This is a genomic window from Ruegeria sp. HKCCD9138, from assembly GCF_057220975.1.
This window is the reverse complement of sequence record NZ_JBWVAZ010000017.1, coordinates 1-57,671: the sequence shown is the minus strand read 5'-3', so window position 1 is coordinate 57,671 and position 57,671 is coordinate 1. Positions and strand designations below refer to the sequence as shown.

43 protein-coding genes and 1 pseudogene (1 of these 44 running past the window's edge) are annotated in these 57,671 nt (G+C 55.2%); 22 read left to right on the top strand and 22 right to left on the bottom strand.

Features of this window, described 5'->3' with window-relative positions:
* The 3 genes in view from AC2TEL_RS20710 to AC2TEL_RS20700 are tightly spaced (at most 35 nt apart) and all read left to right on the top strand, a layout consistent with a single transcriptional unit that may run on beyond the window.
* Positions 1–601 carry the 3' end of a hypothetical protein gene (locus tag AC2TEL_RS20710; RefSeq protein WP_480906696.1) on the top strand. The gene continues 950 nt to the left of window position 1, outside the view, so the window shows 601 of its 1,551 coding nt (coding positions 951–1,551); the start codon falls outside the window, past its left edge; the stop codon is at positions 599–601.
* Positions 598–1,332, top strand: a complete 735-nt coding sequence (locus tag AC2TEL_RS20705) for an HAD-IIB family hydrolase (RefSeq protein WP_480906694.1) — start codon at positions 598–600, stop codon at positions 1,330–1,332. The genes AC2TEL_RS20710 and AC2TEL_RS20705 overlap by 4 nt, the downstream gene beginning before the upstream one ends.
* 35 nt (positions 1,333–1,367) lie before the next feature.
* Positions 1,368–2,642, top strand: coding sequence for a glycosyltransferase (locus AC2TEL_RS20700; protein ID WP_480906691.1), 1,275 nt, complete (start codon positions 1,368–1,370; stop codon positions 2,640–2,642).
* 426 nt (positions 2,643–3,068) lie between these two features.
* Here AC2TEL_RS20700 and AC2TEL_RS20695 read toward each other — a convergent pair whose 3' ends face one another.
* The 3 genes from AC2TEL_RS20695 to AC2TEL_RS20685 form a co-directional block, all read right to left on the bottom strand.
* On the bottom strand, positions 3,069–4,667 hold the full coding sequence (locus AC2TEL_RS20695) for an FAD-dependent monooxygenase (RefSeq protein WP_480906721.1): 1,599 nt from the start codon (positions 4,665–4,667) through the stop codon (positions 3,069–3,071).
* 582 nt (positions 4,668–5,249) lie between these two features.
* Positions 5,250–5,891 (bottom strand): VPLPA-CTERM sorting domain-containing protein, encoded by a 642-nt coding sequence (locus AC2TEL_RS20690; RefSeq protein WP_480906688.1) that lies wholly within the window; start codon positions 5,889–5,891, stop codon positions 5,250–5,252.
* 263 nt (positions 5,892–6,154) lie between these two features.
* Positions 6,155–6,838: an IS6 family transposase gene (locus AC2TEL_RS20685; protein WP_480843039.1), complete on the bottom strand. Its 684-nt coding sequence runs from the start codon at positions 6,836–6,838 to the stop codon at positions 6,155–6,157.
* A gap of 48 nt (positions 6,839–6,886) precedes the next feature.
* Here AC2TEL_RS20685 and AC2TEL_RS20680 point away from each other — a divergent pair, with 48 nt between their 5' ends.
* On the top strand, positions 6,887–7,036 hold the full coding sequence (locus AC2TEL_RS20680) for a helix-turn-helix domain-containing protein (RefSeq protein WP_480906718.1): 150 nt from the start codon (positions 6,887–6,889) through the stop codon (positions 7,034–7,036).
* A gap of 248 nt (positions 7,037–7,284) precedes the next feature.
* On the opposite strand, the gene AC2TEL_RS20675 is transcribed toward AC2TEL_RS20680, so the two are convergent.
* The 4 genes from AC2TEL_RS20675 to AC2TEL_RS20660 form a co-directional block, all read right to left on the bottom strand.
* Positions 7,285–7,425: a hypothetical protein gene (locus AC2TEL_RS20675; protein WP_480906686.1), complete on the bottom strand. Its 141-nt coding sequence runs from the start codon at positions 7,423–7,425 to the stop codon at positions 7,285–7,287.
* Between the two features lie 266 nt (positions 7,426–7,691).
* The gene (locus tag AC2TEL_RS20670) at positions 7,692–8,495 is read right to left on the bottom strand and encodes an SDR family NAD(P)-dependent oxidoreductase (protein ID WP_480906683.1); all 804 of its coding nucleotides are present in this window, start codon (positions 8,493–8,495) and stop codon (positions 7,692–7,694) included.
* On the bottom strand, positions 8,488–9,990 hold the full coding sequence (locus AC2TEL_RS20665) for an AMP-binding protein (protein ID WP_480906680.1): 1,503 nt from the start codon (positions 9,988–9,990) through the stop codon (positions 8,488–8,490). Before AC2TEL_RS20665 ends, AC2TEL_RS20670 begins: the two co-directional genes overlap by 8 nt.
* Positions 9,987–11,141: an acetyl-CoA acetyltransferase gene (locus tag AC2TEL_RS20660; protein ID WP_480906677.1), complete on the bottom strand. Its 1,155-nt coding sequence runs from the start codon at positions 11,139–11,141 to the stop codon at positions 9,987–9,989. The genes AC2TEL_RS20665 and AC2TEL_RS20660 overlap by 4 nt, the downstream gene beginning before the upstream one ends.
* Positions 11,142–11,217: 76 nt before the next feature.
* Here AC2TEL_RS20660 and AC2TEL_RS20655 point away from each other — a divergent pair, with 76 nt between their 5' ends.
* The 3 genes and pseudogenes from AC2TEL_RS20655 to AC2TEL_RS20645 all read left to right on the top strand — a co-directional run bounded on the left by AC2TEL_RS20655 (position 11,218) and on the right by AC2TEL_RS20645 (position 13,321).
* Positions 11,218–11,766: a LuxR C-terminal-related transcriptional regulator gene (locus AC2TEL_RS20655; protein WP_480906676.1), complete on the top strand. Its 549-nt coding sequence runs from the start codon at positions 11,218–11,220 to the stop codon at positions 11,764–11,766.
* A 148-nt stretch (positions 11,767–11,914) separates the two neighbouring features.
* Positions 11,915–12,211: pseudogene (locus AC2TEL_RS20650) on the top strand (tyrosine-type recombinase/integrase); the annotation flags it as partial.
* Positions 12,212–12,409: 198 nt separating this feature from the next.
* Positions 12,410–13,321, top strand: coding sequence for an ornithine cyclodeaminase family protein (locus AC2TEL_RS20645; RefSeq protein ID WP_480906673.1), 912 nt, complete (start codon positions 12,410–12,412; stop codon positions 13,319–13,321).
* 575 nt (positions 13,322–13,896) lie between these two features.
* On the opposite strand, the gene AC2TEL_RS20640 is transcribed toward AC2TEL_RS20645, so the two are convergent.
* The 5 genes from AC2TEL_RS20640 to AC2TEL_RS20620 form a co-directional block, all read right to left on the bottom strand.
* Entirely contained in the window at positions 13,897–16,458 is a 2,562-nt protein-coding gene (locus tag AC2TEL_RS20640; protein WP_480906671.1) for a hypothetical protein, read from the bottom strand.
* Between the two features lie 398 nt (positions 16,459–16,856).
* On the bottom strand, positions 16,857–19,745 hold the full coding sequence (locus AC2TEL_RS20635) for a calcium-binding protein (protein WP_480906668.1): 2,889 nt from the start codon (positions 19,743–19,745) through the stop codon (positions 16,857–16,859).
* 311 nt (positions 19,746–20,056) lie between these two features.
* Entirely contained in the window at positions 20,057–20,680 is a 624-nt protein-coding gene (locus AC2TEL_RS20630; protein WP_480906665.1) for a hypothetical protein, read from the bottom strand.
* Between the two features lie 347 nt (positions 20,681–21,027).
* On the bottom strand, positions 21,028–22,359 hold the full coding sequence (locus tag AC2TEL_RS20625) for an HlyD family type I secretion periplasmic adaptor subunit (RefSeq protein ID WP_480906662.1): 1,332 nt from the start codon (positions 22,357–22,359) through the stop codon (positions 21,028–21,030).
* Between the two features lie 38 nt (positions 22,360–22,397).
* Positions 22,398–24,200, bottom strand: a complete 1,803-nt coding sequence (locus AC2TEL_RS20620; RefSeq protein WP_480906659.1) for a type I secretion system permease/ATPase — start codon at positions 24,198–24,200, stop codon at positions 22,398–22,400.
* A gap of 299 nt (positions 24,201–24,499) precedes the next feature.
* Between AC2TEL_RS20620 and AC2TEL_RS20615 the strand changes: the two genes are divergently transcribed.
* Positions 24,500–25,858, top strand: a complete 1,359-nt coding sequence (locus AC2TEL_RS20615) for a sensor histidine kinase (protein ID WP_480906656.1) — start codon at positions 24,500–24,502, stop codon at positions 25,856–25,858.
* Here the strand turns inward: AC2TEL_RS20615 and AC2TEL_RS20610 are convergent.
* Complete coding sequence (locus AC2TEL_RS20610) at positions 25,855–26,577, bottom strand: response regulator (protein ID WP_480906653.1); 723 nt, start codon at positions 26,575–26,577, stop codon at positions 25,855–25,857. The genes AC2TEL_RS20615 and AC2TEL_RS20610 overlap by 4 nt on opposite strands.
* 199 nt (positions 26,578–26,776) lie before the next feature.
* Between AC2TEL_RS20610 and AC2TEL_RS20605 the strand changes: the two genes are divergently transcribed.
* Complete coding sequence (locus AC2TEL_RS20605) at positions 26,777–27,877, top strand: class I SAM-dependent methyltransferase (RefSeq protein WP_480906650.1); 1,101 nt, start codon at positions 26,777–26,779, stop codon at positions 27,875–27,877.
* A gap of 471 nt (positions 27,878–28,348) precedes the next feature.
* Here AC2TEL_RS20605 and AC2TEL_RS20600 read toward each other — a convergent pair whose 3' ends face one another.
* Together AC2TEL_RS20600 and AC2TEL_RS20595 are read right to left on the bottom strand one after the other, a co-directional pair.
* Positions 28,349–30,052 (bottom strand): mechanosensitive ion channel family protein, encoded by a 1,704-nt coding sequence (locus tag AC2TEL_RS20600; RefSeq protein WP_480906647.1) that lies wholly within the window; start codon positions 30,050–30,052, stop codon positions 28,349–28,351.
* A 130-nt stretch (positions 30,053–30,182) separates the two neighbouring features.
* Positions 30,183–30,581 (bottom strand): hypothetical protein, encoded by a 399-nt coding sequence (locus AC2TEL_RS20595; RefSeq protein WP_480906645.1) that lies wholly within the window; start codon positions 30,579–30,581, stop codon positions 30,183–30,185.
* A 472-nt stretch (positions 30,582–31,053) separates the two neighbouring features.
* Here AC2TEL_RS20595 and AC2TEL_RS20590 point away from each other — a divergent pair, with 472 nt between their 5' ends.
* The 5 genes from AC2TEL_RS20590 to AC2TEL_RS20570 all read left to right on the top strand — a co-directional run bounded on the left by AC2TEL_RS20590 (position 31,054) and on the right by AC2TEL_RS20570 (position 40,156).
* Complete coding sequence (locus tag AC2TEL_RS20590) at positions 31,054–32,751, top strand: amidohydrolase (RefSeq protein WP_480906642.1); 1,698 nt, start codon at positions 31,054–31,056, stop codon at positions 32,749–32,751.
* On the top strand, positions 32,741–33,328 hold the full coding sequence (locus AC2TEL_RS20585; RefSeq protein WP_480906639.1) for a hypothetical protein: 588 nt from the start codon (positions 32,741–32,743) through the stop codon (positions 33,326–33,328). Before AC2TEL_RS20590 ends, AC2TEL_RS20585 begins: the two co-directional genes overlap by 11 nt.
* Before the next feature lie 1,013 nt (positions 33,329–34,341).
* Positions 34,342–34,974: a tyrosine-type recombinase/integrase gene (locus AC2TEL_RS20580; protein ID WP_480906636.1), complete on the top strand. Its 633-nt coding sequence runs from the start codon at positions 34,342–34,344 to the stop codon at positions 34,972–34,974.
* A gap of 198 nt (positions 34,975–35,172) precedes the next feature.
* Complete coding sequence (locus AC2TEL_RS20575) at positions 35,173–37,698, top strand: cation:proton antiporter (RefSeq protein ID WP_480842996.1); 2,526 nt, start codon at positions 35,173–35,175, stop codon at positions 37,696–37,698.
* Positions 37,699–38,257: 559 nt separating this feature from the next.
* On the top strand, positions 38,258–40,156 hold the full coding sequence (locus AC2TEL_RS20570; RefSeq protein WP_480906633.1) for an adenylate/guanylate cyclase domain-containing protein: 1,899 nt from the start codon (positions 38,258–38,260) through the stop codon (positions 40,154–40,156).
* 329 nt (positions 40,157–40,485) lie between these two features.
* On the opposite strand, the gene AC2TEL_RS20565 is transcribed toward AC2TEL_RS20570, so the two are convergent.
* Complete coding sequence (locus AC2TEL_RS20565; protein ID WP_480842998.1) at positions 40,486–41,040, bottom strand: cupin domain-containing protein; 555 nt, start codon at positions 41,038–41,040, stop codon at positions 40,486–40,488.
* Positions 41,041–41,195: 155 nt separating this feature from the next.
* Between AC2TEL_RS20565 and aptA the strand changes: the two genes are divergently transcribed.
* From aptA to AC2TEL_RS20530, 7 genes are all read left to right on the top strand, one after another.
* Positions 41,196–42,518 carry an omega-aminotransferase AptA gene (aptA, locus tag AC2TEL_RS20560; protein WP_480842999.1) on the top strand — a complete coding sequence of 441 codons (1,323 nt, stop codon included), beginning with the start codon at positions 41,196–41,198 and terminating at the stop codon, positions 42,516–42,518.
* Positions 42,519–42,552: 34 nt separating this feature from the next.
* Entirely contained in the window at positions 42,553–44,064 is a 1,512-nt protein-coding gene (locus AC2TEL_RS20555) for a CoA-acylating methylmalonate-semialdehyde dehydrogenase (protein WP_480843000.1), read from the top strand.
* Between the two features lie 25 nt (positions 44,065–44,089).
* Positions 44,090–45,199, top strand: coding sequence for an alanine dehydrogenase (gene ald / locus AC2TEL_RS20550; RefSeq protein WP_480843001.1), 1,110 nt, complete (start codon positions 44,090–44,092; stop codon positions 45,197–45,199).
* Between the two features lie 71 nt (positions 45,200–45,270).
* Complete coding sequence (dctP, locus tag AC2TEL_RS20545; RefSeq protein ID WP_480843002.1) at positions 45,271–46,281, top strand: TRAP transporter substrate-binding protein DctP; 1,011 nt, start codon at positions 45,271–45,273, stop codon at positions 46,279–46,281.
* A 72-nt stretch (positions 46,282–46,353) separates the two neighbouring features.
* On the top strand, positions 46,354–46,968 hold the full coding sequence (locus AC2TEL_RS20540; protein ID WP_480843003.1) for a TRAP transporter small permease: 615 nt from the start codon (positions 46,354–46,356) through the stop codon (positions 46,966–46,968).
* Positions 46,965–48,257, top strand: coding sequence for a TRAP transporter large permease (locus AC2TEL_RS20535; protein ID WP_480843004.1), 1,293 nt, complete (start codon positions 46,965–46,967; stop codon positions 48,255–48,257). Before AC2TEL_RS20540 ends, AC2TEL_RS20535 begins: the two co-directional genes overlap by 4 nt.
* Before the next feature lie 136 nt (positions 48,258–48,393).
* A complete protein-coding gene (locus tag AC2TEL_RS20530; RefSeq protein WP_480843005.1) occupies positions 48,394–48,804 on the top strand; it encodes a universal stress protein in 411 nt (136 codons plus the stop codon).
* Positions 48,805–49,150: 346 nt separating this feature from the next.
* Here AC2TEL_RS20530 and AC2TEL_RS20525 read toward each other — a convergent pair whose 3' ends face one another.
* From AC2TEL_RS20525 to AC2TEL_RS20500, 6 genes are all read right to left on the bottom strand, one after another.
* On the bottom strand, positions 49,151–50,434 hold the full coding sequence (locus tag AC2TEL_RS20525) for a HupE/UreJ family protein (protein ID WP_480843006.1): 1,284 nt from the start codon (positions 50,432–50,434) through the stop codon (positions 49,151–49,153).
* Complete coding sequence (locus AC2TEL_RS20520; RefSeq protein WP_480906630.1) at positions 50,427–52,178, bottom strand: hypothetical protein; 1,752 nt, start codon at positions 52,176–52,178, stop codon at positions 50,427–50,429. Before AC2TEL_RS20520 ends, AC2TEL_RS20525 begins: the two co-directional genes overlap by 8 nt.
* A gap of 67 nt (positions 52,179–52,245) precedes the next feature.
* Positions 52,246–53,061: a transporter family protein gene (locus AC2TEL_RS20515; protein WP_480906627.1), complete on the bottom strand. Its 816-nt coding sequence runs from the start codon at positions 53,059–53,061 to the stop codon at positions 52,246–52,248.
* A gap of 170 nt (positions 53,062–53,231) precedes the next feature.
* Positions 53,232–54,380, bottom strand: a complete 1,149-nt coding sequence (gntH, locus tag AC2TEL_RS20510; protein WP_480843008.1) for a guanitoxin biosynthesis MBL fold metallo-hydrolase GntH — start codon at positions 54,378–54,380, stop codon at positions 53,232–53,234.
* 85 nt (positions 54,381–54,465) lie between these two features.
* On the bottom strand, positions 54,466–55,059 hold the full coding sequence (locus AC2TEL_RS20505; RefSeq protein WP_480906623.1) for a hypothetical protein: 594 nt from the start codon (positions 55,057–55,059) through the stop codon (positions 54,466–54,468).
* Between the two features lie 75 nt (positions 55,060–55,134).
* Positions 55,135–55,413, bottom strand: coding sequence for a hypothetical protein (locus AC2TEL_RS20500; protein WP_480843010.1), 279 nt, complete (start codon positions 55,411–55,413; stop codon positions 55,135–55,137).
* Between the two features lie 218 nt (positions 55,414–55,631).
* Between AC2TEL_RS20500 and AC2TEL_RS20495 the strand changes: the two genes are divergently transcribed.
* On the top strand, positions 55,632–57,428 hold the full coding sequence (locus AC2TEL_RS20495; RefSeq protein WP_480843011.1) for a tetratricopeptide repeat protein: 1,797 nt from the start codon (positions 55,632–55,634) through the stop codon (positions 57,426–57,428).
* Positions 57,429–57,671: the final 243 nt, after the last annotated feature.

The following is a 57,671-nucleotide window of genomic DNA, read 5'->3' as shown; positions in this document are numbered from 1 at the left end:
TCATCCCGCAGAATTCGACGCGATGTTCGGTAATCCGCATGCATCGATCCATGGCGATAGTGGAAGTGTTCACGTGTCTTGTCCAAGCGGGTTCGAGGCATTTCTATTGCCGGGTGAACACGAGGATTTTCGATTGCGCGCACGCATTCAGCTTGAAGGTCTCGGCAAGTGCGGGCTGGTTCTGCGCTGTTCCGAGGAAGGTGATGGGTACTACCTGTCGCTCGACCTGGTGAAGGGGTACGCCCAGATCAGGCGTTGGGGGGCCAATCCGCGTCCCGAGTTCGAGAACGCCTTCGACTATGAAACTCTGCAAAGCGGTAATTTCGTCACCGATAATGCAAAGCAAGAATGGGAGATCGAAGTGGTCTCGCACGGTACGTACATCGAATTTTCGATTGGGGGCCAGGTTACCTTATGCGTCGTCGACGACGCGTTCCTAAAGGGACGGGTTGGATTTTATTCGGAATCTGCGCAGCTCAAGCTCGACGGGATTAAGATGGAACGGCTGTTGCGATCAGTCAGCGAGGAGGAGACGGTCTATACCTCGACCCGCCATTCGGAATTGAGAATGCCGGCAGCCGACGCGCCTGCAGCCTCATGAATGCGATGCCGAACGAAGGGTTTCGTCGATGGCTGCTGGTAAGTGATATTGATGATACCTTGATCGGGGATGCGGACGCGTTAGCGGAACTCGCCCTAGCGCTGCAAGATGCGGGAAAGCACGTGACGTTTGCCGTCAACTCCAGTCGGCCTGCGGCCAGTGTTGCGACCACTCTGGCAAATGACTTTCCTGATACACTGCGCCCCGATGCGGTCATTACTGCCCTGGGAACAGAAATTTCGGTTGAAGGGGCCGGACTGTCAGCGTGGCAGTCCCGGTTTTCCGGTTGGCCACATGACACTGTTTTCTCAGTTCTCGCGGACCTCGGCCATCATCCACACGACCAAATTTATCAAACAGAGCGCAAGGTCAGCTTTGCCGTCCCTGAACAGGCACAAGCTGAGGCGCGCAAGACTTTGTCCGAGGCGGGGATCGATTGCGAAATTATCGTGTCTGGTCGTGACGACTTTGACGTTTTGCCCAAAGGGACTGGCAAGGCGGCGGCAAGCCTGTTCGTTGCCAGCTATTTCGGGATTCAACCCGCCTATATGGTTGCTGCTGGCGACAGTGGTAATGATCTGGATATGCTTCTTGCGGTGCCTAACCGCATTGTCGTCGGAAACGCACGACAAGAATTGATCGATGCGTTGGAGCCCGCATCATTTTATCACGCGACGAAGCAGTACGCAGCAGGTGTGCACGAAGGACTTCGGCATTTTGGCGTGTTATAAACTACAGCACAACCTGCAAAAGGGATGCGGCTAATATGAGCAACGGCAATTCAGGTTCGCTATTGATGATTTCACTGCACGGCTACGTGGCGGGTTCACCCGAACTTGGGAAGCCGGACACTGGTGGACAAGTCGTCTTTGTGATGGAGCTTGCCAAACGGTTTGCGCGCCTTGGCTACACAGTGGATGTCGTAACACGGCGGTTTGAAGATCAGGCTGCAGAAGACCGGATAAATGAGAACCTGAGAGTATGGCGCATCCCTTTTGGTGGGACCGATTTCATTCGCAAGGAGGATATGCACGACTGGTACGGCGATTTTGTTTCGAACCTGTTGGCCGCAATTCGAAAACACGGTCTATCCTACGATGTGGTGAACAGTCACTACTGGGACGCTGGTGTTGCAGGCCAAAAAATCGCCGAAGAACTGCAGATACCTCATATTCACACGCCTCATTCTCTCGGCTGGTGGAAAGCCAAGGATATGAAAAGCCTCGGAGAGGGCAAAGCTGCAAACTACCGTTTTGAAGAACGCATTCAAAAAGAATTCGTACTATATCGTAGCTGCGATCACGTTATTGCAACAAGTGAACAGCAAGTTCAGTTGATCGAAGATCACTACGACCTTCCGAGCGAACATATATCCATGATTCCTCCGGGCATTGATGAACAGCGGTTTACTGCGGTGACTCCGACACAGGTTGCCGAAATTCGCCAAAGGCTGAATATGTCCCATAATGATATCTATGTTGTCGGCCGCGCTGCAACAAACAAGGGATACGACTTGATCATACAGGCGCTGCCGCATCTGCGGGCCTTGCAACCGAACGCCCGTCTGGTTCTCGCAGCTGGGGCAAATTCAAACGATGATAAAAAGTTGATCGATAGCTGGAAGAAACAGGCAGCGGATTTGGGGGTCGCGGATTTTGTCGATTGGCGTGGGTATGTGGCGGATGACGATCTTGCTGACTACTACCGCGCGCCAGGTGTTTTTGCGCTACCCTCGCGCTATGAACCTTTCGGAATGACCGCTGTGGAGGCTATGTCGAGTGGGACGCCAACAGTTCTGACCACGCGTGGCGGTCTTTTTGAACAAGTCGAGTTTGGTCGTCACGCGCTGATAGCCGACCCAACGCGCCCACAGGAATTTGCTGCAATGGTAAACTTGCCCATGCAACACCCCTGGTTGCGAGAGAAACTCATGGTAGAAGGCGCAAGGTTTGCCCGCCGAACATTTGGCTGGACAGGTATTGCACGCCGAACGATCGGGATTTTCGAAACTTTCCGGGGCAAGTATCAATCAGTGCTTTGAATTGGGCTCTGTCGCATTCTTTTCTGCAGTACGACTGATTCTTGGAATTTCTGTCATTTGCCAAATCCGCGGACAGGATTACGCTTGCAGACGTTTATTTGGCGTCGAACGAAAGGCTGATAGCTGGACGTGGCGTCGACGTCGATCTTCACACTGCAGCGTAGAGACGGACCTGCAAATATACGTTGCAGAAGTCCTCGATGATATTGAACAAAGCCTTGTGGACCGCCTTCGCGAAACAACGATCACAGATGTTCACCCTAGCAGCTGCGGCTGTTGAGAGAACTGAGCTCCTGGCGGCCCGAACCGGACCTTCACTCGATAGTCTCCATGCTGCGGCGCGGCCCGTCGAATCTGCCGTTCGTTGTGAGCGCAAAATAAAAGGTTGCCTGAACTCGCGATATGCGGGACAAAATTGTCATTAGTTCAATGAGCCACGCCGATGTTTTGGAGATATGACAGGACTTTCTGCAAATCAGGGGATGCTGACCGATAACCCAGATGCCCGTCGGGGCGTATCACACAGAGCATCTTTCCCTTGCCCCCAAGCCTTGCGTGCAACTGACCACCGCTGTCCAACAACGTTGATTTATCAAGGGTCTTGGCTGGCGCGCGCAAGGAAACTAAATGAGTCGTAGTCTGATCCGGATCTGCGCCTGCATGAACGGCAAGCAGCAACTCTGATCCCCACACAAAGTCGTTTTCAGTGGCCTTACCCAATGTGAGGAAGACATGTGCGCTGGTTCCAGCGATCAGGGCATGGAGGTTAAAGTGTTCGCCGCCGTATTTCAGGCCCATGGCATCGCCGACCCGCGCGCCTATAGCCGTACGCAGGGGCGAGTCAGAAATTGCCGCATTCTCCTCAACTACAACGTGGCTCTTGCCATAAGCGAAGGTGATTTCTGATTCCAACAGAGCTGCATGTTTCTGGCCCTCTTTCGTAGAAAGGAATTCAATCAGGCCTCTGCGTGCCTCATCAGCGTCGGGGGCCATGCGCTCATAGGCTTCCTCTCCTGATTGGACAATGTTCTGATCGACAACCCGGCGCTCTGACTCATAGGATTCAATCAGTTCATCGCCTGCCGTGCCAGCGGTAATCGCCGCCAACTTCCAGCCCAGATTATACGCATCCTGGATACCTGCGTTCATTCCGTGGCCTTCAATCGGATTTGACGCGTGGGCAGCGTCTCCAGCAAGAAATACACGGCCCATTCGGAAGTGGCGAGCCAAGCGCGAATGAGATCGAAAAAACTGCGGATCTTCCGTGTTAGCCAACTTTACGCCAGGTGAAATGACGGCCAAACGCTCCTCGGCTTCCAACAACGCGCGGCCATCTGTCTTCTCAGGGCGAAAGTAGACTCGCCATCGCTGCTTCCCGAGCGGAAACGGGATCACATTGGGTGGTTCGAGCTGGGCAGATACCAAGCGTCGGGAGTGTTTCCAACCTTCCAGTTCCGTGTCTACGACTCCCCAGAGCTGAGGGTAGTCATGGCCGTCAAATCGGTCGCCAATAGCTCCCCGGACTGCACTGTGGTAGCCGTCCGTACCCACCACCCAGGAAACTTCCAGTTTGTTTTTGCTTTGATCCTGCCTGCGCAGAGTCACTAGACAGTGAGTACCGAGGTCTTCCAGGCCAGTGAATTCCACGCCACGTTCTATAGACCCGCCGAGGGCAATCAGTTGTTCTGTGAGCAGTTCCACCGTGATGTTCTCGGGGATGGAAAGAATGTTGGGGAAAGGGCTGTCGAGCTCGGCGAAACGGTAGTTGGCCACCTGTTCCGAGCCGAGAAAGAGGTTGACGCCCTCCACCAATTCGCCACGCGACAGGAAGCGCTCCGCAATTCCTAAGTCTGACAGGATCTCCAGACTACGGGACTTGATGAAAATCGCCGCACTCCGGGCATTCGTTTCCTGTAAGTGGTCAATGATGCGGAAGGGCACGTTACGCCGCGCAAGTTCGATGGCCAAGACTAACCCCGTCGGCCCGGCCCCGACGATGAGTATAGGTCGGTTCGAAGCAGTCACGTTTTCATACCAATCCAATGCCTCAACATTTCAAACTCCATACTTCGTTCTAGAGCCACGCGATTTGGTTGGCATAAGTAGTTGTCGTTTGACATTGATGCTACCTAGATCCCTTGAACCGAGAACGGCATTCATTCAGGTGGAAGGGTGACTCGATGACTGGCTTAAATCAACACTACTTCCCACCGCTCCGCTGCCGTTCTCCGGGATAAGCATGTATAGTCGCTCGCAGCCCGAATCAGACATAGGCAACCTAGCCGTTCAAATGCCGACATGGAGGACAATTCGGACTCTTGCAGGAGCGGCAATTGCTGGTACAAAAACCATCGCAGTTACGACGAACCAGTCCCTGCACTATTGCTATATCGCCGAGCTCGTCTTTCAGTGGAGCTCGTTGGTTAGCGATTACCGCCGTTGATACGGATTCCGATGAGATGCGGCAACGAGGAGCGTTATGCCAGTTCGCTCCTTTGTGTGTTGATTGCCTTGACGGTAATCTGCACCAATCCCGTGCTCCGGGACATACGCCCACCACTCCGACTTAACGCCAGCCGCATCGGTATCTAAACGGCTGGTATTTTATCATTGAGCCTTCTTCAAGTTTCGTGTGAATACAGAAAATGCTCCGATCCCAACTAGCAATAACCACCCTGTGGCCGGTAGCGGTACGGGTGCTACAGTCGCCGGTGGTATCGTCGACATGCTTAGTGAAATCAGATCGCGATGTGGAAAAAGTGCACCTCCGGTTCTGTTTATGCCTTCGCATGAACCACCGGATATAAAGCAATAACCTTGACTTGATTGTCCGTTGAGAACACCGTCCAACTTGTTCGACGTGGCGGGATTGCCGTTGAACACTAGCGCCAATGTAGAGGTCGCGGGTGTAGGGTTATTTGCGTCGAATTGGTTAATAAAGAAGCTCGTGTAGAACCTACCGTCATTCGGCGAATAGACAGCTTCCCCAGACCAACCGAAGACAACTTTGTCCCAACTGATAAGGCAGCAATTGGTCTTAGTTTCCCCGGTGTTTGCCGTTAACGATACATTTGAAGCGGTAAATTGAGATGGGTCGTAATCGAAGCTTCCTACCAGTGCAGGCTTATTGCTATTGCTGCTTTCAAATTCGCCGGTAACGAACCAAGTCTGAGTAATCGCAAAGGCTGGTGTTATTATCCCGCTCAGAAACAAAAGCGCAGCCAGAACTCGGCAGACAAACGGTCGCATGATGGTCCCCTAATCTTGTTAAATAAAATTGAATTTTAACACATTGTGGCTTCAAATGCAGCAATACTCGTAATAGCTGCCGTTTGTGGGTGCTCAAGTCTCGATACTTTGGGCTCAGTGTTGCCATTCTTTTCAGCAACCATGATTGGCGGATCCAGCCCAGAGCGGAGAAACGACGGCTCTTCGTAATCCGACGTGATCAGCACCGTGGGGTTCTGTCGCAATTTTCATTGAAGGCTGGGGAGATGGCGCAGGTGGGTTGATTATCCTGCCAGTTGAACAAATTGTTGAAACGGACGGACTCCGGGCGTGAATTGACCTTTGCGGATCATGTTAACCAGTTCGATACCGGCTAGGGCAGATGCAGCTGAATCGAAAGACTTGAAACCCAGCATTGGCCTGATCCGACGCTTGATGAAGCGATGGTCTTGTTCAATGATGTTGTTGAGGTATTTCCGTCTGACCATCTCAATCGGTACCGGACAACCTAAGCCTTTCAGCATCTTGTTTATTGCTTTGATGCCAGCTGTGTTCGCACCGCTTTTGTCGATGACAATTTTCCGTGGCAAACCGTTCGCCTCAAGCGCACGAGCGAAGAACTTAGTCGCAGTCGCTTTGTTCCGGCGCTTGGATAGCATGAAATCAAGGGTCTTTCCGTGTTTGTCGATGGCGCGATAGAGATAAACCCACTCACCCTTCACCTTCACATAGGTCTCATCCATGCGCCATGAACGGTCGGCAGGGCGCTTTTTGTACCGTGAAGCATCAGCTACAAGACCGGCATATCGACTCACCCAACGGTTCAGCGTCGCGTGATCCAGTTCAACGCCACGTTCAGCCATGATTTCTTCCAGATCCCGGTAAGACACGCCGTATCGGAGATAGAAGAAAACAGCATACAAGATCACTTCTTTCGGAAAGTGTGCACCCTTGAATGAGATTGTCACGGTCTGCTCCTGTAATTTGGAGCATGCGCTACCAAAACTAAGCTTGACCTGACAGGTGGGAACAAAGTTTGCGACAGAACCACCGATATTGCCCACAGTTTAGGATACTCAGATCAGGCGAATTTCACGAGGGCATTTACGCGTTGGGCCGGCAGGCCACCAAGCTCCCTACGGTGCGGAGGGGCTACCGTCAGATAGACGATGCCGTTCCATGTTCTGCAGCACAATGGGCACTTCACAGGCACCGTCTTGGCTATTGCGCTGAAGCTTCGGACCAGCTCAACTGAGTTTTTCACAACTCGTCAGCTTCCGGTATCTGGCCGATTTCGGTCACACGGTTCATAGGGATTAAGTTTGTGACCAATGAACTCTAGGTAGACATGCAGCGGAGTTGAGTAGTCGTCGCGCATTCGGAGATAGAGGCGATACGATCCGGCCCATTGCGGTCACTCGATCATCGGCCCGAATGCTGCGGTCGCAGCCCGCATTGCGGACCTTCGCTGCAAGCGCAAAACCTTGGGCGAGGTCAATTCACTAATTGCGGACAAACCGGACTTTTGGTCTTGCAGCCAAAGCAGGCGCAGCACTCGTTCGCTCCTGCGGCAAAACGCATACCGCGATGCGACTCGTTTTCCGTAGCAGTCATTGAACGCGCCAATTTGGCGCCGAATCCAAACCGGCCCTTCGCTTCATACCGTGGCAACTGGAAAGGTGCGGGCGAAGCCTCCTATTGCAGTCGCGGCTGATGCTCATGCAGAAAGTGTGAAAACGCTCGCTCGCACAGCGTCGGGACTATTGCTGCGCCGCCGCAGGAGGGGGTTGAACCCAAGGCGGCGAGTTTTGCGCCTTGCGCTCACTGCGCGGTCCAGCCGCCATCAACTGGGATCGATGTACCGGTAACATTATGCGCCTCGCGCGCGCAGAGCCAAAGCGCAAGCGCGCCAATTTCGGAGGGGTCGGAAGTGCGGCGCGAGGGTTGTTTTTCAGCCAGCAGATCGGCAATTCCTGCGGCTCTGTCGCCGCCATGCGCGGCAGCGCGGGCCTGCACCTGCGGTTCGATGATTGCGGTCTCGGTCCAGCCCGGGCAGATGCAGTTTACCGTTACGCCGCCCGTTTCGCGGCTGCCCCGGCTGGCGTATTCCAGCGCTGCGACCCGCGAGAGCCCGACCAGCCCGAACTTCGATGCCACATAGGGCGCCTTGTTCACGGAAGCCACCAGCCCATGAACCGAAGCGATATTGACCACACGGCCGTACCCGCGCCTGGCCATTTCCGGCATTGCCAGCCGCATGGTGTGAAAAGCCCCCGTGAGATTGACACCAAGCACCGCATCCCATGTGGCGGCGTCCGCCTCGGCCAGGGAAACGGTTTTTTGAATACCCGCGTTATTGGCCAGAATATCGGTGCCGCCCCAGTCTTCCATCTCGGCCATCATGGCCTCAATCGCCGCAGTGTCGCGCATATCGGCGTCGAAGAAACGCGTTTCAGGTGCGCCCGCGACAGTGACCCCGGCCATTGCTTCCTGGGCCTGTTCCGGGCCAGCCAGCCCATGCACCGCCACGCGGGCGCCCGCCCCGGCAAAAGCTTTGGCCATAGCCAGCCCGATACCCTGGATCGAGCCCGTGACCAGAGCGGTTTTTCCTGTCAGATCAGTCATGCTTCGTCTCCTGTTGCAAGCGGGCGCGCAAATCGGTTTTCAGCACCTTGCCGTAATTGTTCTTGGGAAGTTCCGGCACGAAAACGTAGTCTTTCGGCCGCTTGAACCGCGCGATCTGAGACAGGCAAAGGGCGTCAAGCGCCTCCCGACCGGCGTTCCCCACAACAAAGGCCACCACCTCTTCCCCCCATTCCAGGTGGGGCCTCCCGATCACTGCCACTTCGGACACATCCGGGTGTGACAGCAGAACGTCTTCGACTTCACGGGGATAAATATTTGACCCGCCCGAGATGATCATGTCCTTCGAGCGGTCCAGCATCGTGACATAGCCGTCTTCGCTCATACAGCCCATGTCCCCGGTCCAGAGCCAGCCATTGCGGATCGACTTGCCGGTGGCCTCGGGGTTGCGCCAGTACCCCTTCATCACCGTCGCTCCGCGAACGGCGATCTCGCCGGTCTCTCCCGCGGAAACCTCGGCGCCGGTGTCATCGACGATACGGACCAGAACGGCGCTTTGGGCTGTCCCAACCGAATTCAGCCGTGTGCGCCATTGCGGGTGGCTGCGATCTGCCACTTCGCGGCGGGAAAGGGCCGTAATGCCCATCGGGCATTCGCCCTGGCCGTAGACCTGCACAAAGCGCGCGCCCATTGTTTCAACGGCGTCCAGGATATCGGCCTCATACATCGGCCCGCCGGCATAGACGATCGTGCGCAGGCCCTGGCCGTCCTGGCCGGTTTTCCTGGCGTAATCCACCAGGCGGCGCACCATTGTGGGGGCCGCGAACATGGAAATGCTGCCGGCCGATTGCCCCAGTGAGAGGATTTCACCCGGATCGAACCCCCCGCTTTCCGGCACCACGTGACGGGCACCGCGGAGCACGTGCATGAAATTGTAGATGCCTGCCCCGTGCGACATCGGCGCGGCATAAAGGATGGCGTCTTCCGGCAGCACATCGTCGACATCGGTGAAATAGGAATAGGTCATGGCCGCAATATTGCCGCAGGTGATCATGACGCCTTTGGGCTTGCCGGTCGTGCCCGACGTGTAAAACAGCCAGGCCATGTCATCAATGTCCAGTACTTCCGGCCGCGCCATAGGGTCATACTGCAGAAGCGCTTGCCACTCCGCTCCGTCCGCCGAAACCGCCGGTCCCGCCAAGCCAGGCCCCAGCTTATCGTCGCTCAGCGTGACAGCGGCACCGGCGTTTTCGATGATCCAGCCGGCCTCTTTCGGGTGGAGCTTGGCATTGACCGGCACCGCCGCCGCGCCGGTGAACCAGATGCCGTAAAGGGCAATCAGGTATTCGACCCGGTTGCCCATGAAGATGGCAACCCTGTCGCCCTTGGAAACGCCGCGTGCAGCCAGGCCCGCGCCGAGCCGTGCCGCAGCATCGCGGAAACCCGCATAGTCCATCACGGTCTGGTCCCCGGCTATCAGGGCAGGCCGCGTTCCGCCGCGCTGCGCAGTTCGGTGCAGCCACTCCGCGGGGTTCATGACCAGGCCTCCAGAATGGAGCAATAATTGGCAACGCCGGAACCGCCCATGTTAAAAACGCCGGCCAGCCCGGCACCGGGTTTCTGCAGCGGCCCGGCCTGCCCGGTGACCTGCTGCGCGGCAAGCACATGCATGGACACGCCCGTGGCACCGACCGGGTGGCCCTTTGCCTTCAGCCCGCCGGACAGGTTCACCGGCAAGGCGCCGCCGGCCATGACGGTGCCATCTGCCACTGCTCTGGCACCCTGGCCTTCCGGCGCCAGGCCCATTGCCTCGTAGATCATCAGTTCGGCGATGGTGAAGCAATCATGCACCTCGGCCAGATCAAGGTCGCCGCCATTGATGCCGGCCTCCTGATAGGCCAGTTCAAAAGCGCGCGCAGCCCCGGCAAAGCGGGTCATGTTGCGGCGGGACATGGGCAGAAAATCATTGACCTGGCACGCGGCACGAAAGCCCGCAGCGCATTCGAATCCGCCGCGGTCTTCGGCTACCATCACAAGTGCGGCAGCACCGTCGGAAATCAGCGAGCAGTCGGTCAGCCTGAGCGGCGGCGCGATCATGGGGTTCTTGTCACCAGGTGTGTTGCAGAATTCAAAGGTCACGTCCCGGCGCATCTGCGCCAGCGGGTTGGCATGCGCGTTGGCATGGTTCTTGACGGCAATCCGAGCCAGCGTTTCGGACTGGTCGCCATAGGCCTGGAAATAACCGCTGGCGATCCGGCCGAAAATCTGCGGGAAGCTGACCCCTGCCTCTTCGGTCTGATACGAGGCCCCCGCCAGCGCCTCGGTCACTCCCTTTGTGTCAAGCGAGGTCATCTTTTCGGCTCCGATCACCAGAACGGTCCGGGCTGATCCCGCCCGGATGGCATCGCGCGCCGCATAGACGGCCGCCGATCCGGACGCACAGGCGTTTTCCACCCGGGTGGCAGGAGTGAACCGCAGGCGCTCATCCAGCCCCAGCACAAGCGACGACGCAAAAGCGTCAGGAACCATGCCGCTGTTGAAATGCCCCAGCCAGATTCCGTCAATCTCCGCAGGGTCCACGCAGGCCATCTCGATCGCTTCTGCGGCAGCGGCCTTGATCAGGTCTTCGAAACTCTGGTCCAGCGCGCCGAACTGCGTGTGCCCCCAGCCTACAATCTTTGCGTCCATATCCGCCTCCCTTGACTTGATGACAGGCTAATTGTGTAACTTCGGCAGCGCGATCCGTGTAATTACGTAGTTTCCCATGAATGCCGACCTTGAGTCCCTTGCTTTCGAAAATGCCCCGATAGGGCTGATATATGCCGAGAACCGCCTGATCCGCCGCTGCAACCGGCGGTTTGCGCAGATGTTCGGATACCGGGCCGGCGATCTCGATGGGCGTTCTCTTTCAGTGCTTTACCCGTCCATGGAGGAGTACCGGCGCATCGGAGACCTTGGGTTGCGCAAGATGCAAGGCACCGGAGAATACGAAGACGAGCGCATCATGTGCCGAAGGGACGGTGCTAATTTCTGGTGCCGGGTGCGGGGGCAGTCTCTTGATGTGGACAAGCCTTTCGCCCGGTCGGTCTGGAGTTTTGCCGATATCTCCGAGCAGCGTCCAATCACCGAGATGACTGCACGCGAGCGGCAGGTGGCCAAGATGATGGCCGAAGGGCTGACCAGCAAGGAGATCGCCCGCGGGCTTGGCATTTCGCCAAGAACGGTTGAGGTGCACCGCGCACGGCTGCTGGAAAAATTCGGCGCGCGGAACTCGCTGGAACTGATAGCGCGGCTGACAGGCGTGCCGATTTAGAGAGTGTATTGACTTGCACGCATGCGGAGTTGCGGTCTTCGTTGCTGATATATCTGGCCGCCAACTTGATGGCGTCTGAAAACCGGCTGACAAAGCCACCATTGGTTCGTCATCCCGCCGCGTCAGTTTTTCCCGAGCCTCCCGCATCGACCGGCCTCATGTATCGGCACGGCAATATGCACGGCTTGTTCGTGGATGGGTGTTCTCAATCGGCCTCGATCCGGGCGGATACGGCACACATTCCTTGAGGCGCACCAAGGCCGCGCAGTTCTATCGCAAGACAGGCAACTTGCGCGCGGTCCAGCTGGTGCTGGGCCACACCAAGGTGGACAGCACGGTGCGATACTTGGGCGCTGAACTTGAAGATGCTTTGAGCATCGCCGAGAAGATCGGCATCTATGGGGTGGGCGAACGGTTTCGGCCGTTCGCTTTCCTAGACCGGTGATGCCTTGATAACATACCTATGACGGTATCGAGCCCACTTCGACTGATGCTGCAATGGAGACAGATGACCGCAAAGTTGCAGTCGATGTCTGATGGTCTAAGATACGGGCCAGTACTTCGTTGAGCCGCCTGATACGATTCAAAGGGTGACACGGTCGGAGATTTCTAGGCTGAAATATACCAAGAGCAGGACATTGAGATGACCGTGTTTATTTCGTTCGAAGAGGGCGAAAAAAACCTCAATTGGATTGCGCTTACAGACGCTTTTATTAAAGGGCACTTCCTACCAAAAGCTGAAGTCGCCGATGTGCTTCTATACCGTGGTGGCAACACGCTCTTGAATCGGTCAGCATGGATCGAAGGCATGGGACTTGCGGTGAAATGTGCCACAGTCTTTCCAAATAACGCGATTTCGGGCAAACCCACGATTGGGGGCGCAGTCAATCTCTTCTCAGATCAGGACGGAGCGCTGGTGGCGTTTGTCGATTTTCACCTTGTTACGAAATGGAAAACCGCAGGGGACAGCCTTTTGGGCGCACGACGCCTCGCGCGCCCTGATAGCAACCAAATTCTCATTGTTGGCGCAGGCACCGTCAGTCACTCCCTTCACGCAGCTTACAGCGCGCTCTTCCCGAATGCTAAATTCACCGTCTGGAATCGGTCACCCAAGGGAGCCGAAGAATTTGCCAAGGTTTATCCCGGGACCAACGTAGCCACCAGCCTTGCTGACGCCGTTGAGCAGGCGGACATCATCACATCTGCCACCATGTCGACCGATCCTTTGCTGAGGGGGGAATGGCTGCGGCCAGGCCAACATGTAGACCTTATCGGGGCCTACCGGCCAGATATGCGTGAGGCCGATGATGAGGTGCTGCGCCGAGGACGCGTCTTCGTCGACAGCCGGGACACCACAGTTGATCACGTCGGCGAGTTGATGATCCCAATCTCGAAGGGCGTTATAACTCAAGATGATGTGATTGCGGACTTCTATCAGATGGATCGCTTGCAGCGAGAAAGTGACGACGAGATCACCGTGTTCAAAAACGGAGGTGGTGCGCATCTCGATCTAATGGCGAGCTGCTTCATACTGTCATCCTGGCAAGCCGCTTGAACAGGCCACGGCATGCGCGTTGAAAGTGGAACAACGCTTTCGATTTCAATTTTCCTTCTAATTGGATTTCTCAGTTTTACAGCAGACGGTCCCGTATCGGACATTGCCCAAGATAATGTTTATGGCCGCTCTGTCCGCAACCTGTAGATTGCCGCATACAATCTCGTTGCATCCCGAATGAATGGCGGCTCTTCACGTCGCACAGCGGCGTTGAAAAAAAGATGCGGTCGCGGCGTTTTTCGTGCTGCGAGCGCACGCAACGAAAAAACTGAACTCACAGGATGGGCTCCTTCCAGACCTCGGTGCTGTCGCAGCAGAGACCACTGCCCCGCTATCAGGTGATCACGCAGGCGGCCCTTTGCGGACCTTAGCAACCAAGTCTGGATGCTGCGGTCGCATCCCCATTGCTGACATTCGCGACCCCTACTCGAATACGGTACAGGTGGGCGTTCAAGGAGCGGACTAAGCTGTCGATCGGGTCCTACAGTATTCACGAACGTAAGCCGACAAGCGGAGTTACGTACGAAAACAACACTCGGCCGCGTCGGCGGCCGAATGAACAATGGGATTTCCAATCAAGCAATCGACATGCCAAGACCTTCGAGTTGGTTCACCAGCGCGCTGTTAGCATCTGCGATAGAGTTCCAGTCGTCCGCAGTGAGGTTACCAAGACTGAGGTCTTCTGCCTGAATATCGTAGAGCGTCACCGTATGACCGCCATTTCCGATAACTTCAAATACCAGATCGTCACCGACCTCGCTGACTGCAACGTCTCTTTCGCTGAGTGAATTGAAATCCAACACATCTTCACCTGCATCGAAGCCGGTGATCTCAGTCTTTACACCCCAGTTCCAGGTCAACTCGGCGATATCGGCACCTGCGCCGAATGTAACGGCGGATGCTATTTGGCCGTCGCCAGTGCCCGTGGTTCCACCGTCTGTACCACCGCCATTGCCTGTGCCAGAGGAGTTTCCGGTGAGAACGCCGGTTCTGGTCTGATAACCGTCTGTCGTGGCACCAAGGGGTGCTTCGGGTGTCAGCAACATGGTGCGATCAACAAGGGTCACGTCGTTCTGATCAAACCCAAACGGGACCTCCAGATTGTCTTCCATCACCTGATCATGGTGAAACTCCACCAATCCGGGGATCAGATCCGCCTTAGAGACGTCAGTCAGAGTGACGCTCTGCCCGGTCGGTAGCGATGAAATGACCAACCCGTCGCTGCTATCCTCGACGCTCAGGCGCTCTCGCGTGCCAAAATACAGGAAACTGATCTTCATTGTGGCTGGGTCGAAACCGTCGATCACCTCATGCACACCATATTCGTGGCTGCGGACATAGATGGTATCAGCATCGCGCGGCCCGACGCCTTGTTCCCAGCTGACAACGGCCCCCATATCCTGCCGGAAGTGTTCGTTACCAACCACGCCGAAATTTTCGATGGTGACGTCCTGGTAGGTCACGCCCTGTACGATTTGGGCCGCATCCGACCAGGGGCTGTCGATCACGATCTCTCCGCTAGATGATTTGGTGACAATCATCCCGTGCACTGATGTTCCACCGAAATCCAGTTGATCCGTGCCGGGGCGGAACCCGGTAATGTCGTCGGCGTTGCTGTCGGCCCGGAACTTGACGCCGCCAGTATCCGTTGCTCCGGTTGTGTCGGGTGGATTTGACCCATCGGTGTCGTAGCTCAGTTGATAACCTCCGCCAGCACCCGGAGTGACAACAGGCTGACCCAAGGCCGAAGACACTTCGTTCAGCACCGCCTGATCCGTGATCGAGAAATTACCCAGATCCAAATCAGCCAGACCAAAGCCGGTGAAAATGATCTGTTTGGTCACGTTGCCCTCGGTCAACTCAATACGGACCGTCTGTCCAAGAGCATCGCCGCTTTCTTCGAAAATCGCAAAGTTGTCGGCCGAGATGTCCGGGCCGATTTCAATGACGTCGCCCATCGCTGGCATGAAATCGTCGATCACCTGCGCGTCTGATGCGAGGCTTAGTGTGACATGCATATGTTGATGGTTGTGACCATTGCCACCGCCGCCGGGGTTTATCCCGTGCGACCCCACTATGCCGAGAACCTCTGTCGCGGCTGTACTGTCCAGGATTGTGAAGTTGGCGGGGCTCAGATCTGCCAGAGACACGCCGCTTAACGTGGTGGACTGGTTGTTGGATGGGATCGAAAATACGACCGATCCATCGACATCACGAACGTCCAGCGCATCTGCGCCCACCCACGAGATGAAGATCGTATCGGTCTCTGGATCGAAATCCGGGACCGTCACGTCCGTGCCCCAAGCCCAGTTTATGACCACATCCGCCGTGCCCTCAGTGATGTCGGCAGTCCCATTGCCGGTCGGCATCGGTGGCTCGGGGGGTGGTGAGACGTTTCCGGTACCGCTTCCGCCTCCGGTATCCGTCGGCAAGACGCCATCGGTATAGACCTTGATCGCGTCTTCCACCGAGGGCGCGTCGTAACCGCCGAATTGATCGATGTAACGCAGAATGGACGTGCCGTATTCATCAGTCGAGACATTGCCACCCTGCAACAGCGACAGCGTTCCCCAAGCCCCGCGCAAATGAGCCGCCGCCATGACCCCAGTCATGGTGAGGGTAACGGTCACCTCTTGCCCGTTATCAATGTAAGTCCGGGTCGTGCCGAGGTAGTCGCTCAGGCTTTCGCCCTGATATCCCAGTCCTGTTTCGATCACTTGAAGGTTGTAGCCAAAGGCTTCTTGTATCGCGCGTTCCTGCGCGGCCTCGGTGGTAAAGTCGTCAAGCGAATTGACGCCGTTTTTGCCCGTCCAGCTTCCGTCCCACGTATTCGAAGCCGCCCCGTTTCCGTAATAGATATCGTCAGTGTAATACCCTAGATCGATCAACAGGGCTTCGCCAAATTGATAGCCGACGAAACCCAGCGAATTCATTGAGCGATAGGACATGGCGTCCCACTCATCACTGCTCAGATCCGACCAGCTGGAATACGCAGGGTAATAATCCGTGACCTCTCCACCTGCCCATTGGTTCAATTGCCAGTCCTGAATGACCCCCGCGTCATAGCGAACTCGATCCCAGCCGGATTCAAACGCGCGCAAGGCGTCGCGAAATTCTTCATAGGTTCCATTAGACATTTGACTGTCACTCCCATCATTATTGTCAGCCAAAATAATGCTGACTATGCGTTCGAAGAATTCGAACGCGTGTTCACTAACAATCGTAAGAGGGGCGTAAGATTAAGATTTCATTAATGAATTAATCCAAGCGAATAGCGGCCACTCTATGGTCGCGTGCGCGCGGAACACCGCCTGAAATCAGGGTGTTGTATCGAACATTGGCAAAGAGTGGACCAGTTTGCGCGGGTGCTTGCTGTAAATGTGAGGATACAGAAATTAACTTGCACTAATTTTCCAAGCCGCGGGTGTCAGAAGTCTGTTTCAGACGCGACGGAATGCTTGGTTTTTCGCGTCGCCAGAACAAAAAAACCCAGCCGGGGGAACCCGGCTGGGGCGTTTGTAAGAACAGTCAGAGATCAGAGACCCCAGTCCTGCGATTGCTGAACCGTCAGTTCGCTGATGTGCTGCATTACGTCGTAATGCTCATCAACACCCTGAACGCTGATCACCTTTTGGCCGTTGGCCTTGATCCAGTGTGTGTTTCCCATCCATTCGATCTGAAGTTGCTCCAGAGATGAGATCCCGAACCCTTCCAGATCGATGACAATCGAGTCTTCCGCCTCGAAATCCCTGATCGCCTGACCGCCATACTGGCTGCCCGGACCGGTGATGACAAAAGTATCGCTTCCTTCGCCACCGTACAGGTTCGCAAATCCGGCCTCGGTCGACTGGTCTGCATCAAGGATGATGACGTCATCTCCTTCTCCACCATGCGCATTGGTCACCAACGCCCCTTTGCGGATCAAGAGGATGTCGTTCCCCTCACCGCCATCAAGAGTGGTGAGTGAATCGCCTCCCCCAATGAGATAGTCGTCTCCGGCACCACCATAGAGGCTGGTCAGATCGTTGCCGTCGCCGCCAACCATATAGTCCCAGCTATCCGTACCATAACCGGTTTCGCCAGTTTTAACGTTGATCTGGTTGCCGTATTTCTCAAACCACTCCAGCGTGTTTGCGCCAAAGGGCGGTTCGTAAACAACCTGATAGCCATCCTGGTCATTGCCTTTCAGGCTACGCAGATCGATGACAGAAGGATCAAAGCCATTTCCGTCGTCGTCATAGGCAACGATGATGTCGTCGGTCAGCTTGTTGAACAGAACGATCTTCCCGTTTTCGATACGGTGGTCCAGATCGAACCAACCGGTCATCCCATAGGCGTTAAGGTCGATCTCGATCCGGTCGCCATCAATGGCATTGAAATCGGTGATCTCGTTCTTACCACCGGTCAGGATAAAGGTGTCGGCCCCTCCATTCCCAGTCAGCACATCGTCGCCACCACCAGAGGTGAACACGTTGTTCTGATCGTCACCTATGATGACATCATTATGAGCGCTGCCGTGGATATTCTCGACACTCCACAAGAAGTCATAGCCGTCCTTGTCGCGGATATCATCTTTGATGTCGAACGCATTGGCGCTGTTGCCATGCCAGGCCCAGAAGTATTCACCGCTGGTGTCGCTGTCGGTATTGTTCATATCAACATAAATTCCGCTCAGGCTATCTCCATACCAGGCTGTGTCGTTGCCTTCGCCGCCATAAAGCTTGTTAAAGCCTCCGCCGCCAGCCATCACATCGTCTCCGCCAAAGCCGCGAAGCGTGTCATTGCCATCGTTGCGGATTTCCGGCGAGTCGCCACCGGCGATATTGCGTTCCGAAACATAGGACTGAAGGAAATCGCCATGATTGGTACCCATCTGCAGGTTACCCTTGTCGCTACCCGTCATCGTAATGCCGCCATAAGCGCCGAAGGTCACAAACTTGGACGTTCCAAGCTCTGCTATATCCGAACTGCTCAGCCCAAGGTCCAATTGTTGACCCAACCCATACTGCACACCATCTGGACCTGTGATCAGCGCGGTTTCCCTGAGGCGGTCGATGAATGCGAGTGTATTATCGCGGGAGATGAACTCTGTACCTTCCATTATGTTGGACGCTTCATCCCAATAGAATGTCGCAATAACAGTTGGAATACCGTCCGGATTAAGTGTGACCAAATCAAATGCAGCCCCATGAACAATCGACTCTTGAATGTCGATCACAACGGGTCCATCTGAACTTACCGGTACTGTTATCTTGTCTTCCAGCGGATTGAAGTCGGTGATCGTGACCAACGACAGCTTCGGCGGATCCTCGGTGGTGACGACCTGTTCATCAGTTTTAAACATATTGACCAAGCCTTCGACAATGCTTTTACCAAGCATCATCATCAGCTTTGCACCTGGCACCATTTTCGCGAGCGCCAGGCTTCCAGCATCCTCAAGCCAGCTTCCACCAAGTCCATTCGACGCACCACCATCATTAGGGACCTGAGAGGTCGGCTCGGGCACTGCGCCGATAACAAAGTTGTCTGCGCCGGCACCCCCATAAAGCGTGTCAGCGCTCGTCGAGTCGATGTGCCCAGTAAACAGGACATCATCGCCAGCCCCACCGATCAGAAGATCGTTGCCGGTACCGCCATAGAGCATGTCACCTTCGTCACCGGCGATCAGAACATCGTCACCTTCACCGCCGACAAGAGTGTTCTTGCCTTCACCGCCAAGGATTTTGTCATTCCCTTCGCCACCGAACAACTGGTCGTTTCCGGTGCCGCCTTCGATGTAATCATGACCAGTACCGCCATAGATCACATCGTCGCCGCCGTCACCGAACAACTGGTCGTCACCGTCATAGCCATAGATGATGTCATTGCCGTCGCCGCCCGAGATATTGTCACGGTGATCGTAATTTGGGCCGACGAGTACCAATTCGCCGTCTTTGTTCCACTGCCGTGTCGGCTCGTAATAGCTGTATTTTCCGCCGTTCTTAAAGTTGTCGTTATTGTCCGGGTTCCACCCATGTATGACATTGTCGCCTTCATTGCCTTCAATACGGGTGTAGAGATAGGTACCTTTACTCGCACCGCTTGTGTGGTGTTTCATCAGGTTTTCGAAATTTGACTCACCTTCGGCCATTTTGTATTCACCGCGCGAGACTACATCGCGGCCGGTATAGGTAGCGGTAGTGTCCAGAAGCTTTGTTCCATACTTGGTCCACCAATTGACGTTTCCGTCTCCTGCTGCTCCGCCAGGGAACCAGTTCGGAATTTCGGGCATATTGTCGTTTTGGCCCGTCACAAGTACGTCGGTGGCCACGACCGGATCACCCAAAGGCACGGTCAGATTTTCGTCTGCATCAACATTTTCCGCAATCGGCGTCATCAGGCCGAACGAAGCCAAATTGCTGTTTGTTTTCTGTACATGTTTCATTTTCTTTCTCCTCACTATTCTGGATGCTTGGCTCACGGAAATCGGGCCAATTCTCATCGCAGATCATAATGAAGATGTGGTCTCTCCCGGGGCTAACCTCAACGACTCAGATAGACCTAAGCTGTTACAAAGTATGACAAAAGTAGAAATCAAAGCATTGAAAGTAGAGAGAGCGGCTGGCGCCGTTTCAGGCCCCAACCGGTGGAATACTTTTCTTTCCTTTTGGTTGTCCGAGCGCCTGTTTCGATCGAACCTAAGACGCTCGGAGTTTGGTTATGCAGCGATAGATAATCGCTGTGTTTTCGCTCCACTCAGACGACCAGATCGACGAAGAAGCTGTCGGTCGGAACGATTTCGCACAGCGGCGGAGGTGTCGTTGCCGACAGTTCCATTTCGTCCTGCGGAACCTCAGTGCCGCAACGAGGATCGGGCATGATCGGGGCGACAGCGGTCAGGTCTTCACCCTCACCTGCAGGAACCGCACCATAGGGCAGCGGCGCGACTGCAATCAGGTCCTCACCGTCCTGAGGTACCTCAGTGCCACAACGGGGATCGGGCATGATCGGGGTCACAGCGGTGACGTCTTCACCCTCGCCAGCAAGAACCGCGCCATAGGGCAGCGGTGCGACCGCAACCAGGTCCTCACCATCCTGCGGAACCTCGGTACCGCAACGGGGATCAGGCATGATCGGGGTCACGGCGGTCAGGTCTTCACCTTCACTGGCAGGCACGGCACCAAAGGGCAGCGGGGTCACAGCGACCAGCTCTTCGATGGGGTCGGCAACCAGCGGATCGGCCGGCAGCGGAGTTACCGCAGTCAGGTCCTCACCATCCTGTGGCACCGGGGTGCCGCAACGCGGGTCGGGCATGATCGGGGTCACAGCGATGACGTCATCAGCCGCAATTTCGAAGTTTGTATGTGTATTGATAGTCATTGGTATTCTCCTCATTAAAGTTGGTTCGTGGCACCCAAAAATCTGTTAGAAACGTCCTCCTCGGGTATACAAACAAGGTGGTTGCCCCTACCGTTTGTTTCAATGTGAATTCACGGCGTAAATTGTTACAAAGTATGACAAAATCTCTTTCTAAGCGGTGATTTTTCTTCTCTGAGCCCTCTGTGATCCGCGTCAAATTCGTCGAGGAAGCTCGGTGGAAAGTTCGGCGCAATTGAAGGGCTTCAAAGATACGCAAATTGAAAAAAACCAGCGCCAATTCTGACGCTGGTTTCGTTGTGACTTCACGTTTCGAAACGTATAATCACTCTGTGATTTCGAGCTACAGATCAAACCTCCCGGAAAGTTGTTCGGATCTGCTTGCTGAGCGGGTCGACAAGGTACTGGAACAGAGTCCTCTCTCCGGTCTCGATATACACTTCTGCGGGCATGCCGGGCAGCAGGTTCAGCTGACGGTCAGCCAGAGTATCAACTGCGCTCTCATCCAACGCCACACGCGCTTCGTAGAACGGCATTCCAGTCATTGGGTCGGTTTTGAGATCGGCCGAGACAAACTGGACACGACCATCAAGCCTTGGGGCGATGTGTTGATCGAACGCTGAGATCACGACCGTCGCTGCCTGACCAACCGAGACATTGTTGATATCCTGCGGCATGACGCTGGCCGTAACAACGAGCCCGTCGTTTTCCGGCACGATCTGCATCAGAGTCTCGCCCGGTGCAACAACGCCTCCTTCAGTATGCACACCCAATTCATGGATGACACCATCTGCCGGTGCTCGAATTTCCACGCGCGCCAGCTGCAGTTCGGCAGCAGCCCGGCGTTCCTTCAGACTGTCGAGCTCGACCTCGAGCGCGGAAATTTCGTTCATCACTTGCTCGCGGAAGGTTTTTTCCAGCTGCAGGATATTAATCCTGGTCTCGCTGATCCGCCCACGCGCAACCGCAATGCGAGAGGTTAGCCCACCGCTGTTGCCCAGCAAACCGCTGCGCTGGCGTTTCAGCATGGTAATCCGGGTTGCAGGCGTCAGCCCTTTTTCAAAGAGTTGGGTCAAACCCTCCAACTCGCTGTCGATCAGGTCGATCTCTTCGATGGAGGCCGCATATTGCGCCTCAAGGCCCGAGATCTCCTGTTCCGTCTGCGTGATCCGTTCTTCGAAGGCAGCAACTTCACCCTCCTGAGACAAACGGCGGGCTTCCATGACGGCACGTTGGGTTGCCAGAGCGCGTTGTACTTTGGGATCATCCTTTCGCGCGGCAAGTTCCTGGGACAACTCGATCTCGTCCAAACCATCGCGCTCGGAAATCAGACGCGACAGCTGGGCTTCGACCGCGATCAGGCGGTCATCAACCTGCACCTGGCTGCCCGACAAGAGCTTGTCGTCGAGTGTCAGAACAACGTCACCGGCAGCGACCCGGTCTCCGTTCCCGACATGGATTGCACCGACAATACCTCCATCGGGGTGTTGAACGGCCCGGAGGTCGGACGAGACCACGACGTTGCCGCCAGTTACAACGGCACCGGACATGCGGGCGGTTGCGGCCCAGCCGCCAAAGCCGATCGCCAGTGCTGCAATTGCGGCTATGCCAAAGCCTATGGGTTTCCACGACCGGTCAACGAAAGCTTCGGTCTGGGCGTTGTGTTTTGTATCGGTATTCATAACTTCCTCCATTTGATTGGCTGCTGCGCGGGGCTGGATCAACCCGCAGCAGCGACAGGGGTTTCGTTAGTGTTCTCTTGCGTCGGCTGAGGCTGGCCTTGTGCCACCTGAGCCGGTTGCTGTGCGGCCGGACGGACCTGTGCGGCAGCCGCCTGATTGCGCTGACGGAGACGCTCCATCACTTCGGCGCTTGGGCCGAAATCACTGGTGCGGCCGTCGTCCATGATTAGAACTTTGTCGACAGACCCGAGCACGCTGGCCCGATGAGCGATGACGATCACAATCGCGCCGCGCGCTTTAGCAGCCTGGATCGCGTGGTTCAGGGCAGCTTCGCCGTGGGCATCCAGGTTTGAATTGGGTTCATCCAGAACCACCAGGAACGGATTGCCATAAAGCGCCCGGGCCAGTGCAATGCGCTGACGCTGACCACCAGACAGGGCGGCCCCACGCTCACCTACCGCTGTTGCATAGCCGTCTTTGAAACTGGCGATCAGCTCATGCACACCGGCGGCTTTTGCCGCAGCAACGACCATCTCGTCCTTTGCGTCAGGATCAAAGCGCGCGATGTTCTGGGCGATTGTACCCTCAAACAGTTCAACATCCTGCGGCAGAAAACCGATCTGGGGGCCGAGTTCCTCGGGCAGGTACTGATCAATCGGCACACCGTCGAGGCTGATGCTGCCCTTTGCAGCCGACCACGCGCCAACCAAAGTGCGGGCCAAGGTCGACTTACCACTGCCGGTCGAACCGATCACGGCAAGCGCCTCTCCGGCCTTCATGTCGAAACCGACGCCTTTAAGAACAGCCGATGTCACCATAGGCGGTGCAGCAATCAGACCAGTCACGGTCAGAGACTTCTTGGCCTTGGGCAGAGAAATTCTGGCGTCGTCTTGATCGCAGGACAGAGTGTCCTTCAACTGTGCCCATGCCTGACGGGCGGCCACCAGACTGCGCCAGCTTCCGACAAGCGTTTCAATCGGCTGCAGGCCACGAGACATGATGACAGAGGCCGCAACGATTGAACCTGCCGAAATCTGCCCGTGGATGGCCAGATAGGCCGCAACCGCAAGCACACCGGACTGAAGGGCCAGGCGGAACACCTTGGTGAAGCTGCCCGAAACACCAACCGTATTGGCTGCCTTGGCGCTTGCGCCCAGGTGAAGGTCATTGATGTCCTGCCACGATTTGCCGAGATTGGCCTGCATACCCATGGCACGCACCATCTCGGAATTGCGGCGGCTTGCTTCCGCCAAGCGGCTCCGTTTTCCAGAATGTTGCGCCTGAACACAGGCCGCAGCGCGCACCTTGATGTCAGTCACAACAGCGATCACCAGCAAGGCGATGGCCCCAATGACGCCAACCAGACCGAGCCAGATGTGCATGGCAAAAACCAGACCCAGATAGACCGGGATCCAAGGCAAATCAAACAGCGCCCCAGCACCTTGACCGGACAGGAAACCACGGATTTTTTCGACATCCTGAATGGCCCCAGCCGGGTTACCGGATGTGCGATGTAGTGAAGGTTCTGCGAGCGAACAGTCAAACGCCGTTTTTGATAGCCTCTGTTCGAAACGATGCCCCATGGAGACAAGAACACGGGTGCGTGCGCCGTCGATCAGGGCCATGAAAAGATACAGACCGGCGACAAGCGTACTGAGGGCCACGAGCGTATTCACGCTCTGGCTTGACATGACGCGATCATAGATCTGAAGCATGAAAATCGGGCCAGTCAGCATCAGCAGGTTCACGGCACCGCTGAACACCCCAGTGGCGATCAGGTTGCCGCGGAGTGCGCGACGTGCGCCGGCGAGTTGCGGGTGAACGGACGAATGCGAATTCATAACGGGCCTCCAATAATCATGTCTGTGCGAAATACGTGGGAGCCCGCAGTGTTAGCCCCAAGGTTTTGTCACACTTTGATTCAATTGGCTTTTCGGCCCATAGCTGGGCGAGATGGCTGAACCGCAGGCTCAGCCTTGTTCTGGGTCAGGGCCAAAACCCCTCATATTCGCCGCTGCACCACAGATGCAATTTCCGGTTGGGAAAGCAGCCGAAATTGAACTAGCGTCCAATCTAAAGGGATGGGACTGGGAGCCTACGCGTGATGCGCTGGAATGATCTGACACTTCGAACACAAGTTATGAGCATTGTGTTCATCAGCTGGGCGATAGTCGGCGTGTTCTCGGTTACCACCGATATGGTCCAGATCCGCGAGTCTCGCGCCGAAGAAATCCGAAATCGCGGCGATGCCTTTCTTGCTCAGGTCGTGTCGACCCTGGCCCGCGTACCGCCTGACGACCGCGCCGAAGCAGCGCTTGGATTCTTTCCCGCAGAATGGAGCGTCAGAGTAGGCCCTCAGGATGCAGCGACCGCTCTGGCCGATGGCCGCCAGCGCCCGAACCTAGCTGACTGGCTGATAGCGCGACTGGAACACCGCGGGATCGCTGTCGCGGAACTATCCGTGGCGGACACGGTCATTGACGCCAGACAGGACCAAAGCGCGCTGTTGCAACTGTTCAAGAGCCATTCGGGCACGCCCCTAGACGCACAAAGCGTCGACGCGTTTTTGGTGAGCGTTTTCTCGGTCCGGCTCAAGGATGACACGGATTGGCTTAACTGCTATTTGCTGATGAAAAACAATAGCATCGCGCCTTTTGTCTTTGTTGGATCCATCGATAGTCTGGTCGCGCTTATCTTGCTTTGCACGCTCGCATTTCTCATCCAGAAAGTCATGCGCCCACTCAGCGCTATGGCCGTCAATGCCGAATTGATTGGCCGAGGCGAAGAGGTCGGCCCGCTGATCGAGACAGGTGCCATCGACATCCGCCAAACGATCATCGCGTTCAACCGAATGGAAGCCCGGATTGTTTTGGCACTTGAATACAAAACCACCTTGCTTCGCAGCCTTGGGCATGACCTGAAAGGGCCGATTGCCTGGATGCACGATGCCATCGAAAAGCTGGAGCCAACGGACCCCAAAGTGCAGCTTCTCAAGCGGTTGGATACCCTCAGCGAGATTGTAAATTCTGTCACCGACCTCAATCGCGAAACGCACCACGATGGAGATCTTGTGCGATTGGATCTGCGCTCATTGATCGAAGCTCTGGTTGACGAGCAGGTGGATGCAGGCCGCGACGTGACCTACACCATCGAGCAATCTGCCATAGTAAACGGGCGTCACAATGCGCTCACCCGTGTTCTGCGAAATCTTCTGGAGAACGCGGTCAAATATGGCGGTCGTACAAATGTTACTCTGACCAGAGTAGATGACATGGCCGCAATTCATATCGACGATGAAGGGCCGGGCATCCCGGTCGAGCAGTTAGAGACCGCATTTGAGCCATTCCAAAGGCTTGGTGCTGAGGGGCCCGGCAGCGGGCTTGGCCTGGCAATTGTACGGACAATTGTTGTCGACCAGGGCGGCACGGTGTCTTTGGAGAACCGCGCAGGCGGCGGCCTGAGGGCGAGCGTCTTCCTACCAATTGACAAGCACAATTAACTAGGTCGGAAAATGTATCCCTGCCCCCAGACAGTGCGGATATGTTCCGGGTTGGCACGATCGCTCTCGATCTTGGATCGCAGTCGCTTGATCAAGGCGTCAACGCTGCGGTCCCCTGCCCCACCGTGCTGCCGCGTGCGCGCAACCGCCAAAAGGTCTTCCCGCGTGCAAAGAACATCCGAATTCTCGACGAAGAACCGCATGACCCGCGCCTCACTCGAGGTCAGGGTGATCACGCGCCCGTCATCGTGTTTGAGATGCCGCTCGTTCTCGACAAGCTCCCAAGGACCAAATCGGGTCAGACGTTTTTGAGTTTTCTGGCCCGTTTGCCGACGTCTCATAAGCGCCCGGATGCGCGCCAAAAGCTCTAGGTCATTGAAGGGCTTGATGATGTAGTCGTCCGCGCCCAGCTCCAGCAACGAAATGCGTTCGGCATCGTCGTCGATCGAACTGATCATGATGATCCCGGCATCCAAGCGCGAGGCAATTTCTCGACAAAGGACTTTCCCGCTTGTGCCGGGCATGACCAGATCCAGAAGGAAAAGATCATAATCCTCGGTTTCAATCTTCTCGCGGGCCGCTGGAACATTTGGCACATGATCAATCTGGTAGCCTTTGTGACGCAGGAAAACACAGACATTCTCGGCGAATTCCACATCGTCGTCACAGATTAATATCCGTTCGTCGATAACGGTGGATCCGTCCACGGCCTCATTCATTCTGTATGCTCCTCAGGAGAAGATTTTCGCTGTGATAACAGCATCGGGCCTCACACAGTGTCAACGACGCAGCCAACGAACGTTGCATGAGCCGAATTCGGCATGCACGGGAACCTCTTTGATGGGTTGACCTGACAGACCGCGCCCGAACCCGTAATGTTCTGTCATTGATAGCCGATATCGAATTGAGGGCCAGCAAATGACGGATCAGCAAGTTCAATCGGGAAAATCGACAGAAGGCATGGTCGATTACAACGAAAACTCCTCTGCCCAATTGCAATTGGTTCGTCTGTTGAGCCCACTTGTTCGCAATTTGGTTTCCTCAATGGATGAGCCTGAGACCGAGTTCAAGATCGTGGACTATGGGTGCGGGCCAGGTGTCAACTCCATTGAGATGGTCAAACCAGCCATAGAGTCGTGTTTGGATAAGTTCGGCGATCAGCCCATCGTCGTTTGCCATTCCGATCAGGTTGGCAATGACTGGAACACCTTGTTTGAATTGGTCGAAGGCCCAGCTGGTTATTCGCATGTCTCCCAGAACATCCGTACCGAAGCAGCAATCGGATCCTTTTACGATCAGGTGGCATCTCCGGCATCGGTGTCGATCGGGACGTGTATTTTTGCAAGCCATTGGTTGAGCCAGGGCATTCAACTGAACTCGCCAGAAACCGTCTGGTTTGCTGATCTGCAAGGCGACGCCCTGCAGACTGTCGAACGGATTGCGCAGGACGACTGGACTCACTATCTGCTACAGCGGGCGCAAGAATTACGCGCCGGAGGATATCTTGTCGTCGGAACACTTGGCTCTGTTCCCGATCCAACCGAGATCAACGGCATCGCTGCATCGGGGCGCGGAATTTATCGCGCGATTCAGGTTGTGGCCAAGACAATGGCTGACGACGGCCTCATTAGCCCCGATAGCCTCGATTCATTTTTGTTCTCGCTTTGGTTCATGACAGAGGCAGAAGCACGCAATGCTCTTGAGCACAACGCCGACGTTAAGGATGCGTTCGAAATATGCCAGATCAGTGTGGAACCTGCCCCGGTCAAAGCCGACGACATCTTCAAGGAGTATATCGACGATCCTGGCACCTATGCCGAGAAATACGTTGGATACACCCGGGCCTTTGCCGATTCCACTTTGAGAACGCAACTGTTCGGTCCCAACTGCGACAGCGCTGAAATGCTCGACCAGCTTATGGCCGAGTTTTACAGCCGTCTCGCGCGGCTCTATGAGGCTGAGACGAGCAAATACGCATGCGAAGTTTGGCACCTCGTTGTTGTTCTCCGTAGAAAGTAACAAGAGACCGACTTTCGCACTACAAGCATCTGTGGAGTGTTTCGACCGAAACCTACTCTAGAAGCGCTCATTGATTTGATGGGAGGCGGCCCTAAGCTGCCGTTGGCCAACGGGTCAAGATGCTGCGGTAGCAGCCCGCTTTCCGGACATTCGCCGCGAGACTGCGATCACGGGGTTCAGGCGAACTTACAGTCAGCGGACAAAGCCGTTGTTCAGAGTTTTGCTGTACCGGACTGCCGTAGCGCCGCAAGTCGGTTTCAGGCCCATAGGCACTAAAGTGTTGCGCGCTGTACCCGTCGATTGGGAAGGAGTCTGCCTTTTGCTGCAGAAGTGTTGTGGCCAAGATAGTTTCGGTAAGTTGAATGAGCGGTTTGACGTCCAAAGCCCATGGTCCTTGAAAAGGCTATCCAAGAACCTTTTTGCAGCTTGGAAACAATGCGATCTCGGTGAGGACATTAGACATGTTTGAGATTAGCTCGCGGTGGTAGAAGTAATCCCTGCCGCTGCCGTCGCTGCTCTGAGGCCATCGTCACTCTGCTCTTCATCTTCGTCTCGGTCTAGAATGGCAACGCGCACTTCGCGTCTTGCAAAATCGATACCTTCCCTTTCGAATGCCGTTTTGACCCGGTTGTATATTTCAGCGCGAATGGCGTGTTGCTCGCCGGGCTTGGACATGAACTTGCCACGGACGACCATACCGACATCATCGATTTCAAAGACACCCTGGCTCTTGAAGGGTTCTATGAATTTTCCGCTGTAATTTGGATCTTCCATCATTTCAGAACCGATCTGTTTGAAAATCCGTTTGATTGCTTTTGGGTCCACCTCATAAGGCACCGTGAACTGCAAGCGTACGACGACCCAATCACGGCTGAAATTGGTTAGCTGTTTGATCTCTCCGTAGGGGATCGTGTGCACGGCGCCGAGATGGTGGCGTAGCTGCATGGACCGGATCGAGATTTTCTCAACGGTTCCTTTGGCTTTGCCGACCTCAACATATTCTCCTTCGCGGAAAGCGTCGTCGACAAGGAAAAAGACCCCTGACAAGACATCGCGCACCAGCGCCTGCGCTCCAAGCCCAATGGCAATACCTCCTACGCCCAATCCGGTAACAACTGAGTAGGCTGGAAAGCCAAATTGTTGCGCAGCTGCAATGACCAGGATAAACAAATACAGTCCTACGAGAATCCAACTGGCGACGCGCAGCAAAAGCGCACCTGCTGAGTTCGGTTCCAACCCTTTCCACTGGCTAAACACATCCACCAGAACGTTGATCGCGACAATGCCAATCCATCCAATCAGGATGTAGCGCAAAACTGCAAGCGCGTAGACGACCGTGATTTGCATGTCCCCGGTTAGATTGACGAGGTCGTTTACAAACCAACTGACTGCAATGGAAAACGCGAGCAGCACGGCAACTGCTAGGAAAAGCGAACGGCGTTTTCGGTGTTCTTCGGCTTTGTCCGCAACCGCAGTTGCGCGCGCCAGGCGGAGGGCCGGAATGAAGGCCAGCGCCAGAACGAGGATCGCAAACGCGAGCGCCAACCATTGCCAGTACGTTTGCTCAAACGCGATGCGCTTGCTCCAATCGGGCAGGCCTTCGCTCCACCTCAGCGCGATACCAGAACCCGGGGTGGTGAGATAGGCGGTGTATAAGCCGGGCGTTGCCTCGTTAATGTACGGCAAATCGCGGACTGCTTCGTAGTAGTCCCGTATGTTCAAGGCAGTTTGTGCCGAAAATAGGTATTCGCCGGCGCGGGGGCCATTTTCGACATAAACGATGGTGATCGGCGTATTTGGGATACGCCACTTCCCCGGTGGATCGAGTTCTTGCGCCGGTACGTCTTCCATATTCGGTAATCCGACCCGATCTATGACTTCGTCCAGCAAAAGCGCGACTTCGACCGCTTGACTTCGGCGAATCTCGGGCGGAAAGGATGACATATCGATGGTCGCTGCGGCGCGCCAAAGCGGCAAGACAGTATCTGCACCGCGCGCATCCGGCGCGGTGGCGATCGCATAAACCTCGTCCATGGCATCAACGAACGATTGGAGCGTAGCTTGTGGGTTTCCTGTTTTTGGTGGGCGCAGGGGGTGTTCGAGTACCTGAGCGATGGACGGTACCGCGCTGGCAATCAACAAACATACTATTAGGAAGTGACCCAAGTTTTTCATCTGTATGATCATATTGCTCCAATAGCGGACTAGCAATTCTGAGAGCAGCGGTGCAAATCTGTCAAAACCAATCTTAGTTTCGATTTTGGATAGACCGATGTCAAAACGGCTTCCCAACCAACCCACAACATCACCATGTGCAGAGCAGATTTCCCGCTAGGCTTACGTCGTCAAGCTGAATAAACGCGTTACTAGACTGACCCGCCCGCATGATCGCGATATGAACGCCCGGTGCCGATCCTGACCAAGATGGTTGAGCCCTGAGTTTGGTGCTTGGCTTGAACTCGGGCTCAAATTCATAGGCTTCTACACTCGCGTCTGATTGTTCGACATACAGATTGCCGCTTTTGCTTTCGCTATCGGCAATGCTTGCTGCCATCGACACACGAACGAAGCTCCGCCTCGGCTCGTCCTCGACAAGTTCAACGCGCAGCATATCCCCGGTGCAAAGGATGAAAGTCACCTCTTCACCAGCATGGGAGGTACTGGCACCAATCGACAAGGCAGACGCGAAAATTAGTGATCTCATCTGTAACTCCTGTCTGTGCCCTGTCTTAAGTCGGCAACATTGGTTGACCCAAATCTCATGGTCGTCGCAACCAGGCTTTGTTACCGCCATCGCGGTGTGACCGCATTGCCGGGAGTCACACGGCAGATCATCTCAGGCATATGAGTACCTGTTTTCCGCGGCAGAATGAAAACAATGTGCCACTCTGCTCACATTTTAGGCTTCTTATGTAGAAAAACCCCCAACACTGAATGCAGTCCCTGCCAGAGAAGACGAGGGCGATGATTCAGTTGTGACGCGGAAAAGGGTCACATCCGTTTTTCGCATTTCTTTTTGCCCGTGTATCGAAAGCGTGTAACCTCGACTAAATGGGGTCCGTTGCAAGGATTTTTATCCATCAATGGGACCGAGTTAACCAATGGTCGCGTCGTCTTCTGGACCATAGTGATCCCCTGATCACTGGCGATCAGGTGCCATTGTGGAGGGAGAATTGATGAAACGCCGCGACTTCATGCAATCGACCCTTGCCGCTTCGCTCGCGCTGTCTGCGCCTGCGATTGTGCGGGCGCAGGCGCAGCGCACGGTCGTTTTCCGCGGCGGCACTGTCTTGCCTGTAGACGCCGCCTTTTCGCAGCACAGCGCACTGGCCATTCGTGGCAACCGGATCCTCGGCTTTGGTTCCGACGCAGATATGGCTGCGCTGGCAGGAAGTGGTGCAGAAACGGTCGATTTAGATGGCCGCACAGTGCTGCCGGGCTTTATCGAACCCCATATGCACCTGACACTGCTTGCCGCACTGTCGGACGCGGTCGACATCGGACCGTTTGTTTTTGAAACGTTTGAAGAATCCGTCAACGGTCTGCGGCAAGCGGCGGCAAATCTTCCCGATCCGGACGCGTGGCTTGTCGGGAGACAATTTGATCCCAGCCTTCTTGAACCCAGCCGCGATCTGACAACACGGGAGCTGGACGAGATTGCACCGGATAGGCCAGCCTTTGTTCTGAACGCGTCAGGACATATCGCCTACGTGAATTCTGTCGCCTTGGGTCTTGTCGGTTACATGAATGCCTCGGAGGCACCAACCGGAACGGAGTTTGGTCGGTACGAAGACGGATCGCTCAATGGTGTTCTGCTGGGACAAGCCGCCTTCCTGCCGATCCTGTTCATGAATGAGGATGTGACGGAAATCCTCGGATCGGGTTTCGGACCCGCTGTGTCGCGCGTCGGTGATATGTCTGTTCCGCACGGCATATCCACGCTTACGGATATGGCGGCAGGTGTGGTGACAGGTCTTACCGAACTGGAAGCCATTCGCGATCAGTACACGGATGGATCGATGAAAGCGCGCGTTCGGTCTTTCATCTATGATCTTGGCGCAATCAAACTTGGCGACATCGAGCCCAATTGGGGCAACGATTTTGTCCGGGCGCCCGGTTGGAAGATCGTTGCAGATGGTTCCAACCAAGGCCTTACGGGTCGCCAGCGCGCCCCTTACTTCTCTGACCTCTCGGTAGGGCTGAATTACGTGGAACCCGAGGATTTGATCCTGCGTGTCAACGAAGTCGCACAAGCGGGCTGGCAGCTTGCCATTCACGGCAACGGAGATGCTGCGATCGACTCGATCCTGAATGCGGTCGAGTTCGCCTCCCGCAGCGGATTGGATATGTCAGACAGGCGAACGCGCATCGAGCATGCGTCAATCCTCCATGACGATCAGATCGCACGCATGGTCGAGTTGGGCGTGCATCCCAGTTTCCTGATCAACCATGTGCATTACTGGGGGCATGCGATGCGCGACAGCGTGTTCGGCCCTCGCAAGGTCGAACTTCTGGACAGGTGTGCAGCAGCTGAAGACGCGGGGCTGATCTATACGATCCACAGCGACGCGCCGGTTTCACCGTTCGGAACCCTTCACAAGATTCGGGTCGCCGTTGCGCGTGACCTTTGGAAGGAACCCCAGACAATCCTCGCTCCGCAGGAACGTGTATCCGTGGAATCCGCGATCCGCTCTGTCACGATAAACGCCGCGTGGCAGTGCCAGTCAGAGGATGTGATCGGCAGTCTAGAAGAAGGCAAGCTCGCGGATATGGTGATCCTTGAAGAGGATCCCCGCGCCGTGGATGCAACTGCCATTTCCGACATCAAAGTGAGCGAGACATGGATGGATGGGAACAGGGTGTATGAAGGATAAACTGATAGGTTCCGTCGTTGGGTTATGTGTGTTGCTTGCAAGCAGCGGCACCGCGCACGCCTGCGCCAGAGAGTTGATGTTCGCGTTTTTTCTGCACAAGAACCCTGCAGCTAAGGCAGCAAATACGGCCATACTGGACGCCGATGAAAACGGTATCCTTCTGGACCAACAATGGAGTAAAGCCGAGGGCCTGTCACTGCACGCGTGGCGCGCGCACAAAACTGGCCTCACGATCGACGCACTGCAAGATCGGCTGAATGCCGCAACGCAGTCGGCTGCGGGCGCCAGTAGCGCGCATGTCTTCCTGATGAGAGAGTTCGCTTGGCTGGATATTGTCCAAGGTACCAATGGTTTGACAATATCACGAACCCCGCCTCGAACCGCCGCAAAAATGTCCGCCGGAAGGTTTGAAGATGCTCCTTTTGTCTACACGACGCGTCGAGTCTTAGACACGATTCTAGCGGGCGAACTATCTCTAGAGGGAGCGATTGAACTGGGCCTTGTCACGTCGAATTGTGGTCGCGACTGCTCTGGTGACCCTTACGCCGCACTCGCCTTAGCAATGGCTAAACCTTAAGCGACAAGAAGCCCAACCCAATCCACCATTTCTCTGCTGATCTACCAAATATGCAAAGATCAACCTCTGTCATCCGAAGTACTGCCGCTTATCGCGACCAGTTGATCAATTGCGCGCCAATTACCAAAGTTCGTGACGGAATCTCGGTTGGACCAGACGCAGTGGCGAAAGACGCCACATGTTTCTTCATTCCGCTGCCTTGCAATGCGGTGATGACCTGTCGCCCCGATAAGGACGGAACGCTATGAAACCTTTGTTTACCTGCGCTACGCTTGCCGCTCTTCTGGCTCTTGGCGCCTGTGATGATGAAAATGCCACGATCTTGCGTGGAACTTTTGTGGAAGACGGGGCCCTGGCGAGTTTTTCATGCAGGGCGACGCAAAGAAAGTTCTGAAATGCGTTTATGACGGAGAGGAAAAAATCCAGGGGTAATTGGAACAATGATTGAGTATCCCATTATCGGTGGCGGAGAAATTCGTGGGCGCAGCGGCTAGCGCGCAACGTTCGTGCAAGCAGATTACAACCGCGTCCGGGTGATGGTCCGAGGGATGAACGGAACACAAGACCCAGGGTTGAGCCAGCGGATGCGCGGTTGGCTTGACGAGTGCGGCTGGTTTGTATGACCGACGGTCCATAGATTGCCTAAGTTGTCAGACGACGTCTTTGCTCTAGGCTATGTCATCTTACAACGGCGTCGGTCCGCACCAGCGACGAATGATCCGAATTGCGAGCCGCGACGCAGAGAAGTGGACAAGAGTTTTAACGGATATTCGGGGCCGATAGGAACGGTAAAATTCTCCGCTCGAATGACCTGCTTGTCCCTTTAGTTTGAATTCAGCGAGTTCCAGATTTCACAAACGCGGTTAGTGTCAGCAATGCGGGATGCAGATGCAGCATCGGTCACAGTGGGGCTCACTGCAGACCTCGGAGGCAGCGCAGCAATCCTCTGATATGGTGCCTCGTCAACGTCGGGTTGTCGCTTTGGGAGGGCATGGCGGATCGGAGGATCAGACATGGAAACACCAAACTTACCGGCCATTCGCGCGCTTCGCCCAGCCTGGAACAAAGGACGTATCGTTGGCCAGAAAAGACCGCTGAAGCCAAAGCACGTCTGGGCGATCCGAGTTCGACTTGAACTGGCCGAGAACCATCGTGACCTCGCGCTGTTCAATATGGCAATCGACAGCAAACTTCGCGGCTGTGATCTTGTGAGGATGAAAGTCGTCGACGTGATGGCATCGGGACAAATCAAAGAGCGCGCCTCCGTCCTGCAAAGCAAAACTCAGAAACCAGTCCGCTTCGAGATTTCCGAGGGCACACGTGCTTCAGTCGAAAAGTGGATGGAGGATGATCTCATGGTTGGCTCGGAGTATCTTTGGCCTGGCCGCTTCCATGAGCGCTTGCACACTTCAACACGCCAGTATGCGCGGATCGTCCGTGATTGGGTCACATCCATCGGCCTTGAGGCAAGCGCATACGGAACGCATTCAATGCGGCGTACCAAAGTAACCCAGATCTACAAGAAGACTGGCAACCTGCGCGCCGTGCAGTTGCTTCTTGGACATACCAAGATGGACAGCACAGTTAGGTATCTGGGCGTCGAACTTGAAGACGCTCTAGCTATCGCCGAAGCCATTGAAATCTAGTGCAGTTGGGTCGCTTTCACAGGCGGCCCAAACCTGCCGTTCACTCACCGTGCTGGTGTCGCACTGCGGCCCGTCATTCCTGACATTCGCTGCAACTACACATTCTGGACGTGTGTAAGTTCACATTTTGATCCCACAGGGTCGATCCGGTTTGAAGGTTGGATTCCCTTAGTTCGAGTTCTCAGGTAATAGGTATTGATGGATATAGTCGTCATTACGACCATCATCACTTCGTTTTTTGTTGTAATCGGCGTGGCGGAGCCACTGGCTGCTCGGTTGCGCTTGCCTTTCAGCGTTATTCTCGCCGTCCTGGGGGTGGTGATCGGGCTTGGCGCGACCTTTTTTCTCAACACTGACCTGACGGATGCCCTGAACCCTGGGGCGCAAGCGATCATTGATCTGCCGATCCGGTCTAACGTATTCCTTTATGTTTTCCTGCCAACGTTGCTCTTTCAGGCCACACTCGGCATGAACCTTCGCAGGATGCTGGACGACTGGATGCCCATCCTGATGATGGCCGTTGTTGCAGTGATTGTGGCTACACTTTCTATTGGCTACGCGCTCAGTTGGGTAAGTACATTGCCGCTGGCCGCCTGCCTGTTGATCGGTGCTATTGTGTCGACAACTGATCCCTCAGCGGTTGTCAGCATTTTTCGATCCATCTCCGCACCACGCAGGCTGTCACGAATTATCGAGGGCGAAAGCCTTCTCAACGATGCCGCAGCGATTGCTCTTTTTGGGCTATTCATGAGCTTTGTCATGCTCGGAAGACCCGATCCCTTACTAAGTGAAGCCTTGGGGCAATTTCCTCTGTTGATCTTAGGCGGAGTACTCACCGGTTGGCTCATGGCGCGCATGGCGGTTTGGCTGATGGCTTTCGTAGACCGCTGGGAAATGGCGCAGATTTCAGTTTCCGTTGCGCTGCCGTATCTCTCTTATATCGTTGCTGAACAAAGCATCGGTGCTTCGGGTGTCATCGCTGTTGTGGCGGCAGGCCTTACTCTCAATCTGACCGGCCCCGGTCGATTGTCACCGGTCGCTTGGGCAAATCTGCAAGAAGTATGGGACCTTCTGGCGCATTGGGCCGGGGCTCTGATCTTTATTCTTGCAGCATTGCTGATACCGAGATTGTTGGAAGGCGTGCGACCGTCTGACTTTGGCCTGTTGGCTGTGGTGGTTCTTGCTGCAATACTGGCGCGGGCGGCGGTTCTGTTCGGGTTGTTGCCATTGCTCACGACAATCGGTCTTTCGCCAGCAGTGGACCGCCCCTATCGCACCGCGATGCTGTGGGGTGGGCTGCGGGGTGCCGTGACTCTGGCGCTGGCGCTGGCAGTCACCGAAAGCACGCATATTCCGCTCGAGACCAAGCGTCTTGTTGGCATCCTGGCCACAGGCTTTACGCTGTTTACGCTGATTGTTCAGGGCACAACCTTGCGCTCGGTGATCACAAAGCTGGGGCTCGACAAGCTCTCTCCGCTTGATACGGCCCTATCACGCCAGGTGGTCGCGGTCGCCTTGCAATCAGTGCGCGAGGACGTGTCCCGCACCGCAGAAAACTACAACCTGACCCACGATATCGTCAGAACCGAAGCCAAACAGTTCAGCGAACGCCTCGACGAGGCTGTAAAGGCCGCCGAAGACAGCGCTCAGATCCTTGACCGTGACCGGATCACGCTTGGCCTGATTGCACTGGCCGGTGCGGAGCGAGATTCCGTGTTAGCCCGAATGCGAGAGCGCACCATGTCGTCGGTTCTGAGTGAAAAAATTCTGTCCGACGCGGATAGACTCATTGAAGGCGCTCGGACCGGAGGCCGGATCGGCTATCAGCGTGCGTCAAATCGGTCCGTCGTCTACGGCAGGTCTTTTCGGATCGCCGTGTTTCTTCACAACCGGCTTCGAATCTCGTTTCCACTCACGCGTATTACGACGGATCGGTTTGAAAGATTGCTCATGCAACGCCTGATCCTTCGGGATCTCGATGGATTTGTCCGTGGCCGAATACGCCGGATCCACGGTCGCAGGGTTGCGGAATTGCTTGATGACTTGTTGGCGCGCCGATCCGAGGCAGTTGAAGCCGCACTTGACGGATTGCGGCTGCAATATCCGGGCTATGCCGAAAAGCTGGAGCGGCGGTTCATCCGAAGGACGGCACTGCGACTGGAAGAGCGTGAATACGCCGTCATGCGCGAGGACGGCCTGGTAGGCGAAGAACTCTATTCGGTGTTGATGCAAGAAGTGGCGGCACGACGTGCTTTAACTGAAGGGCGTCCGGTACTGGACATCGCCCTCAAAAGACGGGATCTGGTCCGGCAGTTCCCGCTATTCTCTGATCTCGACAAAGCATCACTGAGAAAACTCAGCAGAGCACTGCTTACCCGTTATGCCAATGCCGGTGACACCATCATCTCCAAAGATGAACTCGCCCGGAGTGTGTACTTCATCGCTTCTGGCGCAGTCGAAGTGGAGTTCGGCAGACACACTACGCGGTTAGGTCGTGGCGAAATGTTCGGGCAATTGGCCATGTTGTTGAAACGGCCCCGTCGCGTTAACGTGCGGGCGTTGGCTCCCTCTACACTACTTATGCTCGACGAGTCGCGTTTCCGGCGATTGCTTCGCCAAAGTGAAGCCATGCGGAATTCCGTCAGGATGAGCGCAAAAAACCGCATGATCGACCCTGCGGTACTGGACTTGGATCAGCGTGCAGGGTCTTCTGAACAATGTTAATTGTCTTGAAAGATCATCAATTGGAAAGGAGCCGCGGAAACAACGGTGTTGTCTCATGGGCGCCAGTCGGGTTCTGTTTTGTCGAAGGTCTACTCCTATCAGAGGCTTGTTCACTCGAAAATCCGTCTCTACTCTCAATATCCCGGACAATCGCCCCAGTTTCCTAACTCCAAATTTAATAGCGTCAGCCGCGAAGTGCGACTGTATGAGAAGGATGGGTACGCGATCTGTGACAGATCGGCCCAAACCAGTCATTCATCTTGCCAGGTGGTGCCGCAGTGCAGCTTTCACCGAAGCTGCCATTCGCTGCACGTGCGAGATCTAAGCGTTTCCCAAAGCCGACTGTGCACAACAAAAGGGGCCTTGGAAATCCAGAAGCCAGATGGAGCTTCCTCGTCACGGCTTCTATCGAGGCTAAAAACAATTGCTATGGGAATTTCGGAGTCCAGAAGTTGGTCATGTAGCTACCATATATCACCGAACGATGACTGCATTTTCTCTCCGGCAATGGATTCTTCGAGGCTGATACGCTAGAATCTGTAGCTAGGGAGGGTGGTCGATGGAGCGCCGCCTAGCCGCCATACTCGCAGCCGACGTTGTTGGCTTCAGCCGCCTGACTGAGGCCAACGAGGAAGAAACTGTAACCCGCCTCAAAAAATTGCGCAGCGAAATCATCCATCCGGAGATCGCCGAACATCGCGGTCGCGTTGTTAAGCTCATGGGCGACGGCGCGCTCGTCGAATTTGCAAGCGTCGTCGAGGCCATAAGTTGCGCCGTGACTGTCCAGCGCAATGTAGCCGGCTACAATGCCGAACTCTCCGAGGACGACCGCATCGAATTTCGCATAGGGATCAATCTAGGCGACGTAGTCGTCGAAGACGACGACATCTACGGCGACGGCGTCAATATTGCCGCGCGCCTCGAGGCCATGGCTGATCCAGGCGGCATCTGCATATCGGGAACGGCGTTCGACCAAGTCAAAACGAAATTTGGGGCCGGTTTCGAGTCGCTTGGCGCGCTAAAAGTCAAGAACATTGCAGAGCCAGTTCGCGCATACCGTGTGCTCTTGGGGCCGGAGGATGCAGGAAAGGTTATCGGCGTGGCAAGGCCGACGCTGGCGCGCTGGCTCCCGGCGGCATTCGCTGTCGCCATCCTGGCACTTTTGGGAGGGGTGTTCGGTATTGCGTGGCAAAAACCGTGGGCGTCCAATCAAGAACAGGTGCCAGTTGCTAGTTCAGCGCTGCCCCTGCCTGATAAACCCTCAATTGCGGTGCTACCCTTCGCAAATATGAGTGGCGACATGGAGCAGGAGTACTTTGCGGACGGGATGACCGAGGACATCATCTCAGATCTATCCGATTTCGGGCTTTTCTTTGTCATCAGTCGCAACTCCAGCTTTGCGTACAAGGACGTCTCTGTGGACATTAAGGATGCCGCACGCGAACTTGGAGTTCAGTACATTCTGGAGGGCAGCGTCCGAAAATCCGGCGACAGTCTCCGGATCACGGCCCGGTTTGTCGACGCGCTTGCGGACAAACACATATGGGCGGAGCGATACAATCGGGAGCTACAGGACATCTTTCAAGTCCAGGACGAGATCACCCGGCGTATCGTCACATCGGTCGCCCCCGAATACCTTTCCGCAGAACTTAAGCGCGCTCAGCGAATGGAAACGCGCAATCTCGATGCTTGGGACGCCTTCATGCGCGGCTACTGGCACTTACTGCGCTATACCAAAGACGACAATGCCAAAGCGCAACGGTTTCTGCGTCAAGCCATCGACTTAGAACCGAACCAGGCAAACTCTCATAGTGTTTTGGCTGTGACGTATCTGATGGACGGTTTTTTTGGCTGGAGCGAGTCGCGGGAAGACTCATTTCAGGAGGCCCTCCTCAGCGCCGAACGTGGTCTCGCGTTGGATAGTCAGGATTCTCAAGCGCTCAGGTCGATAGGGCTCGTCCACTTCTTTTCGAACAACCACGATGCCGCGCTCGGGTACTACGAGCGTGCCGTCGTCGCCAACCCGAAAGAAGCTGAAAACCTTGCTCTATTGGGGGCTGCTCTCGGGGTTGCGGGCAAATATGATGCGGCACTCGAACAGTATGAAGCCGCATTTCGTCTAAGCCCGCGCGACGTTCATATCGCGACCTGGTATGGCTATTTGTCAATTGCCGCTTTTGTGGCTGGCTTGGATGAGGAAGCTGTCGGGTGGGCGAGAAAAGCCGTTGAGGCAAACCCTCAGTTTCCGGGCGGGTATCGTACGCTGGCCGCGAGTGCAGGAAATTTGGGACAGTTTGCAGAAGCAGAAGCCGCACTCGGAAAGCTTCTGGAATTGCTGCCTCATTTAACAATCGCTCAACTTCGAGAGAACCTGCCCTATTTTAATAACACAGGCGATTTGGAGCGCTATCTTGACGGATTGCGGAAAGCCGGGTTGCCTGAAGGGACAACTGAATAGTTACGGGCAGTACAGCGGCTGCAACGGGCTCGTTCCAGAACTTGGAGACAGCGCAGCATCGGCCGAACAACAAGCCACGCTATCCTCATGGACGGCCCAAACCGGTCATTCATCTTGCTGGACGGTGCCGCAGTGCAGCGGCCCCGAACCGGTCATTCGCTGCAAGCGCGAAATCTGAAGAGAGTTCGCCGTCCGGGATCGCGTAAGAAATTCGACAAATGGCCCCTGGTTGTGAATGTCGATTTCATTTCTACATTCTAAGTTGGTCGTCGAGTTTCACCATCCCGCAAAATATTGAAAACGCTCACAAAAGAGCTCTTGTGACTCAGTCAGAACGATGAAGGTGTGCATGCGCTGATCACTTTGCACGGCGTATCACCGGCATTCCGAAACCTGTGTGGCAAAATGCTTGAGAAGTAGTACGCGTCCCCGGGGCTCAGAACCCTGGACTGCCCATCTACTGTGACTTCAAGACGACCCTCTATCACAACCGCGCATTCCTCTCCTTCGTGCGACAGTTCTGATCGGCCCGAGTCAGCACCGACATCGTACTCTTCTATGAGCATCTGAAGTTTTCTGTCACGGCGCTCACCTGCAACAAGTAAATAGGAAACTCCGGGTGATCCAAGATCGCGCATTCTTTCGTGCGGGTAATAAAACGACTCCTCGTTTTGCAATTCAAAACTGAAGAAAAAACCCAAGTTGACGTCTACTGCGGCAAGGATCTTTTTGAGAAGTGCCACGGAAGGTTGAGTTGATCCACTTTCGATTTGAGAAATCGTCCCGCTACCCACTCCCGCGCGTTTGGCCATTTCACGTTGACTGAGGCCTTTGGTCGTCCGAATCAACTTTAGACGACGGGCTGTTTCGAGATCTGATGACAAAACCGTTACTCTAGTGCTTTCTTGCTTTGGATCGAAAGCATTCTAGGGGTCCAACGATTTTTTTCAATAACTTACAGATTAAGACAAAGCCGGGTGTGCGGAAGGTCTGAACTCTGCAAGGATTTGTCATCAAATGCAAATCTGCTTCACGAGGAATGAACGTGCTCGATCAACCCAACACAATGTCATCGTTTTGGATGCCGTTTTCAGCCAATCGTGATTTCCTTCGCGAGCCCCGGATGATCCAGTCGGCCGAGGGGATGTATTACACCAGTTCCGATGGCCGCAAGGTCATGGACGGCACTGCCGGGCTGTGGTGCGTCAATGCAGGTCACCGTGACCCGCTGATCGTTGAAGCGGTGCAGAAACAGGTGCACGAGTTGGATTATGCGCCGAACTTCCAGTTCTCCCACCCTCAGGCGTTCGAACTGTCAGGGAAACTGACCGCAATGATGCCGGACGGGATGAACCATGCCTTCTTTACCAACTCGGGATCCGAGTCCGTTGATACGGCGCTCAAGATTGCCTTGCATTACCACCGGATGCGTGGCGATGGGGCCCGTACACGTCTGATCGGGCGCGAGCGTGGTTATCATGGGACCGGCTTTGGTGGTATTTCGGTTGGCGGTATCGTCAAGAACCGCATGCATTTCGGCACGCTTCTGACCGGCGTTGATCACCTGCGTCACACGCATGATCTGGAGAAAAACGCCTTCTCACGCAGTTGCCCGGAATACGGTGCGGAACTGGCGGATGATCTGGAACGTCTGGTTGCCTTGCATGACGCCTCGACCATTGCGGCCGTGATCGTTGAGCCGATGGCCGGGTCTACCGGTGTTCTCCTTCCGCCCAAAGGGTATCTGAAGCGGCTACGGGAAATCTGCGACCGCCATGGCATTCTGCTGATCTTCGACGAGGTCATCACCGCCTTTGGTCGTTTGGGGACCGCGACTGCATCGGAGTATTTCGATGTGAAGCCCGACATCATCACGACCGCAAAAGGCCTGACCAACGGCGTTATTCCGATGGGTGCGGTCATTGTATCCGACAAGATCTATGCCTCGGCTATGGAAAACGCTGATGCGCCGATCGAGCTGTTCCACGGCTATACCTATTCCGCCAACCCTGTGTCCTGCGCCGCTGCGCTGGCTACGCTAGAGAGTTACAAGCAGAATGATCTATTCCGCCGCGCTGCATTGCTGTCGCAGCCCTGGGAAGATCAACTTCACAGCCTCAAAGGTCTGCCGAACGTCATCGATATCCGCAATCTGGGATTGGTGGGCGCGGTTGAGCTGGCACCACGAGAGGGTGCGCCAGGTGCAAGAGGCTATGATGCGATGAAACGGGCCTGGGACGCCGGAATAATGATCCGTGTCACCGGAGACATCATCGCCTTGTCGCCACCACTGATCATCTCGGAACCCGAAATAACGACACTCTGTCAAACACTTGGAGAGGTATTGGCTGACCTGCCATAACCCCTGACTTCTAACCCCAAAAAGGACTGACATCATGAAAGATGCATCCCCGATCGCTTTGATCGGCCACTACATTAATGGCCAAATCACTGCTCCTTCCGGTGAGAATACTCAGCCTGTTTTCAATCCCGCAACCGGTGCGCAAACCGGCGAAGTGTCACTGGCGACTGTACAGACAGTGAACGACGCGGTGACCGCTGCCAAAGCTGCGTTCCCCAAGTGGTCGAACACGCCTCCGATCCGCCGTGCCCGCCTGATGAACAACTTCCTGGCCCTGGTGCGCGAGCATAAGGACGAGTTGGCCCGTGCCATCACGGTTGAGCACGGCAAGGTGTTCACCGACGCCCAAGGCGAAGTTGAGCGCGGCATTGATATCATCGAGTTTGCCTGCGGCATTCCGCAACTCCTCAAGGGCGATTACACGGAACAAGTCTCCACTGGCATGGACAACTGGACCACGCGTCAGGCGTTGGGTGTTGTCGCCGGGATCACTCCCTTCAACTTCCCGGTCATGGTGCCGATGTGGATGTTCCCGATCGCCATCGCCGCAGGCAATACCTTTATCCTGAAGCCGTCGCCGACCGACCCGTCAGCCTCGCTGCTGTATGCGGATCTGATGCAGAAGGCCGGTTTCCCCGACGGTGTGTTCAACGTCGTTCAGGGTGACAAGGTCGCCGTGGATGCGTTGCTGGAAAATGACGACGTCAAGGCCGTGTCCTTCGTCGGTTCGACACCGATCGCCAACTATATCTACGAAGGCGGTGCGCGGCACGGCAAGCGCGTTCAGGCGCTGGGTGGCGCAAAGAACCACATGCTGGTGATGCCCGATGCCGATATGAACAAGGCAGCCGACGCACTGATCGGCGCGGCCTATGGCTCGGCCGGAGAGCGCTGCATGGCGATCTCGGTTGCCCTGCTGGTTGGCGATGCCGCCGACAAGCTGATGCCGGTCCTGAAAGAACGCGCCGAAACCTTGAAGGTCAAAAACGGTCTTGAGCTGGACGCCGAGATGGGTCCGATTGTCACCGCAGCCGCGCGGGACCGGATCAAAGGGTACATCGACTCTGGCGTCGAAGAAGGTGCGGACCTTCTGGTCGATGGCCGCGACTATACCGTCGAAGGCCACGAGGAAGGCTATTTCCTTGGCGGCACCCTGTTCGACAACGTCACCCCCGACATGAAGATCTACAAGGAAGAGATCTTCGGCCCGGTTCTGTCCTGCGTCCGCGTCTCGAGTTTCGCGGAAGGTCTGCAACTGATCAACGACCACGAGTTCGGCAACGGCGTGTCGCTGTTCACCCGCGACGGCAATGTAGCGCGTGAGTTCGGCAAGCAGGTTCAGGTCGGCATGGTCGGCGTCAATGTTCCGATCCCGGTTCCGATGGCCTGGCACGGCTTTGGCGGCTGGAAGAAGAGCCTGTTCGGAGACATGCACGCCTACGGCGAAGAGGGTGTGCGTTTCTACACCAAGCAGAAATCCATCATGCAGCGCTGGCCCGAGAGCATCTCGGAAGGTGCCGAGTTCGTCATGCCGACGGCAAAATGATCATCCGATCCAAGGAGTGAAGAACATGTTCATCGGTGTTCCCAAGGAAATCAAGAACCATGAATATCGGGTTGGCCTGACCCCCGAAAGCGTCGCGGAACTGGTCTCGCATGGTCACAACGTCATCGTAGAGACCAATGCCGGGACTGGCATTGGCGCAGATGACGACGCCTATCGGGCTGCCGGAGCCGAGATTGCTGCAACTGCAGCCGATATCTTTGCCAATGCAGAGATGATCGTGAAGGTGAAGGAACCTCAGGCCGTGGAACGCGCCATGCTGCGTGAAGGTCAGATCCTTTATACCTATTTGCATCTGGCCCCCGATCCAGAGCAGACCAAAGATCTAGTCAACTCGGGCGCGGTCTGTATCGCCTATGAGACCGTCACCGACGACAATGGCGGTCTGCCCCTGCTGAAACCGATGAGCCAGGTTGCCGGTCGCATGTCGATCCAGGCCGGGGCCAGCGCGTTGGAAAAGGCCAAGGGCGGTCTGGGCGTATTGCTGGGCGGCGTGCCTGGTGTGAAGCCGGGCAAAGTTGTGGTCATCGGCGGTGGCGTTGTTGGTTTCAACGCGGCCCAGATGGCCGTCGGCCTGCACGCGGACGTGACCATTCTGGACCGTAACCCTGCAGTTCTGGAGAAGCTGGAAAACCACTTCGAGGCCTCGGCCAAGGTTGTCTATTCAACCAAAGCTGCACTGGAGGAAGAAGTCACCAATGCAGATCTGGTTGTTGGCGCGGTTCTGATCCCGGGCGCTGCTGCGCCCAAGCTGGTCTCGCGCGAGCTGATCTCGAAAATGAAACCCGGTGCGGTCGTCGTGGACGTGGCGATCGATCAGGGTGGCTGCTTTGAAACGTCCAAAGCCACCACGCACGCAGAGCCCACCTACGTTGTCGACGATGTTGTTCATTACTGCGTCGCCAACATGCCGGGCGCAGTCGCCCGAACGTCGACTTACGCGCTTAACAACGTCACCCTGCCGCACGCTCTGGCCATTGCCAACAACGGCTGGAAGCAGGCGCTTGCAGACAATCGTCACCTGATGAACGGCCTGAACGTGGCCCACGGTAAGGTGACGTACAAGGCTGTGGCCGATGATCTCGGGTACGAGTTCATCGCCCCGGAACTTTGCTGACACCAGCAAATCGACGCCCGCTCCAGCACGCCGCTGGGCGGGCGTTACTCGTCAAACAGGAGGAGATCTCGATGAGTTTCAATAAGTTTACCACAGGTATGATGGCAGGCGCGCTGGGTGCCCTGATGTCGACAGCAGCATTCGCGGAAGACATGACTCTGCGTTTTGCCGGCGTGTTCCCGATCGATCATCAGGGTACGAAGATGATGGAGCAGGTCGCAGCGGATGTTGCAGCCGCGGATGTCGGCCTGAAGGTCGAGGTCTTCCCTGCAAACCAGCTGGGCTCAGGTGAGGCGCTGTTCGAAGATGTTGCACGTGGCAATATCGACTTGGCCTCGGCATTTATCTATGCCGACACCGATCCGCGTCTTGAGTTCCTGTCCATGCCGTTCCTGCTGGGCGGTTGGGATGACATGGAAAGCACCCTGCTCAACATGGATTCCGAGTTCAACACCATCCTGCAAGAGATCACCGACGAATACGGTGTCCGCGTCATGGCGCAGAACCCCGAAGGGTTCATCGGCATCGTTGCGTCGCAAGAGCCCGAGAACTGGAACACCTTTGACGACAAGGGCATGAACATTCGTGTCTGGTCGTCCAGCGTCGTGAAATCGATGGTTGAAGAACTGGGTTACCAGGCGACAACCATGGCATGGGGCGACATCTTCCCCGCACTTCAGGCCGGTATTGTCGATGGGGCCATCTGCTGCACCAAGACCGCGACCTACTCGATCTTCGCAAAGTCGGATGTTGGCACTCACTTTGTCGAGTACAACTCGATCTCGGAACTGACAACGTTCTATGCGTCGCAGCGGACACTCGACAAGTTGAACGACGAACAGCGTGCCGCACTGCAGGCCGCAATGACCAAGGCGTCCGAAGACTTCTTTGCCTACAACCGCGAGAACGACGAAGTATTCGGTCAGAAATTGCTCGACAAAGGCTACACCATCCTGCGCCTGAGCGATGAAGAACAGGCTGCAATGGCCACTCATGTTCAAGAAACGGTCTGGCCCGCGATGGCACAAAATGTCGGTCAGGACATCATTGACCGCCTGCTGGCAGCTAAAGAACAGCAATAAGCAACGAAGAAAAGGGCCAGCAAATCAGTTGGCCCTTTTTTCGTCTCTAGCTCAACAAAGGGAGGGAGAAAGATGTCTAGTTCAGAAACTGAGCGTCCATTGGTCGTCGAAAGCGCAGAACAAAAGAGCTCTCAAAAAATCACCGATGAGCTGCCGGTTGCTATTGGGTATCCGTTGAAGGCAGTAGCCTTTGTCATGAGGCAGATCGTCATGTTTGCCGGTTTCCTGATGGCTTTCACGTTTGGGGCCGTTGTTGTCATCCGGTACGGATTTGGTGGCGATCTCTTTGCCTATGAAGAATGGCTTCTGGGCATCAGTATCATCGGCTTTTTTGCAGGCGCAGTGTTGGCCTCTGCCCGCAACCTGCATATCAACGCAGACATTCTTGGCATTGTGATCCAAAACCCTCGGTTGATCTGGTGGCGCGGCTTTGTCGTCCTGACCGTCGAGATCCTGGTGATCCTATTCCTCATGTACGCCTGTTACGTCTCGTTGCTTGATGACTTCTCATTCCCGCGGCTGCGCGCAACCCCAGTGCTGCGCATTCCGTTTGTGACCTGGCGGATTGCGATCATGATTGCCTTTGGCCTCATGGCGACGTTCACGGCGGCATATCTGTACGTGCATATCCGCAAGGGGCTCGGGCTTCCACTGAGATCAGAAATGCAAAAAGGAGAGACCCAATGATCATCGGAGGAAGTCTCCTAATCGTCTGCTTTATGCTGCTGTTGGGCGTCAGCGTTTATGTGGCATTCGGATCGGTTTTGATTTTCATCGCCCTTGTCGGAGATCAATCCATCACCGGCTACTTGCCCACCGGTTCTACAGGTATCCGCTCACTTGTACTTCTGGCGATCCCACTCTTCATGATCGCCGGAGGCATCATGGAGAAAGGTAAAATCGCGGCCCCTCTTGTCTCTCTGGCTGAAATGTTCATTGGCCATATCAAAGGAGGACTGAGCGCGGCTGGGGTGTTGGCCTGCGGTGTGTTTGGCTCCATTTCCGGTAGTGCCAATGCAACGCTGACCTGTATCGGCGGCATCATGATGCCCCACCTGAAAAAGGCCAACTATCCGGGTGGGCAATCGGCGGCTCTGATCGTGGCGGCCAGCCCCTTGGGTCTGTTGATTCCACCGAGTTCGTCTCACATCCTTTATGGCTGGGTTGCACAGCAGCACGTACTGAAGTGCTTCTTGTCCACGGTCATTCCGGCGATCATCCTGATCACCCTTTTGATCGTCGTAAATCAGTTCATGCTTCGGAAGTATGACGACATAAACCTGACGGAACGTCCTAAACCATTTCTGCCGACATTCGGAGTACAGGCGCGCCTGGCCGGGCCTGCGCTTATGATGCCACTGATCATTCTGGGCGGAATCTATGGTGGTATCATGACACCGACTGAAGCCGCCGGTATCGCAGTGGTCTACTCGATCCCAATTGCGATCTATTTCTATCGTGGCCTGACCTGGAAAACACTGGCTCAGACCATCCAGAATTCCGGTGTTACGATTGGTGTGGTCATGGTCATGATCTTCATGGTTCTGATCGTGTCGGACAACCTGATCTCGCAGGGTGCCCCTCAGTTGGCCAAAGATCTGGTCTACTCCGTGTCTGACAACCCGATTGTCATCCTTCTGATGATCAACGTGGTGATGATCCTGATCGGGATGTTGATGGATGATATCTCGGGCTTACTTCTGGCGACACCGATCCTACTGCCCATCGCGCAGAGCACCGGCATGGATCCGATCCATTTTGCGGCCGTGATTGGCGTGAATCTGGGAATGGCGAACATCACCCCTCCAACTGCGCCACTACTCTACCTTGGAGCTCAGGTCTGTGATGAGCCGGTTTCGCGCATGCTTTGGCCGACTTTGATCTTCATAGCCTTTGCCTGGCTTCCGACGCTGATGCTGACGACTTTTGTACCAGAGTTGGCCCTCTTCCTACCCGACCTCCTGCTCAGCAGATAATGGACGGAAAGCACAAAAGCCCAAGACGGAACAGCACGCACCCCATTTTTACGGTTGGGGTGCCTGGTCTCCCAAAGAAGACGTTGGAGAGACTGGTTCACAGCAGAAAACCGGAATCTAAAAACAGAGGTTCGAAATGTACAAAAACATCCTAGTCGCGCTGTCTCTCGAACACGGCATCAGTGATCACGCACTTTCAGCGGCACACGCCCTTGTGTCGGAAGGTGGAAAAATCACTGCCGCGCACATCCATGAGCCCCCAAACAGACAGATAATGTACTATATGGATGAAGGGATCGCAGAAAAATCTTTCCAAAAAGCAAAGGTGCGTTTAGCCGAGCGCTTAAAAAACGAAACTGAGGTTTCTTCTGTCTTGATCGAGAGTCAATCGGCTGGGCGGGCGATCACCGAGTATGCAAACAAACATGGCATAGATTGTATCGTCCTTGCTTCGCACAAACCTGGGATGAAAGAGTTCTTTTTGGGTTCAACAGCCGCTCTCGTCGTTCGACACGCTCAGTGTTCGGTGCATGTACTCCGTCTGTGACGCTGGCGCCTGCAACATATCAGTAACTTTGCCCTGTGAAATCTGCGGTGATAAGCACGTCTCACTGCGACCAAGGTCTGCAATGGCGCACCTACCAGAATTTCGCTTTGCGGTATTTGAGAGGTAGGGCTCACCGCAAACCTCGGCGGCAACGCGGCATCTTGTGATATCCTCTTTCGTCAACGTCGGGTTGTCGTTGTGGGCGGGCATGGCGGATCGGAGGATCAGTTATGGAAACACCAAACTTACCTGCCATTCGCGCGCTTCGCCCAGCTTGGAACAAGGGGCGCATCGTCGGTCAGAAACGGCCGTTAAAAGGCTCTTGCTTGGCGTCAGTATCTTAAATTTAGCTTAGTAGCATCTCCAGAAAGTCTATTCCGCGCACAAAAGTCCACCAGCTTGCAATCGTTCCGCAACCAATCGCAATCGACACCCTTAGCGACATCTCCGGGGTTGGGCCGAACCTTGCAAAAAGGGACAAAAGCGGCCAAGTCACCAGGACAATTGCCAGTTGACCAACTTCAACGCCGAGGTTGAAAGCCAATAGGCTCTGCCAGATATTCGGAGACGTTACCTGCAGAATTTCGTGCAAAACGAAACTGAAGCCGAGACCGTGAAGGAGGCCCATCAGGACGGTTATAACAAAAACCTTTCTGTTGGTGTCGATATCTGAGCCGCCCTCCAACACTGCCAGAAAAGCCGCATAGATTATGGACAAAGCGATACCCGTTTCCACGAATGGGACAAACCATGCGCCCGATGGCACGTAGCCGAAGAAGCCAAGCGACAAGGTAACGCTGTGACCAACTGTAAAGCCGGTGACCCGCCATAAAAGCGCATGTAATCCGTGCGCTCCGATGACCAGGCAAATAACAAACAGGACATGGTCGATGCCCTCCAGAATGTGGCGCACCCCCTCCCAGACAAAGGTAATGATCCCCGCCATTCTGGATCTGGAGACCTCGATCGGGTCCTTCATCAGTCCCCGTGTTCGAAAAATCAATGGATCGCTAACACCGTAATCCAGGATAAGGTTCGCGGTGATATCCTGGTCTGGCAAACCGGGATTAAGAAGGCTGGATAGGGTGTAGGCCGAAGGTGCCTGCCCGAAATTGTAGTGTATTACAGTATCAACAACCACGTCGCCGACATAGGCAAGCGGATTGTCCTGCAGGGTTGAGCCTTGAGATACAGCGTGTTTGGCTTCATTCAACGTTGCAAAGCCAGGTTCTTCGCCCACACGATGAAGCGCAACAGATTCAACATTACCAGGAACATGCGTTTCCCGGGTCTTTAAGACTGTACCGGATTCAGCGATTTGGCCGAGCCCAAGCGGGTCTGCGGCGATTTTGGCGGGATCAACAAAGTGAACCACGCGGCCATACTCAAAAGCATTGGTCGTAAATGGTGCAGCTGAGGGAAGACCGCCCTCGATTGGTTCGCCAGTCTTGTCCGCGACAAGATATGGCATCGGCACGCGCATAAAGATGCGGAGCCCGTCATTTGTGTGCTCAACATGGAAGATCCGCACATTTAGGTTCAGAAGAAAATGCGCCTGGCTTGCGACCGCAGAGACGATCAGACAGGCGGTTACACTAACCAGCAGGATATTTCGCAAACGATCAGACATCTGGCGAACGTGCCTCCAACACTGTGATGGCGGACAGGGCCCAGTTTCCTCGGTCGGGCTGGAACTCTACCCGGGCGCGATACTCCACGCGCCGACGGTGATCATGACCCCAATGGCCGGCCTGCGCGTCGACGCGCCACTGCACGACGCCTTCGAACTTTCCTCTGCGGGTTATGTCGCCGTCGACAATGACGACATTCGTGACGTCGACGATTTGCGCACGCCCGCCGCCGGGCACCCGGATCGTCAAACTGGTTTCCAGCTCAGCAGCCACATCAGAGAGCGATGCGCCCATGACGATCGGTGCAAGCGCCAGTTTCCTCTCTTCGGAAGATACTTCGAGAGCGGCTACATATGTGTTGGTCAGAAGACGGGATAATGCACTCGTCACAATCTGTGTTTCAGATTGGCCAGAGATCGGGTTTAGGACCGGAATTGCGTGTTTCCCTGAAAAAGCGATGCCCGCAATAAGAGATATTGTTGATAGCGCCACAACGCCTATCCATGTCAATGTCCTGGATGATCGGAACGCGATCACGACTGCGCCCACGAACAGGGCAACGGCCAACACTGTCCACGACGGAATAACCAAGATGCCCGCAGCTTGAACAGGCGTGACTTCGGGGTTGTTGTATCGTTTCAGATGGTTGGTCCATGTGACAACAGGCTCGTCCGGTGATGCCCAGGCGAAGAACGGGCCGGCAATGTCTGTCAGCGTTATCGGGACTTTCTGAATCGCATCATCAAACATCTCCCAGTTGATCGATGCAGTAGTCGGCAACTCCGAGATCGGATAGGTCAGTATCACGCCGACAAACGTTGAATCGGCTATGAGCATTGGATGGCCTTCAACGACTTGAAACCCTCGCTCTCCTAACGTCAGAAATGTTCCACGAGCCGAATTAGGTGAGACGGCATTTCCCGAGATACTCAGCGAATTACGAGTTTTGAACGCCTCTAACGCGGCGGTTAGAACCTGCGACTGAAGCGCGGGTTCCAGCCTGATACCCGTTGCAAACTCTTGGTCAATCCACGGTGCGAGTTCCCGAACCCGGATGAGGATTTCGTGCCGAACCTCTCGCGACGTCACATACAGAAATGAAGTTGTCCCACTTTGTGACGGACGATTGAGATTGGGGTTCGCGAACGCCGTAATCCACGGGTCGGGCCAACTGATCGCCAGTTGCATGTCTTTCTTCAGAAAACTGAACCGAGTCACTGGGACGTGGCGATCGAAAACCATGAACCCTATTGTAGCTGCAGGCGAACCATCAATGGCAAATGGAGGGCGAATGCTCAGAGTTTCGGGCCGCGCGCCCTCGAAACTGTAGAACACCTCAAGATACATAACGTCCAGGTTTTCAGGTGGGCCGGGGATTGGCTTTCCGGTAAGGGGGTCGGTCTTTCCGGCAAAAGGCGAGGCCCGGTCTATTCTCTGACGGTGTTCCATACGTATCACGTCAAACGGCAACGGTTTCCCGTCAGCACTCGCGATCACAGGGCTTTCCGGATTCTCACCGAGTGACTGATGAAACTTGGCTGGTGTGGCAACGGATGCCGTTACGAGCTTCAACTGAAAGGCGTGTTCGAAAACCTCCAAATCCTCGGGGTAGATTTCCAGTTCCAGACGAATGCCCTCGTCTTCAATTCGGAACACAGCGATATTTTTGGCGACTTCTGCCCCGCTGTACGGGATCACATCACCCTTGACGGCGGTCGCAAGGATGGAAACCGTGAGTGCCACCAGCAAACGACTGATATAAATTAATAATCTCTCCATTGTTCAAAGAAACGGTACAACGTCTCCTCTTTTATTTCCGCGGATACACAAGTGTCGCAGACAGCCGAACCCCCCAACCATCGGGGCCGGAGTCTAGAGAAGCCAGGTAGTAACGCGCGCCTGCCTGCAGCGACACGCGCTGTTCCCCAAACTTGACAAGCTTAGAAATCATGAGGTTCACCGGCGCGGTCCACTCGTCCGTGGTCCAGTCATAGGTGGATTCGGAATTCACCGTGTAAGTCCAAGCGTCCTTGGTGGTGTGCGCCAGGAAGGGTTGAAGATAGGTTGAATTGATGTCGTCGCTTTCGAATGACCAGATATGGTTACCCAGCCCACCGATGGTCCAGGGCCCCTCCTGAACCAGTATGACACCAGTGATCCCGCCGCCCCATTCGCCCACGCCCAGTTCACGGTTACTGGATGTCGGCAAATAGAAGATGGGACCGACACCCCATGTAAACGACGATTTGGTTGGGCTGAACCAAAGGCTGACCGTCGTATCGCCGATACCCTGGTTGCTTCCGGACGTGCCGACAACATCGTTTTGCCATTTGTATGGAATGATTGTCCGGGTGATTAGGTTCAGATTATCTGTCAGGGAAAAAGGTATGACAGGTTGAATGTTCAAAGTTGTCTGATTGCCATCTTCGCTGCCGTAACCGGTGTCGTAATTGAACTGGAACGGAACCGAGATCAGTGACGCCAGCGGGTTCGACAATTGTTTAGCCAGTTCGGAGTCGTCTGCTGCAGCGGCCGGACTGATAGCCAGGGCGGTAAAGACGACGGGCAAACATACTCCTACCGAAATCGGTTTGGTTATCAGACATTTGGCGGGGGCGATCATCAATCAATTCTTTCCTTGGTACGACTACCCTCATGAATTCGGTCAGAGGCGTATCGACCTTTGGTTCTTGGGTTCAGCTGGGTGTCTTCGTTGCGAAATTTGGGGCGTAGCAAACACTAAGAGGTGATTAAGAAGGGCGCGCCCGGCCGGTGGGTGCGCCCTTGGCAACCGGACTATTTGTCATCCGGCATCTTCGGCGGAGTGTAACCCTTCCATTTCCCGGCCAAAACTTTGTCGGATGGTTCCTTTTCCTTGGACCGTGGCGCGTCGATATAGGCTTGCGATACGGAAGGGGGCAGCGCGTATTCGTCCACCGATGCTTCTCGTACCACGATCTTGTCTTTGGTCACGTTGATGACCGTCAGGTCTCGGGCCAGTGTCAACTCACCGTCATACGTTGAACGGATGCCCTCTAAGATCGCCTGATAGTTTTCCGGCGACAATACGGAGTGGTACCCCATGGCGTGGCGCGGTTTGACCTCGGCCATGACTTTCCCAAAAGCTGCCGGTTCGGTATGAACGCGCGTTGAAACATATGTGGCTTGTCCGAGGCTCCAGCCGAAATAAGGCGCCAGTGCTTTAGGCGGCAGGAATGCCTCATGAGTGGCGAGATCGGCACCTTTAGCGTATTTCACGTACCATTTGTTTGGATATGTATCGCCACCGAACACGTACTTCAGCCCGTTCCATTCCAGCGAATAGCTTACCGATCCATCCAAACTATGAATTGCCGGCCAGGACCGGATCGTCACGCCATTTTCCTCGTAGACAACCTCGTTTTCTTGCATGTAGTCGAATTCGGTGACTTCAATCTTGGCTCCATCATCCGGCAATGCGCCAGTGCGCCCGTCCAGATCCCAGGCGTAGGCGGCCTTACTGTTTTCAACGAAGGCCTTGATGCCCATTTCCGGAGTCGATCCGGTGGGACCATAAATCCGTAAAGGAGTGTATCGACCCGACAGCCAACTGCCGATGTGCAGCCCCATGAAGTCGCCGACATGATCGACATGCAGGTGGCTGACGAAAACTTTGTCAATTTTCGAAAAGTCTGGCCGAAGGGAAAATAGATTGCCCATCGAGCCCATTCCGATGTCGAACAGGAATACGTCGCCATTGCCAAGTTCAACGAGAAACGAAATGGATACTGCAGCCTTGGTTTGGTTCGGCATTCCGGTCCCCAGTGCGGTGATCCGCATTTCTTCGGTTCCCAGAATCTCGGTATTCGGGAAATAGCTTGCCGGATACTCTTCGTCGCTGATCTGCGTGGCGGTCCGGCCGGTCGGCAGGTTTTCGGCATGAGCTGCGGCGGCGCCAAAAGACATTGCCAAGGTTGTGCAGACAAATGCCAATTTGTGAAATCTTCTACCAATGCAATAAAACATATTCTCCTCCATCATTTCTCTGGTCTCAATTGCAAACGAGGCCGGGCCCGCAGTTGCAAAGATCGTTCGGGTTATCGGGGTTGTCGGCCGCGCAGTGACGAACCTCGCGGCGGTCGTGCCGGCGATGCACGCCTGCCACCGATCCCGGCGACATTGGTCGACCGAAATGGTCGATGAACAACGTGCCCGGGCCTGTTGCTTGTGGTATGTCACCCTTGATGACCTTGACGCCGGGATAGGTCATCGTTCCCTGATCGTTCAGTGGCCGTCGCGACAACTCCACGACCACATCAACAGGCGGTTCACCATCCGCAACGATGGTCAGTAAGGCGTTGGGCGGGTCCACGGCAAAGCTGTCGTCGCCTTGGGACACCATGTCCAGAAAGCCCTGTATGCTTTGCACGCCCGCATACCGAACCGGCCTGTCACAGAAGAATGTGACGATCGGGCTGACATCTGTCATCGTTATCGTGTCAGCGGTCATCGACACTGAACCGGCATTGTGCACGAACAATGCCTTGCACTCCTGGCCATCATCGTCTTGCGCCTGTGCGATGGACATGAAGCCGAGAACCATGGGAAATACGAAGAATAGCGTCTGGCAGGTTCGTTTAATCATTCCCGTCTCCTTGCTTGTTGGAATTCAGGTCACGGCGTCGGACAAGCTGCCTGTTCGGGCGACCGTCGTGCCGCTTCAGTGGTGATCTTGTGCCTTGGGTCTGACCTTGGCCAAGCTCACGTATTCCATCAGTTCGAGCCTCAGATCTTCGCAGATCTGATTGTATTCGGTCGCTCGGGCTCGCCCGTTTTCTCCTTCAGCTTGAAAGCTGTGAAAGGCGGTCACTGCCTCGCCGAAGTCACGGCAAATCGCCTGAAACTTTGGATCGCTCCGCGACAAAGACACGATTGTGAATTCATCGTTGGGCGATTTTTTAACCAATTCGGAACATCCGGCAGCAAGAAAGTTTTCCACTTGCTCCCCTCCCGTCAAAGGCCATTGGCCGTCAGTGAGAATCTGTTTCCACGGTCTGTCTGCCCAGGTACTCCCTGGAGACACCAGATTAACATCCGGGGGCTGCGGACTGGGGTAACGAACATGTTCTGAACGTGTTTTGGACCTTAAAAATTCTTGTGTTTGAATGTAATACTGGACGCGGCCCGTTTAACCCGGGTATCGTTAGGTTAGTTTGGATGGAACGAACACAGCCGACAGATACTTCGATGGAAAGTCAGTTATCCGAGCGGAAGTCAGCGCCGCCTCTGGAACAGGCGGCCATAGACGAACAGCTCGACCGTATGTTTGAGAGTTCTCAGTTTGGTGCAAATGATCGCCGACGCGCGTTCCTCAAATACATCATCGATGAAACACTGGCCGGACATGCTGACCGGCTGAAGGGCTATTCGATTGGCGTTTCCGTTCTGGGCCGATCCGAGGATTTCGACGCGACCTCAGATCCGGTTGTACGCCTTGAAGCGCGACGCTTGCGGCGCGAGCTGGAACACTATTACCTGACAGATGGAAGCAATGATCCCTTGGTGATTACCATTCCCAAAGGGTCCTATGTGCCGTCGTTCGAATTTCGGGATGTAACTTCGGCGCCTTCCGACAAGCCAGATCGGACAGGCCAGCGCGGCAGAAGCGGCTGGCGGGCTCCGAACTGGGTCGTATTGCTTTTGTTGACGCTGTTGATGGCCGTGACAGCTTTCATGCTGTTCCAAAGTTTCGAAACTGAAAGCCTGTCTACCGATCAGACGACCACGGACAATGACCTTTGGGGGGATTTACCTGTCGTTGCCGTGATGCCGTTCAATCCATTGGGAAACAGCGCTGTTACATCCGTAGCTGCCCGTGGCATCGCCGAGGATATTACAACAGATCTGGCGCGGGTGCAGGGCTTGCGCGTGATCTCGTACGCATCGACAGCCGAACTGTCCGACGGAGCCGTCGACCTGATCGACGAAGGACGCAATCTGGGTGCGACCCATGTTTTGAGGGGCAGCCTGCAGACCATGTCAGATGGCTATCGGCTAAACATCGGCCTCGTTGACGTAGACAGCCGGGGCGAAATTTGGGCTAAACGGTTCGACTATAAAACGACAGATCGGTTCGAAACTCAGACCGAGATTTCGCGCGAGATCAGTTCGACCTTTTCTATCGAATTGTTCCCCGAACTGACTTCGAGTATGGAGGATGCGCGATGGACACGCCGGGATGCCCGGATCCTGTACCAGCAGGCGTTGGACATCATTCACCCGCCAAGCGACCCATCGCGTTTTGACGCCGCACACACCTTGTTGCAGCGTGTAGTGCGGTTGGAACCGAACGCCCCGCACGGTTATGCCGGTCTGGCCTTTGCGGAAGCGCACAGAACTTGGTTTGGACTTGCTGCAAACACGGATGAAACACGGGGTCTGATCAAACAATATGCTGAAAGCGCGTTGGAAAAGGATCAGGCAAATGTTCGCGCACTTTTGACCTTGGGTATTCTCGAAATCTTGATGGGCAATCCGCAACCCGCAATTGATTTCGGTGAACGAGCAGTCGAGCAAGAGCCGAGCTCAAGTTTGGCTCATGGTTATTTGGGAATGTTCCTCCTGTACGCTGGCAAGCCAGAGCAGGCAATAACACCGTTGCAGCGAGCGCTAAGCCTTGATCCCCTCAGTATTCGAATACCCTATAGGAACATTCTGGGCGTTTCTCAATTCCACGCTGGAAACTATCGAGAGAGTCTGGCCACACTGCAGGAAAACCTGGATCTCGAAGGGCCGTTCGGTCCCCATATGATGGTCTACCAAGCCGCCGGAAATGCTGCGATCGGGAAAATCGACCAAGAAACGGAAATTCTCGAAAGCCTCGCGGCTATAATCGCCGAAGGCGAGACCTTTCCGCTCAGACGGTGGTTGGAGAAGGTAATTTATGATCCTAAAATGATGCAGCCTTTGCTGGACGAGTACGAAAAGGCCAAAGCGCTGGCAGACACTCGGTAACGGCCAGCAGTATTGCGTGGGTGTGTTTTGGCGACCTCTGCATTCGTGATCTTGTGTCCGGTTCAAGGGCAATTGTCGATCTATTTTGCATATGCCGCGAATGGCAGCTTCCCGCCGATTCTGTTGAAAAACAACGTGTTGCTGGCGCAGAATGGGATGATTTGAGCACGGCGCGAACGCCTTTTTGGTCAGGCTTTTCGCGTTTGCTGCGGTGCAGGAATGATCTTGGCCAATTTGCGGAGG

Coding starts and splice junctions, on each gene's coding strand:
- AC2TEL_RS20705 (WP_480906694.1), top strand. CDS start 598: ATGAATGCGATGCCGAACGAAGGGTTTCGTCGATGGCTGCTGGTAAGT.
- AC2TEL_RS20700 (WP_480906691.1), top strand. CDS start 1,368: ATGAGCAACGGCAATTCAGGTTCGCTATTGATGATTTCACTGCACGGC.
- AC2TEL_RS20690 (WP_480906688.1), bottom strand. CDS start 5,891: ATGCGACCGTTTGTCTGCCGAGTTCTGGCTGCGCTTTTGTTTCTGAGC.
- AC2TEL_RS20670 (WP_480906683.1), bottom strand. CDS start 8,495: ATGACTGATCTGACAGGAAAAACCGCTCTGGTCACGGGCTCGATCCAG.
- AC2TEL_RS20665 (WP_480906680.1), bottom strand. CDS start 9,990: ATGAACCCCGCGGAGTGGCTGCACCGAACTGCGCAGCGCGGCGGAACG.
- AC2TEL_RS20660 (WP_480906677.1), bottom strand. CDS start 11,141: ATGGACGCAAAGATTGTAGGCTGGGGGCACACGCAGTTCGGCGCGCTG.
- AC2TEL_RS20655 (WP_480906676.1), top strand. CDS start 11,218: ATGAATGCCGACCTTGAGTCCCTTGCTTTCGAAAATGCCCCGATAGGG.
- AC2TEL_RS20645 (WP_480906673.1), top strand. CDS start 12,410: ATGACCGTGTTTATTTCGTTCGAAGAGGGCGAAAAAAACCTCAATTGG.
- AC2TEL_RS20640 (WP_480906671.1), bottom strand. CDS start 16,458: ATGTCTAATGGAACCTATGAAGAATTTCGCGACGCCTTGCGCGCGTTT.
- AC2TEL_RS20635 (WP_480906668.1), bottom strand. CDS start 19,745: ATGAAACATGTACAGAAAACAAACAGCAATTTGGCTTCGTTCGGCCTG.
- AC2TEL_RS20630 (WP_480906665.1), bottom strand. CDS start 20,680: ATGACTATCAATACACATACAAACTTCGAAATTGCGGCTGATGACGTC.
- AC2TEL_RS20625 (WP_480906662.1), bottom strand. CDS start 22,359: ATGAATACCGATACAAAACACAACGCCCAGACCGAAGCTTTCGTTGAC.
- AC2TEL_RS20620 (WP_480906659.1), bottom strand. CDS start 24,200: ATGAATTCGCATTCGTCCGTTCACCCGCAACTCGCCGGCGCACGTCGC.
- AC2TEL_RS20615 (WP_480906656.1), top strand. CDS start 24,500: ATGAGCATTGTGTTCATCAGCTGGGCGATAGTCGGCGTGTTCTCGGTT.
- AC2TEL_RS20610 (WP_480906653.1), bottom strand. CDS start 26,577: ATGAATGAGGCCGTGGACGGATCCACCGTTATCGACGAACGGATATTA.
- AC2TEL_RS20605 (WP_480906650.1), top strand. CDS start 26,777: ATGACGGATCAGCAAGTTCAATCGGGAAAATCGACAGAAGGCATGGTC.
- AC2TEL_RS20600 (WP_480906647.1), bottom strand. CDS start 30,052: ATGAAAAACTTGGGTCACTTCCTAATAGTATGTTTGTTGATTGCCAGC.
- AC2TEL_RS20595 (WP_480906645.1), bottom strand. CDS start 30,581: ATGAGATCACTAATTTTCGCGTCTGCCTTGTCGATTGGTGCCAGTACC.
- AC2TEL_RS20590 (WP_480906642.1), top strand. CDS start 31,054: ATGAAACGCCGCGACTTCATGCAATCGACCCTTGCCGCTTCGCTCGCG.
- AC2TEL_RS20585 (WP_480906639.1), top strand. CDS start 32,741: ATGAAGGATAAACTGATAGGTTCCGTCGTTGGGTTATGTGTGTTGCTT.
- AC2TEL_RS20580 (WP_480906636.1), top strand. CDS start 34,342: ATGGAAACACCAAACTTACCGGCCATTCGCGCGCTTCGCCCAGCCTGG.
- AC2TEL_RS20575 (WP_480842996.1), top strand. CDS start 35,173: ATGGATATAGTCGTCATTACGACCATCATCACTTCGTTTTTTGTTGTA.
- AC2TEL_RS20570 (WP_480906633.1), top strand. CDS start 38,258: ATGGAGCGCCGCCTAGCCGCCATACTCGCAGCCGACGTTGTTGGCTTC.
- aptA (WP_480842999.1), top strand. CDS start 41,196: ATGAACGTGCTCGATCAACCCAACACAATGTCATCGTTTTGGATGCCG.
- AC2TEL_RS20555 (WP_480843000.1), top strand. CDS start 42,553: ATGAAAGATGCATCCCCGATCGCTTTGATCGGCCACTACATTAATGGC.
- ald (WP_480843001.1), top strand. CDS start 44,090: ATGTTCATCGGTGTTCCCAAGGAAATCAAGAACCATGAATATCGGGTT.
- dctP (WP_480843002.1), top strand. CDS start 45,271: ATGAGTTTCAATAAGTTTACCACAGGTATGATGGCAGGCGCGCTGGGT.
- AC2TEL_RS20540 (WP_480843003.1), top strand. CDS start 46,354: ATGTCTAGTTCAGAAACTGAGCGTCCATTGGTCGTCGAAAGCGCAGAA.
- AC2TEL_RS20535 (WP_480843004.1), top strand. CDS start 46,965: ATGATCATCGGAGGAAGTCTCCTAATCGTCTGCTTTATGCTGCTGTTG.
- AC2TEL_RS20530 (WP_480843005.1), top strand. CDS start 48,394: ATGTACAAAAACATCCTAGTCGCGCTGTCTCTCGAACACGGCATCAGT.
- AC2TEL_RS20525 (WP_480843006.1), bottom strand. CDS start 50,434: ATGTCTGATCGTTTGCGAAATATCCTGCTGGTTAGTGTAACCGCCTGT.
- gntH (WP_480843008.1), bottom strand. CDS start 54,380: ATGTCTTTTGGCGCCGCCGCAGCTCATGCCGAAAACCTGCCGACCGGC.
- AC2TEL_RS20505 (WP_480906623.1), bottom strand. CDS start 55,059: ATGATTAAACGAACCTGCCAGACGCTATTCTTCGTATTTCCCATGGTT.
- AC2TEL_RS20495 (WP_480843011.1), top strand. CDS start 55,632: ATGGAACGAACACAGCCGACAGATACTTCGATGGAAAGTCAGTTATCC.